55 protein-coding genes and 1 tRNA gene (2 of these 56 running past the window's edge) are annotated in these 55,855 nt (G+C 69.8%); 29 read left to right on the forward strand and 27 right to left on the reverse strand.

Translation table 11 applies throughout. The features are described 5' to 3' along the window. On the reverse strand, window positions 1–429 hold the 5' end (the start) of the coding sequence (locus RH864_RS04390; protein WP_310516294.1) for a sugar phosphate isomerase/epimerase family protein. It extends 432 nt beyond the left edge of the window; 429 of the gene's 861 nt are visible here — the first part of the coding sequence; it begins with the start codon at window positions 427–429; its stop codon lies off the left edge, out of view. A gap of 122 nt (window positions 430–551) precedes the next feature. Here RH864_RS04390 and RH864_RS04395 point away from each other — a divergent pair, with 122 nt between their 5' ends. From RH864_RS04395 to ilvC, 5 genes are read left to right on the forward strand one after another with little or no spacing between them, the layout of a single operon-like run. Continuing rightward, entirely contained in the window at window positions 552–2,795 is a 2,244-nt protein-coding gene (locus RH864_RS04395) for a bifunctional alpha,alpha-trehalose-phosphate synthase (UDP-forming)/trehalose-phosphatase (RefSeq protein ID WP_310516295.1), read from the forward strand. Window positions 2,796–2,805: 10 nt separating this feature from the next. Then, window positions 2,806–4,503 carry a dihydroxy-acid dehydratase gene (gene ilvD, locus RH864_RS04400; protein WP_310516297.1) on the forward strand — a complete coding sequence of 566 codons (1,698 nt, stop codon included), beginning with the start codon at window positions 2,806–2,808 and terminating at the stop codon, window positions 4,501–4,503. A gap of 46 nt (window positions 4,504–4,549) precedes the next feature. Then, window positions 4,550–6,352, forward strand: a complete 1,803-nt coding sequence (locus tag RH864_RS04405) for an acetolactate synthase large subunit (RefSeq protein ID WP_310516299.1) — start codon at window positions 4,550–4,552, stop codon at window positions 6,350–6,352. 2 nt (window positions 6,353–6,354) lie between these two features. Then, the gene (gene ilvN, locus RH864_RS04410; protein ID WP_310516300.1) at window positions 6,355–6,864 is read left to right on the forward strand and encodes an acetolactate synthase small subunit; all 510 of its coding nucleotides are present in this window, start codon (window positions 6,355–6,357) and stop codon (window positions 6,862–6,864) included. A 35-nt stretch (window positions 6,865–6,899) separates the two neighbouring features. Then, window positions 6,900–7,928 (forward strand): ketol-acid reductoisomerase, encoded by a 1,029-nt coding sequence (ilvC, locus tag RH864_RS04415; RefSeq protein WP_310516302.1) that lies wholly within the window; start codon window positions 6,900–6,902, stop codon window positions 7,926–7,928. 88 nt (window positions 7,929–8,016) lie between these two features. Here ilvC and RH864_RS04420 read toward each other — a convergent pair whose 3' ends face one another. Beyond that, entirely contained in the window at window positions 8,017–9,015 is a 999-nt protein-coding gene (locus tag RH864_RS04420) for a LacI family DNA-binding transcriptional regulator (RefSeq protein ID WP_310516303.1), read from the reverse strand. 59 nt (window positions 9,016–9,074) lie between these two features. Here RH864_RS04420 and RH864_RS04425 point away from each other — a divergent pair, with 59 nt between their 5' ends. The 8 genes from RH864_RS04425 (at window position 9,075) to serA (ending at window position 17,500) form a co-directional block, all read left to right on the forward strand. Next, a complete protein-coding gene (locus RH864_RS04425) occupies window positions 9,075–11,441 on the forward strand; it encodes an FAD-dependent oxidoreductase (protein ID WP_310516304.1) in 2,367 nt (788 codons plus the stop codon). A 7-nt stretch (window positions 11,442–11,448) separates the two neighbouring features. Further along, on the forward strand, window positions 11,449–12,411 hold the full coding sequence (locus RH864_RS04430; protein ID WP_310516305.1) for a carbohydrate ABC transporter permease: 963 nt from the start codon (window positions 11,449–11,451) through the stop codon (window positions 12,409–12,411). Window positions 12,412–12,530: 119 nt separating this feature from the next. Then, window positions 12,531–13,307: a carbohydrate ABC transporter permease gene (locus RH864_RS04435; protein ID WP_310516306.1), complete on the forward strand. Its 777-nt coding sequence runs from the start codon at window positions 12,531–12,533 to the stop codon at window positions 13,305–13,307. 35 nt (window positions 13,308–13,342) lie between these two features. Further along, a complete protein-coding gene (locus RH864_RS04440) occupies window positions 13,343–14,629 on the forward strand; it encodes an ABC transporter substrate-binding protein (RefSeq protein ID WP_310516307.1) in 1,287 nt (428 codons plus the stop codon). Window positions 14,630–14,635: 6 nt separating this feature from the next. After that, window positions 14,636–14,833, forward strand: a complete 198-nt coding sequence (gene tatA / locus RH864_RS04445) for a twin-arginine translocase TatA/TatE family subunit (RefSeq protein WP_310516308.1) — start codon at window positions 14,636–14,638, stop codon at window positions 14,831–14,833. Window positions 14,834–14,897: 64 nt separating this feature from the next. Further along, the gene (locus tag RH864_RS04450) at window positions 14,898–15,392 is read left to right on the forward strand and encodes a DNA polymerase III subunit gamma/tau (RefSeq protein ID WP_310516309.1); all 495 of its coding nucleotides are present in this window, start codon (window positions 14,898–14,900) and stop codon (window positions 15,390–15,392) included. Next, on the forward strand, window positions 15,389–15,775 hold the full coding sequence (locus tag RH864_RS04455) for a hypothetical protein (protein ID WP_310516310.1): 387 nt from the start codon (window positions 15,389–15,391) through the stop codon (window positions 15,773–15,775). Before RH864_RS04450 ends, RH864_RS04455 begins: the two co-directional genes overlap by 4 nt. A 132-nt stretch (window positions 15,776–15,907) precedes the next feature. After that, window positions 15,908–17,500: a phosphoglycerate dehydrogenase gene (gene serA, locus RH864_RS04460; protein ID WP_310516311.1), complete on the forward strand. Its 1,593-nt coding sequence runs from the start codon at window positions 15,908–15,910 to the stop codon at window positions 17,498–17,500. A 126-nt stretch (window positions 17,501–17,626) separates the two neighbouring features. Here serA and RH864_RS04465 read toward each other — a convergent pair whose 3' ends face one another. Next, window positions 17,627–18,232 carry a TetR/AcrR family transcriptional regulator gene (locus RH864_RS04465; protein ID WP_310516312.1) on the reverse strand — a complete coding sequence of 202 codons (606 nt, stop codon included), beginning with the start codon at window positions 18,230–18,232 and terminating at the stop codon, window positions 17,627–17,629. A 78-nt stretch (window positions 18,233–18,310) separates the two neighbouring features. On the opposite strand from RH864_RS04465, the gene RH864_RS04470 reads away from it, so the two are divergent. Then, window positions 18,311–19,909 (forward strand): MFS transporter, encoded by a 1,599-nt coding sequence (locus RH864_RS04470; protein ID WP_310516313.1) that lies wholly within the window; start codon window positions 18,311–18,313, stop codon window positions 19,907–19,909. Here the strand turns inward: RH864_RS04470 and RH864_RS04475 are convergent. Further along, entirely contained in the window at window positions 19,903–20,166 is a 264-nt protein-coding gene (locus RH864_RS04475) for a DUF6458 family protein (RefSeq protein WP_310516314.1), read from the reverse strand. The genes RH864_RS04470 and RH864_RS04475 overlap by 7 nt on opposite strands. Window positions 20,167–20,299: 133 nt before the next feature. Here RH864_RS04475 and RH864_RS04480 point away from each other — a divergent pair, with 133 nt between their 5' ends. Both RH864_RS04480 and RH864_RS04485 read left to right on the forward strand, forming a co-directional pair. Further along, on the forward strand, window positions 20,300–21,370 hold the full coding sequence (locus tag RH864_RS04480) for a 3-isopropylmalate dehydrogenase (RefSeq protein WP_310516315.1): 1,071 nt from the start codon (window positions 20,300–20,302) through the stop codon (window positions 21,368–21,370). A gap of 33 nt (window positions 21,371–21,403) precedes the next feature. Next, window positions 21,404–22,519 carry a branched-chain amino acid aminotransferase gene (locus RH864_RS04485; RefSeq protein ID WP_310516316.1) on the forward strand — a complete coding sequence of 372 codons (1,116 nt, stop codon included), beginning with the start codon at window positions 21,404–21,406 and terminating at the stop codon, window positions 22,517–22,519. 81 nt (window positions 22,520–22,600) lie between these two features. Here RH864_RS04485 and RH864_RS04490 read toward each other — a convergent pair whose 3' ends face one another. After that, complete coding sequence (locus RH864_RS04490; protein WP_310516317.1) at window positions 22,601–23,059, reverse strand: hypothetical protein; 459 nt, start codon at window positions 23,057–23,059, stop codon at window positions 22,601–22,603. A gap of 90 nt (window positions 23,060–23,149) precedes the next feature. Between RH864_RS04490 and RH864_RS04495 the strand changes: the two genes are divergently transcribed. After that, complete coding sequence (locus tag RH864_RS04495) at window positions 23,150–23,914, forward strand: fumarylacetoacetate hydrolase family protein (protein ID WP_310516318.1); 765 nt, start codon at window positions 23,150–23,152, stop codon at window positions 23,912–23,914. A 13-nt stretch (window positions 23,915–23,927) separates the two neighbouring features. Here RH864_RS04495 and RH864_RS04500 read toward each other — a convergent pair whose 3' ends face one another. Beyond that, the gene (locus tag RH864_RS04500; RefSeq protein WP_310516319.1) at window positions 23,928–25,067 is read right to left on the reverse strand and encodes an aminotransferase class V-fold PLP-dependent enzyme; all 1,140 of its coding nucleotides are present in this window, start codon (window positions 25,065–25,067) and stop codon (window positions 23,928–23,930) included. 81 nt (window positions 25,068–25,148) lie between these two features. Between RH864_RS04500 and RH864_RS04505 the strand changes: the two genes are divergently transcribed. The 3 genes from RH864_RS04505 (at window position 25,149) to RH864_RS04515 (ending at window position 27,850) form a co-directional block, all read left to right on the forward strand. Beyond that, window positions 25,149–26,138, forward strand: a complete 990-nt coding sequence (locus tag RH864_RS04505; RefSeq protein ID WP_310516320.1) for a LysR family transcriptional regulator — start codon at window positions 25,149–25,151, stop codon at window positions 26,136–26,138. Next, the gene (gene gltX, locus RH864_RS04510) at window positions 26,131–27,648 is read left to right on the forward strand and encodes a glutamate--tRNA ligase (protein WP_310516321.1); all 1,518 of its coding nucleotides are present in this window, start codon (window positions 26,131–26,133) and stop codon (window positions 27,646–27,648) included. The genes RH864_RS04505 and gltX overlap by 8 nt, the downstream gene beginning before the upstream one ends. A gap of 130 nt (window positions 27,649–27,778) precedes the next feature. Further along, window positions 27,779–27,850 (forward strand) — tRNA-Gln (locus tag RH864_RS04515). Between the two features lie 253 nt (window positions 27,851–28,103). Here RH864_RS04515 and RH864_RS04520 read toward each other — a convergent pair. Continuing rightward, window positions 28,104–29,339 (reverse strand): GmrSD restriction endonuclease domain-containing protein, encoded by a 1,236-nt coding sequence (locus RH864_RS04520; protein WP_310516322.1) that lies wholly within the window; start codon window positions 29,337–29,339, stop codon window positions 28,104–28,106. On the opposite strand from RH864_RS04520, the gene RH864_RS04525 reads away from it, so the two are divergent. Next, complete coding sequence (locus RH864_RS04525; RefSeq protein ID WP_310516323.1) at window positions 29,302–29,763, forward strand: DUF2130 domain-containing protein; 462 nt, start codon at window positions 29,302–29,304, stop codon at window positions 29,761–29,763. The two genes, RH864_RS04520 and RH864_RS04525, sit on opposite strands and share 38 nt — an antisense overlap. Before the next feature lie 5 nt (window positions 29,764–29,768). Then, on the forward strand, window positions 29,769–30,164 hold the full coding sequence (locus RH864_RS04530; protein WP_310516324.1) for a hypothetical protein: 396 nt from the start codon (window positions 29,769–29,771) through the stop codon (window positions 30,162–30,164). A 232-nt stretch (window positions 30,165–30,396) separates the two neighbouring features. On the opposite strand, the gene RH864_RS04535 is transcribed toward RH864_RS04530, so the two are convergent. Then, a complete protein-coding gene (locus tag RH864_RS04535; protein WP_310516325.1) occupies window positions 30,397–30,948 on the reverse strand; it encodes a DUF488 domain-containing protein in 552 nt (183 codons plus the stop codon). A gap of 522 nt (window positions 30,949–31,470) precedes the next feature. Between RH864_RS04535 and RH864_RS04540 the strand changes: the two genes are divergently transcribed. After that, window positions 31,471–32,676, forward strand: coding sequence for a thiolase family protein (locus tag RH864_RS04540; protein WP_310516326.1), 1,206 nt, complete (start codon window positions 31,471–31,473; stop codon window positions 32,674–32,676). Window positions 32,677–32,905: 229 nt separating this feature from the next. Here RH864_RS04540 and RH864_RS04545 read toward each other — a convergent pair whose 3' ends face one another. From RH864_RS04545 to RH864_RS04565, 5 genes are all read right to left on the reverse strand, one after another. After that, the gene (locus tag RH864_RS04545; protein WP_310516327.1) at window positions 32,906–33,067 is read right to left on the reverse strand and encodes a hypothetical protein; all 162 of its coding nucleotides are present in this window, start codon (window positions 33,065–33,067) and stop codon (window positions 32,906–32,908) included. 1 nt (window position 33,068) lies between these two features. Beyond that, a complete protein-coding gene (locus RH864_RS04550) occupies window positions 33,069–34,643 on the reverse strand; it encodes a flavin-containing monooxygenase (protein ID WP_310516328.1) in 1,575 nt (524 codons plus the stop codon). A 125-nt stretch (window positions 34,644–34,768) separates the two neighbouring features. Continuing rightward, window positions 34,769–35,629 carry an amidohydrolase family protein gene (locus RH864_RS04555; protein ID WP_310516329.1) on the reverse strand — a complete coding sequence of 287 codons (861 nt, stop codon included), beginning with the start codon at window positions 35,627–35,629 and terminating at the stop codon, window positions 34,769–34,771. 10 nt (window positions 35,630–35,639) lie between these two features. Next, window positions 35,640–36,464, reverse strand: coding sequence for a FadR/GntR family transcriptional regulator (locus RH864_RS04560; RefSeq protein ID WP_310516330.1), 825 nt, complete (start codon window positions 36,462–36,464; stop codon window positions 35,640–35,642). Window positions 36,465–36,546: 82 nt separating this feature from the next. Then, window positions 36,547–37,569, reverse strand: a complete 1,023-nt coding sequence (locus RH864_RS04565; RefSeq protein WP_310516331.1) for an LLM class flavin-dependent oxidoreductase — start codon at window positions 37,567–37,569, stop codon at window positions 36,547–36,549. A 91-nt stretch (window positions 37,570–37,660) separates the two neighbouring features. Between RH864_RS04565 and RH864_RS04570 the strand changes: the two genes are divergently transcribed. Both RH864_RS04570 and RH864_RS04575 read left to right on the forward strand, forming a co-directional pair. Next, complete coding sequence (locus tag RH864_RS04570; protein WP_310516332.1) at window positions 37,661–38,068, forward strand: SRPBCC family protein; 408 nt, start codon at window positions 37,661–37,663, stop codon at window positions 38,066–38,068. Between the two features lie 147 nt (window positions 38,069–38,215). Beyond that, window positions 38,216–39,106, forward strand: coding sequence for a TIGR03619 family F420-dependent LLM class oxidoreductase (locus RH864_RS04575; RefSeq protein WP_310516333.1), 891 nt, complete (start codon window positions 38,216–38,218; stop codon window positions 39,104–39,106). A 79-nt stretch (window positions 39,107–39,185) separates the two neighbouring features. Here RH864_RS04575 and RH864_RS04580 read toward each other — a convergent pair whose 3' ends face one another. Genes RH864_RS04580 through RH864_RS04590 form a run of 3 tightly spaced genes read right to left on the reverse strand, consistent with a single transcriptional unit; the run spans window position 39,186 to window position 41,913 of the window. Further along, complete coding sequence (locus tag RH864_RS04580) at window positions 39,186–40,040, reverse strand: hypothetical protein (protein ID WP_310516334.1); 855 nt, start codon at window positions 40,038–40,040, stop codon at window positions 39,186–39,188. Continuing rightward, on the reverse strand, window positions 40,037–40,906 hold the full coding sequence (locus RH864_RS04585; protein WP_310516335.1) for a sugar phosphate isomerase/epimerase family protein: 870 nt from the start codon (window positions 40,904–40,906) through the stop codon (window positions 40,037–40,039). The genes RH864_RS04580 and RH864_RS04585 overlap by 4 nt, the downstream gene beginning before the upstream one ends. Beyond that, on the reverse strand, window positions 40,903–41,913 hold the full coding sequence (locus RH864_RS04590; RefSeq protein WP_310516336.1) for a D-2-hydroxyacid dehydrogenase family protein: 1,011 nt from the start codon (window positions 41,911–41,913) through the stop codon (window positions 40,903–40,905). The genes RH864_RS04585 and RH864_RS04590 overlap by 4 nt, the downstream gene beginning before the upstream one ends. Before the next feature lie 117 nt (window positions 41,914–42,030). On the opposite strand from RH864_RS04590, the gene RH864_RS04595 reads away from it, so the two are divergent. Then, window positions 42,031–42,231 (forward strand): ferredoxin, encoded by a 201-nt coding sequence (locus RH864_RS04595; protein WP_310516337.1) that lies wholly within the window; start codon window positions 42,031–42,033, stop codon window positions 42,229–42,231. A gap of 17 nt (window positions 42,232–42,248) precedes the next feature. Then, a complete protein-coding gene (locus RH864_RS04600; protein WP_310516338.1) occupies window positions 42,249–42,734 on the forward strand; it encodes an HtaA domain-containing protein in 486 nt (161 codons plus the stop codon). Window positions 42,735–42,749: 15 nt separating this feature from the next. Here the strand turns inward: RH864_RS04600 and RH864_RS04605 are convergent, their stop codons facing one another. The 5 genes from RH864_RS04605 to RH864_RS04625 are packed head-to-tail and all read right to left on the reverse strand — an operon-like array spanning window position 42,750 to window position 48,554. Next, entirely contained in the window at window positions 42,750–43,868 is a 1,119-nt protein-coding gene (locus RH864_RS04605) for a Gfo/Idh/MocA family protein (protein ID WP_310516339.1), read from the reverse strand. Further along, window positions 43,865–44,644: an SDR family NAD(P)-dependent oxidoreductase gene (locus RH864_RS04610; protein ID WP_310516340.1), complete on the reverse strand. Its 780-nt coding sequence runs from the start codon at window positions 44,642–44,644 to the stop codon at window positions 43,865–43,867. Before RH864_RS04610 ends, RH864_RS04605 begins: the two co-directional genes overlap by 4 nt. A gap of 28 nt (window positions 44,645–44,672) precedes the next feature. Then, entirely contained in the window at window positions 44,673–46,016 is a 1,344-nt protein-coding gene (locus RH864_RS04615; protein WP_310516341.1) for an LLM class flavin-dependent oxidoreductase, read from the reverse strand. After that, window positions 46,013–47,206 carry a CaiB/BaiF CoA transferase family protein gene (locus tag RH864_RS04620; RefSeq protein ID WP_310516342.1) on the reverse strand — a complete coding sequence of 398 codons (1,194 nt, stop codon included), beginning with the start codon at window positions 47,204–47,206 and terminating at the stop codon, window positions 46,013–46,015. Before RH864_RS04620 ends, RH864_RS04615 begins: the two co-directional genes overlap by 4 nt. Window positions 47,207–47,213: 7 nt before the next feature. Then, window positions 47,214–48,554: an NtaA/DmoA family FMN-dependent monooxygenase gene (locus tag RH864_RS04625; protein WP_310516343.1), complete on the reverse strand. Its 1,341-nt coding sequence runs from the start codon at window positions 48,552–48,554 to the stop codon at window positions 47,214–47,216. A gap of 120 nt (window positions 48,555–48,674) precedes the next feature. Here RH864_RS04625 and RH864_RS04630 point away from each other — a divergent pair, with 120 nt between their 5' ends. Further along, window positions 48,675–49,121, forward strand: a complete 447-nt coding sequence (locus RH864_RS04630; protein WP_310516344.1) for a nuclear transport factor 2 family protein — start codon at window positions 48,675–48,677, stop codon at window positions 49,119–49,121. 100 nt (window positions 49,122–49,221) lie between these two features. Here RH864_RS04630 and dctP read toward each other — a convergent pair whose 3' ends face one another. From dctP to RH864_RS04660, 6 genes are all read right to left on the reverse strand, one after another. Next, entirely contained in the window at window positions 49,222–50,460 is a 1,239-nt protein-coding gene (dctP, locus tag RH864_RS04635) for a TRAP transporter substrate-binding protein DctP (protein ID WP_310516345.1), read from the reverse strand. A 217-nt stretch (window positions 50,461–50,677) separates the two neighbouring features. Continuing rightward, on the reverse strand, window positions 50,678–51,901 hold the full coding sequence (locus RH864_RS04640; RefSeq protein ID WP_310516346.1) for a TRAP transporter substrate-binding protein: 1,224 nt from the start codon (window positions 51,899–51,901) through the stop codon (window positions 50,678–50,680). A 129-nt stretch (window positions 51,902–52,030) separates the two neighbouring features. Next, entirely contained in the window at window positions 52,031–52,843 is an 813-nt protein-coding gene (locus RH864_RS04645) for an SDR family NAD(P)-dependent oxidoreductase (RefSeq protein ID WP_310516347.1), read from the reverse strand. Between the two features lie 14 nt (window positions 52,844–52,857). Further along, entirely contained in the window at window positions 52,858–53,391 is a 534-nt protein-coding gene (locus tag RH864_RS04650; RefSeq protein ID WP_310516348.1) for a VOC family protein, read from the reverse strand. A gap of 8 nt (window positions 53,392–53,399) precedes the next feature. Beyond that, window positions 53,400–54,269 (reverse strand): enoyl-CoA hydratase-related protein, encoded by an 870-nt coding sequence (locus tag RH864_RS04655; protein ID WP_310516349.1) that lies wholly within the window; start codon window positions 54,267–54,269, stop codon window positions 53,400–53,402. A gap of 55 nt (window positions 54,270–54,324) precedes the next feature. Next, window positions 54,325–55,674 carry an NtaA/DmoA family FMN-dependent monooxygenase gene (locus RH864_RS04660; RefSeq protein WP_310516350.1) on the reverse strand — a complete coding sequence of 450 codons (1,350 nt, stop codon included), beginning with the start codon at window positions 55,672–55,674 and terminating at the stop codon, window positions 54,325–54,327. Between the two features lie 113 nt (window positions 55,675–55,787). On the opposite strand from RH864_RS04660, the gene RH864_RS04665 reads away from it, so the two are divergent. Then, window positions 55,788–55,855, forward strand: partial view of a CaiB/BaiF CoA transferase family protein gene (locus RH864_RS04665; protein ID WP_310516351.1) — the 5' end (the start) only. 1,165 nt of this gene lie beyond the right edge of the window; the window shows 68 of its 1,233 coding nt (coding positions 1–68); it begins with the start codon at window positions 55,788–55,790; its stop codon lies beyond the right edge, outside the window.

Raw genomic sequence — 55,855 nt, forward strand, 5'->3', positions numbered from 1 at the left:
CTTCAGGTTCTTGCCTGCGGCGCGCCACGGGAACATGTTCTCGACAGCGATCTCGACGCCGCGGCGTTCGGTGATCTCGCGCACGATCGAGAGGAACTTCTCGGCGTAGCCGGACTGCCAGCGGAACGGCGGGTGGACGACGACCGAGTCGGCGCCGACCGCGGCCGCGAGCTCGGCCGTGCGGTCGAGCTTGACTCGCGGGTCGCGGCCCCACACGAAATGCGTGAGCAGCAGCACGGGTGCGTGGATCGACAGCACGGGCAGCGCGTACCGCTTCGAGAGCTCGCGCAGGACCTCGGGCTGCTGGGTGGTCTCCTCCTGGGTGACCATCACCTCGACCCCGTCATAGCCGGACAGCTTCGCCAACCGGAAGGCTTGCTCGGGACCCTGCGGATACACGCAGGTCGTGCTCATACCGACTCGGATCATCAGGTGCGCCAGTGTAGTGCGCCGAACTGACGGGTGGGCGGGGATTGACGCCATACCACGAACCGACCGGCCGAAATGGCGACTGTTAGCCTGAGAGGAGCGCGAGGAGGACACCGCCGGTCATGACGAAATCTCCCGGATCAGACGAGCTCTACATCGACGCCGCCTACGACATGGTCGTCGTCTCGAACCGGTTACCGGTCGACTACCAGGGCGGCGAAGGCGACGAGATCAGCTGGCGCAGCTCGCCCGGCGGGCTGGTCACCGCGCTCGAACCCGTCATGCGAGCCTCCGAAGGGGCGTGGGTCGGCTGGGCGGGCGTCGCCGACCGCGAGTTCGACCCGTTCGACCACGACGGCATCTCGATCATCCCCGTCCCGCTGTCCGAGCAGGAGCTCGAGGACTACTACGAGGGCTTCTCGAACGACACGCTCTGGCCGCTCTACCACGACGTGATCGCACCGCCGACCTACCACCGCGAGTGGTGGGACGCCTACGTGCGCGTCAACCGCCGGTTCGCCGAGGCGGCCGCGCGTGCCGCGGCCGAAGGGGCCGTCGTCTGGGTGCAGGACTACCAGTTGCAGCTCGTGCCGCGCATGCTCAGGGAGACCCGGCCCGACCTCGTGATCGGGTTCTTCAACCACATTCCGTTCCCCGCATACGGCATCTACTCGCAGCTGCCGTGGCGTCGTCAGGTCGTCGACGGCCTGCTCGGCGCCGACGTGATCGGGTTCCAGCGCTCGGCCGACGCGAGCAACTTCGCGCGCGCCGTGCGCCGGCTCTTCGGCTACGCGACGAAGGGCACCGTGATCGAGGTCCCCGCCGAAGACGGCGAGGTGCGACGCGTCGTGGCCCGGCACTTCCCGATCTCGATCGACGCGGCCGGCTTCGAGGAGATCGCGCAGCGCCCCGAGGTGCAGGAGCGCGCGCGACAGATCCGCGAGGAGCTCGGCAACCCCGCAACGGTCATGCTCGGCGTCGACCGGCTCGACTACACCAAGGGCATCAGGCACCGCATCAAGGCGTTCGGAGAGCTGCTGCGCGACGGACGTCTCTCGGTCGAGGACGCGACGCTCGTGCAGGTCGCGAGCCCCTCGCGCGAACGCGTCGAGACCTACCGCCAGCTGCGCGACGAGATCGAGCTGCAGGTCGGCCGGCTGAACGGCGACTACTCGACGCTCGGCCACCAGGCGGTCGCGTATCTGCACCACGGCTACCCGCGCGAGGAGATGGTCGCGCTGTACCTCGCGGCCGACGTCATGCTCGTGACCGCGCTCCGCGACGGCATGAACCTCGTCGCGAAGGAATACGTCGCGTGCCGGTTCGACACCGACGGCGTGCTGCTGCTCAGCGAGTTCGCGGGGGCCTCCGACGAGTTGCGGCAGGCGATCCTCGTGAACCCCCACGACATCGAGGGCCTCAAGGACGCGATCATCGAGGCGACGCAGATGCCCAAACGCGAGCGCGCCAGGCGCATGCGGGCCCTGCGCAAGCGGGTGCGGGAGAACGACGTCGCGAACTGGTCGGCCACGTTCCTCGAGACGCTCACGGGCGTGGGCAAGATCGCGCCCGGCATCCCCGACCCGCTGCAGGCCGCGATCGTCGCGCTCGCCGGGACCGAGCGGCTGCTGGTCGCACTCGACTTCGACGGGACGCTCGCCCCGCTCGTCGACCGCCCGGAGGACGCCCGCGCGACCGAGCGGGCGCGCGCCGCGATCGAGCGGCTCGGCGCGGCCGACGACACGCGGGTCGCGATCGTCTCGGGCCGGGCGCTCGACAGCCTCGGCTCGGTCGCGAGCCCGCCGGACGGCACCCTGCTCAGCGGTTCGCACGGGGTCGAGCTGCAGCTCGACGCCGGAGCGGTCACGCTCGACCTGCGCGACACCGAGCTCGCGAAGCTCGACCGGCTGAGCGAGATCGTCGGTTCGGTCGCCGCCTCGAACTCGGGCGCGTGGATCGAGAAGAAGCCCGCAGGCCTCGCCCTGCACACCCGCCGGCTCAGCACGGTCGAGGGCGCCGCCCTGCAGCAGGACGCGCGCGAGCAGGTCGCCGCCGAACTGCTCGGGATCACGGTCCGAACCGGCAAGGCCGTGCTCGAGTTCGCGGTGCGGGAGAGCGACAAGGGCGAGTCGCTGAACCGGTTGCGGCAGCATGTGGGTGCGACGGCCGTGCTCTACATCGGCGACGACGTCACCGACGAGGACGCGTTCGCGACCCTCGACAGCGACGACGTCGGCGTCAAGGTGGGTCAGGGCAAGTCGCTCGCGGCGCACCGAGTGCGCAGCCCGGAAGAGGTCGCCGAGCTCCTCGAGCGGCTGGCTGACGCCCGCGAGAGTGCGCACGGCCGCAGCTCGCACTGGTCCTAGACTCGTTCCCATGCCCAGCGAGTTCGATCACAAACCCCGTAGCCGCGTCGTCACCGACGGCATCGAAGCCACGACCAGCCGTGGCATGCTCCGTGCCGTCGGCATGGGCGACGCCGACTGGGACAAGCCGCAGATCGGCATCGCGAGCTCCTGGAACGAGATCACGCCGTGCAACCTCTCGCTCGCGCGACTCGCGCAGGCCGCGAAGGAGGGCGTGCACGGCGGCGGGGGATACCCGCTGCAGTTCGGCACCGTGTCGGTGTCCGACGGCATCTCGATGGGCCATGAGGGCATGCACTTCTCGCTCGTGTCGCGCGAGGTCATCGCCGACTCGGTCGAGGTCGTGATGCAGGCCGAGCGGCTCGACGGGTCGGTGCTGCTCGCGGGCTGCGACAAGTCGATCCCCGGCATGCTCATGGCGGCGGCGCGGCTCGACCTCGCGAGCGTGTTCCTCTATGCCGGGTCGATCGCACCGGGCTGGGTGCGGCTCTCCGACGGCACCGAGAAAGACATCACGATCATCGACTCGTTCGAGGCGGTCGGCGCGGTCAAGGCCGGCAAGATGAGCGAGGCCGACGCCAAGCGCATCGAGTGCGCCTTCGCGCCGGGCGAGGGCGCGTGCGGCGGCATGTACACCGCGAACACGATGGCCTCCGTCGCTGAGGCGCTCGGGCTCTCGCTGCCCGGGTCGGCATCGCCCGCGTCGGCCGACCGGCGCCGCGACTACTACGCGCACCGCTCGGGCGAGGCCGTCGTCAACCTGCTGAAGCAGGGCATCACCGCGCGCCAGATCCTCACCAAGAAGGCGTTCGAGAACGCCATCGCGGTCGGCATGGCGCTCGGCGGCTCGACGAACATCGTGCTGCACCTGCTCGCGATCGCGCGCGAGGCCGAGGTCGAGCTCACGCTCGACGACTTCAACCGCATCGGCTCGAAGGTGCCGCACATCGGCGACCTCAAGCCGTTCGGCAAGTACGTCATGAACGACGTCGACCGCCGCGGCGGTGTGCCCGTGCTCATGAAGGCGCTGCTCGAGGCCGGCCTCATGCACGGCGACGTGCTGACCGTGACGGGCAAGACCATGGCCGAGAACCTCGCCGAGCTCGACCTCCCCGAGCTCGACGGCGAGGTGCTGCGCACGCTCGACGACCCGATCCACGCGACCGGCGGCCTCACCATCCTGCACGGCTCGCTCGCGCCCGAGGGCGCCGTGGTGAAGACCGCGGGCTTCGACGCGGCGACCTTCGAGGGCCCGGCCCGCGTGTTCGAGCGTGAGCGCGCGGCGATGGACGCGCTCACGAACGGCGAGATCTCGCACGGCGATGTCATCGTCATCAGGTACGAGGGCCCCAAGGGCGGCCCCGGTATGCGCGAGATGCTCGCCATCACCGCCGCCATCAAGGGCGCCGGGCTCGGAAAAGATGTACTACTCTTGACGGACGGTCGATTCTCAGGCGGCACAACCGGCCTGTGCATCGGCCATCTGGCACCCGAGGCGGTGGACGCAGGTCCGATCGCCTTCGTGCGCGATGGTGATCTGATTCGGGTCGATATCGCGGCTCGCTCCATCGATCTACTGGTCGACGAAGCTGAGCTGGCAGCCCGCCGTGAAGGCTGGGCTCCGCTACCTCCGCGCTATACCCGAGGCGTCCTCGCGAAGTACTCCAAGCTCGTGCGCTCCGCTGCCGAAGGCGCGACGACGGGCTGAGCGCTGCGCCCACCCCCGCACACTCTCGTCCAGTAGAAGGAAACGAATGTCCACGGAACCGAATCCCGTGCCGACGCCCCCGAGCCTGCCGTCCAGCGCGCCCGAGGAGCTGACCGGCGCCCAGGCCGTCGTCCGCTCGCTCGAGCTGCTCGGCATCACCGACGTCTTCGGGCTTCCCGGTGGCGCCATCCTCCCGGTGTACGACCCGCTCCTCGACAGCAGCCGGCTCCGGCACATCCTCGTCCGGCATGAACAGGGCGCCGGGCACGCGGCCGAGGGCTACGCCTCGTCGTCGGGCAAGCTCGGCGTCGCGATCGCGACGAGCGGTCCGGGCGCGACGAACCTCGTCACGGCCATCGCCGACGCGCACATGGACTCGGTCCCGCTGCTCGCGATCACCGGACAGGTGTTCTCGACCCTCATGGGGACCGACGCGTTCCAGGAGGCGGACATCGTCGGCATCACCATGCCGATCACGAAGCACTCGTTCCTCGTCAAGCGCGCCGACGAGATCCCGGCCACCATCGCGGCCGCGGTGCACATCGCGACGACCGGCCGCCCCGGCCCGGTGCTCGTCGACATCACCAAGGACGCCCAGCAGGACACGTTCGCGTTCCAGTGGCCGCCGAAGGTCGACCTTCCCGGGTACCGGCCGATCACGAAGGCGCACGGCAAGCAGGTCCAGGCCGCGGCGCAGCTCATCGCCGAGGCCAAGCGCCCAGTGCTCTACGTCGGCGGCGGCATCGTCCGCGCGAACGCGTCGGAGGAGCTCATGGCGTTCGCCGAGGCGACGAAGTCGCCGGTCGTGACCACGCTGATGGCGCGCGGGGCGTTCCCCGACTCGCACCAGCAGCACCTCGGCATGCCCGGCATGCATGGCACGGTCCCCGCCGTCCTCGCCCTGCAGGAGGCGGACCTGCTGGTCGCGCTCGGTGCGAGGTTCGACGACCGTGTGACGGGCAAGGCCGCGCTGTTCGCGCCCAACGCGAAGGTCGTGCACGTCGACATCGACCCGGCCGAGATCTCGAAGATCCGCACGGCCGACGTGCCGATCGTGGGCGACCTGAAAGAGGTGCTCGTCGACCTCGCCGCGGCGTACCGCGACGTCGCCGGCTCGACGACGCCCGATCTCGAGGAGTGGTGGTCGACGCTCGACAGCCTCCGTGAGGAGTTCCCGCTCGGCTTCAGCCCGACCACCGATGGGCTGCTCGCGCCGCAGTACGTGATCCAGCGCATCGGCGAGCTGACCGGGCCCGAGGGCGTCTACGCCGCGGGCGTCGGCCAGCACCAGATGTGGTCGGCGCAGTTCATCAAGTACGAGCGGCCGAACTCGTGGCTGAACTCGGGCGGCGCCGGCACGATGGGCTACGCGGTGCCCGCCGCGATGGGCGCGAAGGTCGCCCAGCCCGACCGGGTGGTGTGGGCGATCGACGGCGACGGCTGCTTCCAGATGACGAACCAGGAGCTTGCGACCTGCACCCTGAACGACATCCCGATCAAGGTCGCGGTCATCAATAACTCCTCGCTGGGCATGGTCCGCCAGTGGCAGACCCTGTTCTACGACGGCCGGTACTCCAACACCGACCTGAACACCGGGCACGACACCGTGCGCGTCCCCGACTTCGTGAAGCTCGCCGAGGCGTACGGCGCGCTCGGCATCCGGGTGACGAAGGAAGAGGAGGTCGACGCCGCGATCAAGCTCGCGCTCGAGACCAACGACCGGCCCGTCGTGATCGACTTCGTCGTGTCGGCCGACGCCATGGTGTGGCCGATGGTCCCGCAGGGCGTGTCGAACAGTTACGTGCAGTACGCCCGCGATCACTCGCCGGCCTTCAGCGAGGAGGACTGACCATGTCGACCCACGTGCTCTCCCTCCTCGTCGAGGACAAGCCGGGCCTGCTCACGCGCGTCGCCGGGCTGTTCGCGCGCCGCGGGTTCAACATCGAGTCGCTCGCGGTCGGCCACACCGAGATCCCCGGCCTGTCGCGCATCACGGTCGTGGTCGACGTCGAGGACCTGCCGCTCGAGCAGGTCACCAAGCAGCTCAACAAGCTCGTGAACGTCATCAAGATCGTCGAGCTCGAGCCCGCGCAGTCGGTGCAACGCGAGCACCTGCTGATCAAGGTCCGCGTCGACAACACGACCCGTTCGCAGGTCCTCGAGGCCGTGAACCTGTTCCGGGCGCGCGTCGTCGATGTCGCGACCGACGCGCTCGTCATCGAGGTGACGGGCGACTCCGGCAAGACCCAGGCGCTGCTCAAGGTGCTCGAGCCGTACGGCATCAGGGAGATCGCCCAGTCGGGGCTCCTCGCGATCGGCCGTGGCGGCAAGTCCATCTCCGAGCGCGTCTTCCGCAGCTGACCAGACCGAACCAACCAAGGAGAAAGTAACCACTCATGGCTGAGATCTACTACGACAACGACGCGGACCTCGCGCTCATCCAGGGCAAGAAGGTCGCCGTGGTCGGCTACGGCTCGCAGGGCCACGCGCACGCGCAGAACCTCCGCGACTCGGGCGTCGAGGTCGTCATCGGCCTGAAGGACGGCTCCAAGTCGATCCAGAAGGCGTCAGAGGCGGGCTTCGAGGTGAAGAACGTCGCCGAGGCCGCCGCCTGGGCCGACGTCATCGTCATCCTCGCGCCGGACCAGTACCAGCGTCACATCTACGCCGAGTCCATCAAGGACAACCTCGCCGAGGGCAAGACCCTCGTCTTCGGTCACGGCTTCAACATCCGCTTCGGCTACATCGAGGCGCCCGAGGGCGTCGACGTGATCATGGTCGCGCCGAAGGGCCCGGGTCACACGGTGCGTCGCGAGTTCGAGGCCGGTCGCGGCGTCCCCGTGATCGTCGCGGTCGAGAAGGATGCCTCGGGCAACGCGTGGGCGCTCGCGCTGTCGTACGCGAAGGCGATCGGCGGCCTGCGCGCCGGCGGCATCAAGACCACCTTCACCGAGGAGACCGAGACCGACCTGTTCGGTGAGCAGGCCGTGCTGTGCGGTGGCGTCTCGCAGCTCATCCAGTACGGTTTCGAGACGCTGACCGAGGCGGGCTACCAGCCGCAGGTCGCGTACTTCGAGGTGCTGCACGAGCTCAAGCTCATCGTCGACCTCATGTGGGAGGGCGGCATCGCCAAGCAGCGCTGGTCGGTCTCCGACACGGCCGAGTACGGCGACTACGTGTCGGGCCCGCGCGTCATCGACCCGCACGTCAAAGAGAACATGCAGGCCGTGCTGGCCGACATCCAGTCGGGCGCGTTCGCCGAGCGGTTCATCGCCGACCAGGACAACGGCCAGAAGGAGTTCCTCGAGCTCCGCAAGAAGGGCGAGCAGCACCCCATCGAGGCGACCGGCCGCGAGCTCCGCAAGCTCTTCGCCTGGAACGCCTCCAACGACGACGACTACGTCGACGGCGAGGTCGCCCGCTAACGCGCAGCGCCTCTCACGTCGCAGTCCCCGCGCGGCCGGCCGTCCAGCCGGCCGCGCGGGGACTGTGGCTGTTTTGGGAAAGTGACGGTCACTCGCCGGTTCGTGGCGGAGCCGTCGAGTCCCGGACACGGAGCGAGGGTTCGATGACGAGCCGGGTCGGCCCGGCATGCCGCAGCTCCGGTTGCTCGATCCGGCCGACGAGCGTCTCGATGGCGCGGGCCGCGAGCTGTTCGATGTGCTGCGACACGGTGGTCAGGCGCAGTCCGGACGACGCCCAGCCGACGTCGTCGAACCCGAGCACCGACACCTCCTGCGGCACGAGGATGCCGCAGCGCGTGAGTTCGGTGATCACGCCCACCGCGACCTCATCGTTGTACGCGAGCACGGCGGTCGGCAGTCCACCTCCCAGCAATCGGCGGGCCACCGCCGCTCCGGCGCCGACGTTCCCCGACGTGACGTCGAGGACGTGCTCGGCGAGTCCGTGCGCCTCGACATAGCTGCGGTACGCCTCGAGGCGCCTCCGGCCCACCGGATGACCGGGTAGGGCCACATGGCAGATCGCCGTGTGCCCCAGTCGCGTGAGATGGTCCAGCGCGAGCCGCACGCCGACGCTACTCGAGCTCAGCACGCGGTCGGCGTGCTCGGGTCCTGTGTGACCGATCAGGACGAGCGGGTCGTCGCCCACGGACTCGCCGATCTCGCCCGGGTCGATGAGGATGAGCCCGTCGGGCCGGGCCTCCTGGAGCGTGGCGATCGCCTCGCTGGGCTGACGGTCGTAGGTCACGCCGCTGAGGAGGAGTTCATAGCCAGATCGGGTCGCTGCTGCGTACAGGCCGCGCAGCAGACGGGCATGAAACTCGCTTTCGAGTGCAAACTGCACGCCGATCACCCGGGTGCGTGCGGCGGCCAGCCGGCTCGCCCTGCGGTCGGGTCGGTAGCCGAGCGCTCGCATCGATGCCCGCACGCGGGCGCGCGACTCAGCGCTCGCGCCGGGCGCTTCGCGCAGCACGATCGACGCGAGGGCGCGCGAGACTCCGGCGTGGCGGGCGACGTCTTCGAGCGTGGGCCGCTGGGGCGATTCGTTCATTTGTCTTGACATTTGAAGTACCTCGATCGTACGGTACTAGAGCGCTCTAGAATCTATCGATGGTTGAGCGCGAGGGCAACACACGCGTCAGAGAGGACAGGCAGTTCATGCGGATGGTCGACGAGGACTTCGACGTGGTGGTGAGCGGGGGCGGGCTCGCCGGTTTCTCCGCCGCCATCGCCGCCGCGCGTCACGGGGCGAGGACCGTGCTGATCCAGGATCGGCCGGTTCTCGGGGGCAACTCGTCGTCGGAGGTCCGGGTCACGCCGCATGGCGCTGCGGCCTTCCACGCGTACGCCCGAGAGAGCGGCATCGTGAGCGAGGCGCTCATCACGGAGCGCGCGACCAATCATGAGCCGATCACCGAGAACGGCTGGACCAACAGTGTCTGGGATCTCGTCCTCTATGACATGGCGGTCCGGACCGATCGGCTCACCCTGCACCTCAACACCGTGGTCGAGGGTGTTGAGAAGACCGGTGAGATGATCACGGCGGTATCGGCACGAGTGCTCGGCGCGGAGACGCAGCTGCGCATCACCGGCAAGGTCTTCATCGACTGCACCGGCGACGGCACGGTCGGGGCGCTCGCGGGGGCGAGCTGGCGGAGCGGGGTCGAAGCGCGCGACGAGTTCGATGAGCCGCACGCGCCGATCGATGCCGGCGAGGGGGTGATGGGCAGCTCGCTGCACTTCAAGACCGTCGACGTCGGCCGTCCGGTGCCGTTCACCGCTCCTGACTGGGCTGTCAGATATGACGACCCCGAGTTCTTCTATCGCGGCGGTCGGGTGCCGAAGACGCTCAAGAGCGGCTACTGGTGGATCGAGATCGGACCGCCGTGGGACACGCTGTACGAGAACGAGCGCGTTCGGCACGAGCTCACGCGGCACCTGCTCGGCATCTGGGACTTCTTCAAGAACAGGGACCCGAACACCATGGCGGCCGCGGCGAATCTGGCGCTCGATTGGGTCGGTCAAGTCCCCGGCAAGCGCGAGAACCGGCGGCTGATGGGGCAGCTGATGCTCACCGAGAACGATCTGATCGCCCGCACGGCGTTCCCCGATGAAGTCGCCTTCGGCGGCTGGTACGTCGATCTCCACACCATCGGCGGCCTGCTCGCCGACACCAGTGAGCCGCTGAACGCGCGCGAGCTCGACCCGACGTCCGACTACGGTGCGAAGACGAACGTGGGACCCTTCGGGATCCCGCTCGGCGCGTTGCGGAGCGCTGAGGTCGCGAATCTCCTTTTCGCCGGACGGAATGTCAGCGCGACGCACGCGGCGCTCGGTTCGATCCGGGTCATGAGCACGACCGCGGTGATGGGACAGGCCGTAGGCACGGTGGCAGCGATGAGCCTCGGTTCGGCGTCGTTGGATGCCTTCGTCACCAGCAATCTCGGCGACGTGCAGCAGGCGCTGCTGCGCGACGGATGTTTTCTGCCCAACGTCAGCAACGCGGACCCGCTCGACCTCGCATTGCGCGCCCGCGTCAGCGCAACCTCCGAGGAGCAGTTCTCCGGGGTCGGCCCGCAGAGCGTCAACCGGTTGGGGGCGCTCGACCACTGGCGTGATCACCCGGTGTACCCGTTCCGAGGCGAGCTCACTCGCCGGACGGCGCAGTGGATCGCGCTCGACGACCGGCGGCGGCTCGACGCGCTCGAACTGTGTCTCGAGAACCACACGGACGAGCCCATCGAGGTCACTGCAGCGTTGCACGCCGTGGATGGGATCTGGGACTACCGGGTCGAGCCTCCGCGCATCGCGGAGACGACGTTGATCGTCCCGCCGCGAGGGCCGCACTGGGTTCGGTGGGAGATCGGCGCCGATGTGGTGTCGCCCTCGCAGTACGTGCGCGTCGACCTCGACGCCGCAGAGGGAACCGAGTGGAAGGTGGCTGGAACGGTCGTGCCAGGACAGGTCGCGGCGTACGAGGCCGCGCCGGGGCTGCTGCGGAGGTTCGGCGGCGGCACGACCCTCGCGTTCCAGGTCGAGCCCGCGCAGTCCCCGTACGGCGCCGGCCAGATCCGGTCCGGCGTCACCCGGCCGCACCGTGCGACGAATGTGTGGCGCTCCGACCCGGCCCGACCGCTCCCGCAGTCGGTCGAACTGGCCTGGGACGAGCCCGTCACCATCGCGCAGGTCCAGGCGACGTTCGCCGGCAACCTGCTGCGCGAGTATCACGCATGCCCGCCGCTCTATTGCGATCCGCAGTGCGTCCGCTCCTATGCGTTTCACGTGAGAGTGGATGGCGGATGGCACGAGGTTGCGAGGGTCACCGACAACATCATGTCCCGCGTGGTTCACGATCTGCCGGTGCCGATCGAGACCGATCGCCTCCGGCTGACGGTGTTCGCGACGCACGGAGATCCGTCGGCGGCGGTCTACGAACTGCGCGCGTACGCCGCGAACGTGTGCACTCCGGTGGGGTGAGCGAGCCATGAGTCGATCGATCACGCTCGAGCCGCCGCCGTCCCGGCAGGGGGGTGCGCCGCCCGGGCGCCCCGCCGGACGGATGCGGCGTGCACGACGCCGTTCGGCGTTCCCCTATCTGCTCGTCGCGCCGGCCGCGATCATGTTCGTGCTGGTGATCGGGTACCCGTTCGTGCAATCGCTGTCGTTCGGGTTCTTCGATCGCAGCCTGCTCGCCGATGAGGGGACCTTCGTCGGGCTCGGGAACATCGCCGATCTCGTGACGGACGCCGGATTCTGGGCCGTCGTGTGGCAGACCGCGGTCTTCGTCGTCGCGTCGACCGTCGGGGCGTTCGTTCTCGCGATCGCGATGGCCCTCGCCCTGAACAGCCGGCTCCGTGCGCGAGCCGTGCTGCGAACGGCGTTCCTCGTCCCGTGGATTCTCCCCGGTGTCGTCGTCTCGTTCCTCTGGATGTGGATGTTTGACACGAACTACGGACTGCTGAACGGGATCATCGCCCTCTTCGGCGGCGCCGGGGACACGAACTGGCTCGATACGCCCGCGCTCGCGATGACCGCCGTCGTCGTCGCGAAAGTGTGGCACTCCTTCCCCTGGATGGCGGTGCTCATCCTGGCGGCGTTGCAGTCGATTCCGGCGGAGACCCACGATGCCGCCGCGGTCGATGGCGCGGTGGGCTGGCGCAAACAGGTGTACGTGATCCTTCCCCAGATCAAACCGGCGCTCGCGCTGACCCTGCTGCTGGAGACCATCTGGGGGCTTCAGCACTTCGAGATCCCATACGTGATGACGGGCGGGGGGCCGGTGGGGTCGACGACAACGCTCGCGGTGGACCTCTACAAGGCCGCCTTCGCGAACTTCGATCTCGGCGACGCGGGAGCGATCGGCATCGTCTGGACGGTGGTCATGGCAGGCCTCGTCGCGGTCTATGCGGTCTACATCACCCGGCAGGAACGGAGGGCGAACCGATGAGCGTCGCCACCAGCAGCCGCGAACGCGTACGGCCACCTGAAGAGCGGCAAGCTCCGCAGGCGAGGGGGAGGGGCGGTCCACTCACGCGTCGGCCGGTCGCCGCGATCGTCTCGGTGATCGTGATCGGGGTGTTCGCGCTCGGTCCGGTGCTGTGGATGATCATCACGGCGTTCACGCCCGACCAGGACATCTTCCAGTTCCCGCCAACGCTGGATCGCGGTTTCACGTTCGACCACTTCGTCTCGGTGCTCACGGACGCGACGCTCATGCGGTTCATGGTGAACGGCATCGTGGTCTCGATCGCGACCGCACTGCTGAGTCTCGTGATCGGGTTCGCGGCCGGATACGCATTCTCGAAGTTCCGGTTCCTCGGCCGGTCGCCGATCATGTACCTGCTGCTCATCGCGCAGATGGTGCCCGAGGTGCTCCTGCTGCTCACGCTGTACACCTCGTTCGACGCGCTCGGGCTGCTCAACACCTACGGCGCGCTGATCCTCTCGTACACGACTTTCACGCTCCCGCTGTCGGTATGGATGATGAAGAACACGTTCGACGCCGTTCCCGACGAGCTCATCGAAGCCGCCCGCATCGACGGGGCGAGCGAATGGCGCATCATGACCTCGGTGATCCTCCCGGTGACGAGGACACCGCTCATCGCGGTCGGACTGTTCGCCTTCATCCGGGCCTGGAACGACCTCGCGTTCGCGCTCACGCTCGTCGGCACCGAGCATCAGACGCTCCCCGCCGGGCTTTCGCTGACGTTCCTCGGCGAGTTCCAGAGTTCCTACGGCGAGATGCTCGCCGCCAGCCTGGTGACCTCGATCCCCGTGGTCATCATCTTCCTCGCGCTGCAACGGCATTTCGTCAGCGGCGCGCTCAGCGGTTCTGTCAAATGACCAGGTGTCACCCTCGTATCGAAGGAGATTGAGCAATGCACCGAACGACCTCTTCACTCACGGTCAGTCGTCGTGGCTTCCTGTTCGGCGGCCTGGGACTCGGCGCGCTCGGCGCGCTCGCGCTCACCGGCTGCACGCCGGGCGGCGGTGGTGGTTCTGCGGCCGGCACGTCGAGCACGACGCTCACGTCCTGGGTGTTCGGCCAGAACGCCGGCGAGGCGCTCCGCGAGACGATCGCAGACTTCAGCGCTGCCACCGAGATCACCGTCAACGAGAACACCTACCCGTACCTGCAGTACCTGAACCAGATCGTGCTGAAAGCACGGAGCGGCAATATCGCCGGTGTCGCCCACATCGACGAGGAGTGGTTGTCCACGCTCGCCTCGGCCGGGGTGCTGAAGGATCTCGGCGGGATCGTCGATGAGTCGCTCTACCCGAGTCGCGTGATGGCGGGCGGCCGTTACGACCGGACCCGCTACGCAATGCCATGGACGCAGTCGGCCATCGGCATGGTGGGCAATCAGGAGCTGCTCACGGCGGCCGGGGTGGACGCCTCGTCGATTCGCACGGTCGATCAGTTCACCGAGGCGTTGCGCGCGATCACGCGGCTGGACGGTTCGCTGATCCCGTACGTACCCTGCACCGCGGTCGAGCAGCTCAAAGACATGGTGCCGTGGATGTGGGTGTTCGGTGGAACGATCGTCGAGGACGGGAAGGTCACACTCGGAGACCCGGGATCGATCGCGGCGATCGAGTACTGGAAGCTGCTGCTGGATGACGGGCTGATCCAGGCCGGCATCGTGCGTGATGATGCGCGCACCCTCTTCGCCCAGCGGCGTGCGGCGATCTACGATGACGCGCCGCAGGCGTATGGCGTGATCCCGCCGCAGTCCGATGATTCCGACATCGCCGGCAAGATGCTCCCGATGTCGCGGCCGTCGGCGCCGGGCGGAACCGGGTCGAACCTCGTGTGGAGTCAGCCCCTGGTGGCCTTCGACGAGACGGATGCCACGGTGTCACTGCTCTCATCGCTGAGCACCGACCTCGACGGTCTCGAGCGCATGTTCATCGCGTCGGGCCAGCCGCCCGCCACCGATGAGGCGCTCGCGGCCGACTGGTTCACCGCGAACGTGTTCAACACGTCGTGGAACGAAACGGTCGCTGCCGCGTCGGAGGTCAATCCGCTCTGGTCGTTCCCGAGCGCGACGGCCGCGCAGACGCTGTTCAACGAGGCGGTCGAGGCCGCGCTCAAGGGAACCGTGACGCCCAAGCAGGCGCTCAGCGAGGCGAAGGACGGGCTCACCGGCCTGTTGGAGCGCTGAGCGACCATGCTGGGGAACCTGCAGGGCTGGCACCTGATCATCATCCTCGTCGTGGTGCTGCTGGTGTTCGGTGCGCCGAGGCTTCCGGCGCTGGCCCGCAGCGTGGGGCAGTCGATGCGCATCCTGAAGCACGAAGTGCGCGACGACGGTGCCGCATCCGACGAGCCGGCGGATCGTGTGTCGGCAGGCGATCGCGCGCCCTGAACGCCGGAGGTGCTCCTGAGCGCTGCCGGCCTGGGCGGCCGGTCCCGCTCAGTAGGCTGGGGGGATGACCCGCGAGAACGATGACGAGGCGCTGAGCTGGGAGGGCGACGACGACCCGACGCTCGCGCCCGGCTGGAAGCGGGTCGGCAATGCGACGCCGGTGACGGATGCCTCGGCCGAGGCCACGGCGACGGATGCCTCGGCGGAGTCCGCCGCAACGGCTGACTCCGAGGTGAACGACGCCGCTGAGGGCGACGCGGCGGGCCAACGGCGGCAGACCGGGTCGGTCGAGCTGCTCATCGTCGGCGTGCTCGCGGGCGTGTACCTGCTGTACACGGTGGGCTGGCTGCTCACGGTCGTCCGCACCGACGCGCCGGGCACGAGTCTCGTCGCCGACGCCATGTACACGCTCGGGCTCTGGTTGGCGGTGCTCGCGCCCGCACTGTGGTTCGGGCTGGTCTTCGCCGTGGTCTCGCGCAGCTCACGGCGTCTGCTGTGGCTCGCCGTGGGCGCGGTCGTGCTCGTGCCGCTCCCGTTCGTGCTGGGGGTGACCGCGTGAGCGCCGAATCCGCATCCGCCGCCGGGCGCGCCGCCGTCCCGGCCGACGAGCGCGCTCCGCGCTCCCACCAGCCGCTGTGGCTGCAGGTCGGGCTCGCGGTGCTGTTCGGGCTCTTCTACGCGTACGACGTGTGGGAGGTGGTCGAGAGTCTCGTGCAGATCCTGAGCCTCGGGCTCACGTTCGAGGTGGTCGGCTGGGTCATCATGGTCGTCGCCGCGCTCGCGCCGCTCGGCCTGTTCGCGGCGGCGTTCGCGATCGGCCGCGGGCGGAGCATCCTGATCGCCGTGCTCGCCTATCTCACCGGGCTGGCCGTCTCGGGCGCGCTGTTCTCGACGTTCACGGTCCTGCTCGGGGTGACCGGCGCGATCAGCGTCGCGGGGTAGCCGCGGCGTCATACGCGCGAGCGGGCATATGCGCTCAAGTAGAGTGAATGCCGAGACGCCCCGACGGCAGTGGCGTTCGTTCCTCTCCCATACTCGCGCGGGGCCCGCGCACGTCTCCCGAAGGAATCGTCTGTGTCAAAGCCGGTCGTGCTGATCGCCGAAGAACTCTCGCCCGCCACCGTCGATGCCCTCGGGCCCGACTTCGAGATCCGATCGGTCGACGGTACCGACCGGCCGGCGCTCCTCTCGGCACTGTCCGACGCGAACGCGATCCTCGTGCGGTCGGCGACGAAGGTCGACGCCGAGGCGATCGCCGCGGCGCCGAAGCTCCAGGTCATCGCGCGTGCGGGCGTCGGGCTCGACAACGTCGACATCAAGGCAGCGACGACCGCGGGCGTCATGGTCGTGAACGCGCCGACCTCGAACATCATCTCGGCGGCCGAGCTCACCGTGGGGCACATCCTGAGCCTCGCCCGGCACATCCCGGCCGCGCACTCGGCGCTCGCGCAGGGCGAGTGGAAACGGTCCGCGTACACCGGCACCGAGCTGTACGAGAAGACCGTCGGCATCATCGGCCTCGGCCGCATCGGCGCACTCATCGCCGCCCGGCTGCAGGCGTTCGGCGTCGAGGTCATCGCGTACGACCCGTACATCACGGCCGCGCGGGCCCAGCAGCTCGGCGTGCAGACCGTGTCGCTCGACGAGCTGCTCGAGCGCAGCGACTTCATCACCATCCACATGCCGAAGACGCCCGAGACGACGGGCATGATCGGCGCCGAGCAGCTCGCGAAGATGAAGCCGACCGCGTTCGTGGTCAACGTCGCGCGCGGCGGGCTCATCGACGAGGCCGCGCTGCACGACGCGCTCGTGGACCGCACGATCGCGGGCGCCGGGCTCGACGTGTTCGTGTCCGAGCCGCCGCGCGAGTCGCCGCTGCTCGGCCTGCCCAACGTCGTCGTCACGCCGCACCTCGGCGCCTCGACCGACGAGGCGCAGGAGAAGGCGGGCGTCTCGGTCGCGAAGTCGGTGCGGCTCGCGCTCGCGGGTGAGCTCGTGCCCGACGCCGTGAACGTCGCCGGCGGGGTCATCGACCCGTACGTGCGCCCCGGCATCCCGCTGGTCGAGAAGCTCGGCCAGCTCTTCGCAGGCCTCGTCGACGGCCCGCTCACGAGCCTCGACATCGAGGTGCACGGCGAGCTCAACGACTACGACGTGAGCGTGCTGAAGCTCGCGGCGCTGAAGGGCGTGTTCACGAACGTCGTGAGCGAGTCGGTCTCGTACGTGAACGCGCCGCTCCTCGCCGAGCAGCGCGGCATCGAGGTCCGCCTTATCACCGACGCAGAGTCGCCCGAGTACCGCAACGTGATCACGCTGACCGGCGCCCAGGGCGACGGCCGCCAGGTGTCGGTGTCGGGCACGCTGACCGGTCCGAAGCAGATCGAGAAGCTCGTCGGCATCAACGGCTACGAGATCGAGGTGCCGATCGCGAGCCACCACATCGTCATGCTCTACACCGACCGGCCCGGCATCGTGGCCGTGTACGGCAGCGAGTTCGGCGACGCCGGCATCAACATCGCGGGCATGCAGATCGCGCGCCGCGAGGCCGGCGGGCAGGCGCTCAGCGTGCTGACGGTCGACTCGCCGGTGCCCGCCGACGTGCTCGACCGGGTCCGCGCGGCGACCGACGCCGACGTGATGGTCGAGATCGACATCACCGAGTCCTGAGCTCGACGGCCTGAGCCCGGGCCGTGCCGCGGCCGGCTGGTCGAGGAGCGAAGCGTATCGAGACCCGGTGCGCTGGTCTCGATACGCGCGCTCCTTCGTCGCGCGCTCCTCGACCGACGGGCGGCGTCAGGTTCCGGATGCCTCGCCGGCGGCGGTGCCGTCGGGTGACGCCGGGCTGGATCGCGCGAGGCGTTCGAGCAGGGCGACGAGCCGGTACATGGCGTCGTCGTCGATCGTGGTGATCTCGGCGGGGGAGTCGGCGGACTCCGCGCTGAGCGCCGCGTGGTAGTACAGGCCGTCGCCGATCAGGGTCACGGCGAGTGCGACGGTCGGGTCGCCGACGTGGGCCGACAGCGCGTCGAGCCAGCATCGTCGCACGGCTTCGAGGGCCTCGGCCGCGTCGCGGTCGCCGCCCTGCGCGAGCCGCACGACGGCGACGAACGTGCGGTCGAGCGGTGTGGCGACCTCGGTCGATGATCGGATGAAGTACGAGATGGCGCCATCGGGCGCGGCGTCGATGCGCTCCACGTCTTCGCGGATGAGTCGGTGCAGTCGCTCGATGAGCCCGGCGATGAGGGCCTGCCGCGAGCCGAAGTGATAGAGCAGCCCGCCCTTCGAGACGCCGGCGTGCCTCGCGGTCGCGTCGAGCGTGGCGGTGCGTTCGCCGTCGGCGACGATCAGGTGCTCGAACGCGTCGAGCACCGCTTCGCGAGCGGCAGGGGGTCGGCTCATGGGTCCTTTTCTCGAGACATCCGTCGGTGACCTCTGTTACTATACCAGCCGGACGGTATAGAAACAGGACACCCACGCATGCACTCCGACACCTCGTCGACCCCCATCGAGCGCGTCGACACCGCCTCGCTCGCCTCGAACGGACCGCGCGCGCCGCGCCGCGCCTGGATCGCGCTCGCGGTGCTCATGTTGCCCGTGCTGCTCGTCTCGGTCGACAACACGGTGCTGAGCTTCGCGCTGCCCGAGATCGCCCGAGACCTCGCGCCCACCGCGGCCCAGCAGCTCTGGATCATCGACGCGTATCCGCTCGTGCTCGCCGGCCTGCTCGTGGCCATGGGGTCCCTCGGCGACCGTTTCGGCCGGCGCCGGCTGCTGCTCATCGGTTCGATCGGGTTCGGGCTCGTGTCCGTGGGTGCGGCCTTCGCGCCGACGGCGGAGGCGCTGATCATCGCGCGGGCCGCGCTCGGCTTCTTCGGCGCCATGCTCATGCCCTCCACGCTCTCGCTGCTGCGGTCCGTGTTCACCGACCGGGAGCAGCGCCGGCTCGCGATCGCGATCTGGGCGACGGGCTTCGCAGCGGGCAGCGCGCTCGGCCCCATCGTCGGCGGGGTGCTGCTCGAGCACTTCGCGTGGGGCTCGGTCTTCCTGCTCGCCGTCCCCGTGCTGCTGCCGCTCGTCGTGCTGCTGCCGCTCCTCGTGCGCGAGAGCCGCGACCCCGCACCCGGGCCGATCGACCCGCTGAGCATCGCGCTCTCGCTCGCCGCGATGATCCCGGTCGTCTTGGGCATCAAGGCGATCGCGACCGACGGGTTCGGCGGCTACGGCATCCCGATGATCCTGCTCGGGTTCGTCTTCGGCTGGCTGTTCGTGCGCCGCCAGCTGCGGCGGCCGACGCCCATGCTCGACGTGCGCCTGTTCCGCCGGGGCGCGTTCGGCGGCGCCGTGCTCGTGAACCTCATGAGCGTGATCTCGCTCGTCGGATTCCTGTACTTCGTGTCGCAGCACCTGCAGCTCATCGTCGGGCTGAGCCCGGTACAGGCGGGGCTCGCGCTGACCCCGGGGCTCGCGGCGATGATCGCGGCCGGCCTCATCGTCGTGCCCATCGCCAAACGCGTCGCCGCCCGGGTCGTCGTCCCGGTCGCGCTGACGCTCTCGGCCGGCGCGTACGTCGTCATCGCGCTCACGGCAGACTCCGGCGCGCTCGCACCCGTGGTGCTCGCCTTCATGATGCTCGGCATCGGGATCGGCGCGGCCGAGACCGTGTCGAACGAGCTCATCCTGAGCAACGCGCCCGCGGCGAAGGCGGGTGCCGCATCGGCGGTCTCCGAGACGGCCTACGAACTCGGCGCCGTGCTCGGCACCGCGGTGCTCGGGTCGATCCTCACGGCCTACTACCGGACCTCCCTTGAGCTGCCCTCAGGGCTGACCGCCGAGCAGGCCGAGGCCGCGCGCGAGACACTCGCCGGGGCGTTCACGACCGCGAGCGACCTGCCCGGCACGGCACGCGCCGCGCTCGAGGCATCCGCCGCGCACGCGTTCGACAGCGGGGTCATGGTGACCTCGCTCATCGGCGTGGCGCTCATGCTCCTCGCGGCCGTGGTCGCGGCCACGACGCTCGGTCGCGGCGCGAAGCGCGCGTCGGCGGGCGAGCGCGCCGGCCTGCGCGACGGTCAGTAGGCCGCCGGGTCGTCGGGCGAGCTGGTCTCGCTGCGGCGGACACGCTCGCCGGTGGCCGGATCGACCGAGGTGCGCGACGTCGACACCGTGTTGCGGCGCCGCGCGATCAGGACGATGCCGAGGACGATGACGATCGCGCCGGCACCCATGAGGATGTAGCCGACGGTCGTCAGGTCGATCCAGTCGAGCGTGACGTTCACGGCGAACGCGAGGATCGCGCCGATTGCGAAGAGGACGATACCGAGTCCGAGGCTCATCCGGCCCTTCCTTCCCCGGCGCGGACGTGTGCCGCACCGCATACCGGCACCGACACGGAGCGCGTCGGGCAGCGGCCTCAGGCTAGCCACGCCACGCACTACGCTGGGAGGGCTGGCGCATGAAGGGACACGCATGGTAACGAGGGTCAAGCTCGCGGTCATCCCCGGTGACGGGATCGGTCCCGAGGTCGTCGACGAGGCGCTCAAGGCGCTCGACGCCGCCACGGTCGGCACCGAGCTCGCATTCGAGCAGACGCCGTTCTCGCTCGGAGCCGGGCGGTATCTCGAGACCGGCGACGTGCTCACCGACGACGATCTCGCCGCGATCAGGGCGCACGACGCCATTCTGCTCGGCGCGGTCGGCGGCGTCCCCGGCGACCCCCGGCTGGCCGGCGCGAACATCGAGCGCGGGCTGCTGCTGAAGCTGCGGTTCGAGCTCGACCACTACGTGAACCTGCGCCCGACCGTGCTGCACCCCAACGTGTCGAGCCCGCTGGCGAACCCGGGCGACGTCGACTTCGTGGTCGTCCGCGAGGGCACCGAGGGGCCGTACGTGGGCAACGGCGGAGCGATCCGGGTCGGCACGCCGCACGAGGTCGCGAACGAGGTGTCGGTGAACACCGCCTACGGCGTCGAGCGCGTGGTGCGCTATGCGTTCGAGCAGGCGGCCGCCCGGCGGTCCAAGCTCACGCTCGTGCACAAGACGAACGTGCTCGTGTTCGCCGGCTCGCTCTGGAAGCGCACCGTCGACGCCGTCGCCGCCGAGTACCCGGGTGTCACCGTCGACTACCTGCACGTCGATGCCGCGACGATCTTCCTCGTCACGGATCCTGGTAGGTTCGACGTCATCGTCACGGACAACCTCTTCGGCGACATCCTGACCGATCTGGCCGGCGCGATCAGCGGCGGCATCGGCCTCGCCGCCTCGGGCAACATCAACCCCGACGGCAGGTTCCCGAGCATGTTCGAGCCGGTGCACGGTTCGGCTCCCGACATCGCCGGGAAGGGCATCGCCGATCCCACCGCCGCGATCCTGTCGGTCGCGCTCCTGCTGCGCCACCTCGGCGAAGCGGATGCCGCGACCCGAGTGGAACGCGCGGTGGCCGCCGACCTCGCCGAGCGCGGCGACCACCGACGCAGCACGGCCGAGATCGGTGACGCGATCGCCGTCCGCATCCAGGCTGCCCTGCAGCCCGCGCACTGAACGCTCACCCAGACGCATCCGAAGGAAGACGCCATGACCACCGACCTCCGCCTCCAGGCCCCCTCAGCCGCCGGTCTCATCTGGAACGTCGCCCGCAACGCCGAGGCGAAGACCGACGCCGAGCGCGAGGAGATCCTCGCCGACCCCGGGTTCGGCAACCACTTCACCGACCACATGGTCGACCTGTGCTGGTCGCAGAAGGGCGGCTGGCACCGGCCGCGCGTCTCGCCGTACGGCCCGATCCAGCTCGACCCGGCGGCCGCGGTGCTGCACTACGCCCAGGAGATATTCGAGGGCCTGAAGGCGTACCGCCACGCCGATGGATCGATCTGGACGTTCCGCCCGTACGAGAACGCCGCGCGCCTGCAGCGCTCCGCGCGCCGCATGGCGCTGCCCGAGCTGCCCGTCGAGCACTTCATCGACTCGCTCAAGCAGCTCGTCGCCGTCGATGGCGCGTGGGTGCCGACCGCGCCCGAGACCAGCCTGTACTTCCGGCCGTTCATGTTCGCCAAGGAGGCCTTCCTCGGTGTGCGCCCGGCCCAGAAGGTCGCGTACTACCTCATCGCGAGCCCCGCAGGCGCCTACTTCACGGGCGGGGTGCAGCCCGTGAACATCTGGCTCTCGACGCGGTACGCGCGCGCCGGCAAGGGCGGCACCGGTGCGGCCAAGACGGGCGGCAACTACGCGTCGAGCCTGCTGCCGCAGGCCGAGGCGTACGAGAAGGGCTGCCAGCAGGTCATGTTCCTCGACGAGGGGAAGTACCTCGAGGAGCTCGGCGGCATGAACGTCGTGCTGGTCAAGAAGGACGGCACGCTGCTCACGCCCGAGTCCGACACGATCCTCGAGGGCATCACGCGTGACTCGATCCTGCGGCTCGCCGCCGACCGCGGACACGAGGTCGAGCAGCGCAAGATCACGATCGACGAGTGGCGTGAGGGTGCCGCCTCCGGCGACATCGTCGGCGCGTTCGCGTGCGGGACGGCCGCGGTCGTCGTGCCGATCGGGCGGCTGCTCGCCGAGGATTTCGAGATCACGCACGTGGGCGACGAGGCCGAGCGGCTCGCGCTGTCGCTCCGCGAGGAGCTCACGGGCATCCAGTACGGGCGCGTCGAAGACCGCCACGGCTGGATGGTCCGCCTGGACGCGTGACGAAGGCGGCACAGGCGTGAGGAAGGCCGGGGCTCGACGTATGCCGAGCGCCGGCCTTCGACGTGTCGCGAGCGCCCGCGCTCAGGCCGACCAGCTGTAGACGAGATCGGCGACGACCGGCGAGCCCAGTCCCGTCATCTGCCCGGTGGTCGAGATGGTGCCGTCTTTGGGCTGGATCGAGAACGCGGTGCCGTTCGCGGTGATCGTGACGGTACGGGCCACCGACCTGCCCGTGCAGGGCACCGATTCCGTGCCGGAGGCGGTCCGGCCGGTCGTGGTCTGGGTCGCATCGATCGTGATCACGGCGTTGTTGCCCGGCGGGCAGATGTAGGCGACGCTCACGAGCGCCGACGTGCCGGTGTCGCCGAGCTCACCGAGGATCTCGCCTTTCAGGAGCTGGAGGCTGACCCCGGCGGGGGCGGGGGCGGCCTCGGAGGTCGTTGCCGTCGAGGCTGAGGCGGGAGCCGCGGCGCCCGCGCCGACGATCGTGGTGAGCAGGAGGCCCGCAGCGGCGAGGCGGCAGGTGAGTCGAGAATGCATTCCAGAATACTATCATTGCGAGCACGTGGTTCTTGCGCGATCGCGCGCGGTGAGGCGGCCGCACGCGGGCGCGTCGATAGGCTTGCCCGTATGAAGATCGCGCGGTTCAGTCACGGGGAGTCCATCTCGTTCGGCATCGTCGACGAGGAGGAGCACGAGCTGATCGTGCTGAAGGCCGATCCCATGTTCGCGGGCTTCGACCCGACCGGCGAGCGCGTGCCGCTCGCCGACGCGAAGCTGCTCGCGCCCGTCATCCCGCGGTCGAAGGTCGTGGCCGTCGGGCGCAACTATCGCGAGCACGCCGCCGAGCTCGGCAACGAGGCGCCGGCCGAGCCGCTGCTGTTCCTCAAGCCGAACACCTCGGTCATCGGCCCGGGGGACGCGATCGTGTCACCGCAGCAGAGCGAGCGCGTCGAGTTCGAGGGCGAGCTCGCGGTCGTCATCGGCCGCATCGCGAAGAACGTCGCCGAGGCCGACGCCGACGACGTGATCTTCGGCTACACGATCGCCAACGACGTGACGGCGCGCGACCTGCAGCGCACCGACGGGCAGTGGACTCGCGCGAAGGGCTTCGACACGTTCTGCCCGATCGGCCCCGTGATCGACACCGACGTGGATCTCGAGCACGGCACGATCGAGACCAGCGTGAACGGCGAGCGCAAGCAGCACGGCCGGCTCGCCGACATGGTGCACTCGGTGCCCGCGATCATCGCCTACGCGTCGAGCGTGTTCACGCTCCTGCCGGGTGACGTGATCCTGACCGGCACGCCAGCGGGCGTCGGCCCGATCGTGGCGGGCGACACGGTCGAGGTGACGGTGCCGGGGCTCGGAACGCTCTCGAACCCGGTGCGCTGAACCGCGTCGGGGCTCAGCGCGGAGCGGCCCCGCCGAGCGCATCCGCCGCGAGCTGGACGTCCTCGTCGTCGTTCCACACGTGGAACGCCACGCGCGCGCGGCCCGCGCGGCCCGAGGCCACGACTTCCGCGGCGGTGAGCGTGCGCAGGTCGTCGCCGTCGGCGTCGGGCCAGGTGACGATCGCGCTGTCGGATGCCTCGAGCCCGAGCCGCGCCCTGAACGCGTTCGCGAGCGCGAGGTCGTGGGCGAGCACCACGGACTCGTCGAGCGACGCGGCGACGCCCAGTGCGGCGTCGGCGCCGACCCACGCCTGCCAGGCGGGCGAGACGTCGAACCGGGACGCGTCGTCGGCGAGGTGCAGCGCGGGCCCGTAGCAGCTGGTCCACGGGTCGGCTCCGGAGTACCAGCCCGCGGCGAGCGGGGTGAGCTCGGCGAGCGCCCGGTCGGAGAACGCGGCGAACGCCGCGCCGCGCGGTGCCGAGAGCCACTTGTACGTGTGGCACACGGTGAGGTCGGCGTCCAGGTCGCGGGTCGGCAGCCAGCCCGTCGCCTGCGTGGTGTCGGCGAGCAGGAACGCGCCGGCGTCGCGAGCCGCACGGGCGATGGATGCTGCGTCGGCGACCTCACCCGTCGCGGACTGCACGAGAGAGTACGCGACGAGCGCGGTGCGCGCGGTGATCTCGTCGGCGAGCGCCGTCAGGGGCACATGCCGCACGCGGAGGTCGGCGCGCACGAGGAACGGCGCCACGAGCGAGCTGAAATCGCCGTCGACGCACACGACCTCGGCGCCCGGGGTGACCGACGCGGCCGCGATCGCTGCGAAGACGGACACCTGGGAGCCCAGCGCGATGCGGTCGGCACCCGTGCCGAGGAGGGTCGCAGCGTGCGCCCGGGCGCGCTCCACGACCTCGGTGTAGTGCACCGCGGTCGCGGTGCCCGTGCCCCACCGCTCGAGGTCCGCGCGGAGCGCGTCGACCGTCGCACGTGCAGGCAGGCCCATGGTGCAGGCCGCGAGGTACCCGCGGCCGGTCGCGGCGCCGGCGAACGGCTCGGCATCGGCGAAGGGCCGGTCCGTGGCCGGCGCCTGGCCGGCGACCGGCGGCTGGGTGGTGGCCGCCGGTCGTGCGTGCGGCTGCGCATCGATCTGAGGCATGCGGCCAGTCTCCGCCCACCTGATTCATTGGACAAGGGCAGGTGTGGCATGAAACACATGCGCCGGGATTATGATTCGGCGATGACCGACTCGACTGAGCGCCTCGCGTTCGCGATCGACCTGCAGACCGTGCGCATCGTGCACGCGGTCGCCGAGCACGGCTCGCTCACGGCTGCGGCGACGGCGCTGGGGTACAGTCAGCCAGCCGTCAGCCAGCAGCTCAGGCGCTTCGAGGACCGGACGGGCGTCGCGCTCGTGGAACGTGCCGGCCGAGGCATCCGGCTCACCGAAGCGGGCCGAGCGCTCGCGCGGCACGCGCGCGCCGTCACCGACTCGCTCGAGGCGGCCGCCGGCGAGCTCGCCGACCTCCGCGGGCTCCGCTCGGGCCGCGTCCGGCTGGTCGCGTTCCCGTCGGCCTCGCCCACGCTCGTGCCGCGGCTCATCGCGCGGCTCGCGACGAGCCACCCCGGCATCGAGGTCACGTTCGTGGAGGCCGAGCCGCCCGAGGCGGTGCAGGCGGTGCGCGAGAACCGCGCCGACCTCGCGATCACGTTCAGCTACCCCGGCGATCGCGACGACCCGCACCGGCAGAGCGCGCGCGGGCTCGACGTCAGGCCGTACGGCAGCGAGCGCATGCGGCTCGTGCTGCCCGCCGCAGATCCGCTCGCCGGCCTCGACGAGGTGCCGCTCGAACGCCTCGCCGACCGCGCGTGGATCGCGGGCTGCCCGCGGTGCCGCGGCCACCTGCTCGAACTGGCCCACGCGGCGGGCTTCACTCCGCGGATCGCGTTCGAGACGGACAACTTCGTGGCGGTCGAGGGCATGGTCGCGCAGGGGCTCGGCGTCGCACTGCTGCCCGAGCTCGCGCTGCAGGCGATGCCTCGGCATCCCGGTGTGGCTGTCCGTGGCGCCGCACGCGACGACGTGCGCTCGCTGCACGTGGTGACCGCTCGCGGCGGCGACCGCGTCCCCGCGATCGCCGCGGCGCTCGCCGCGCTGGCGGCGCTCGCGGACGACGACGCGTCCGAGGCATCCGTCGCGACGATCGCTACGATTGGTGACGATGTCTGACACGGCCCACCCCACGACCACCGCCACCGGAAGCGACATCCGTGTGCGCTTCTGCCCCTCACCGACCGGCACGCCGCACGTCGGCCTCGTGCGCACCGCGCTGTTCAACTGGGCGTACGCGCGCCACACGGGCGGCACGTTCGTGTTCCGCATCGAGGACACCGACGCGGCCCGCGACAGCGAGGAGAGCTACGAGATGATCCTCGATGCGCTCACCTGGCTCGGACTCGACTGGGATGAGGGCATCGGCGTCGGCGGCCCCCACGGCCCGTACCGCCAGTCGCAGCGGGGCGAGATCTACGCCGACGTGATCGAACGGCTCAAGGCCTCGGGTCACGTGTACGAGAGCTACTCGACCGCCGAAGAGATCGACGCGCGCAATGAGGCCGCCGGCCGGCCCAAGCAGCTCGGCTACGACAACTTCGACCGCGACCTCACCGACGAGCAGCGTGCCGCGTTCCGCGCCGAAGGCCGGGAGCCTGCGCTGCGACTGCGCGTGCCCGACGTCGACCTCGGGTTCGACGACCTCGTGCGCGGGCCCATCGAGTTCGCCGCGGGCTCGACCATCGACTTCGTCGTGGTGCGCCCCAACGGGGCGCCGCTCTACACGCTCGTGAACCCGGTGGACGACGCGCTCATGGGGATCACGCACGTGCTGCGCGGCGAGGACCTGCTGTCGTCGACGCCCCGCCAGATCGCGCTGTACCACGCACTCATCGACATCGGCGTGACCACGTTCGTGCCGAGGTTCGGGCACCTGCCGTACGTGATGGGGGAGGGCAACAAGAAACTCTCGAAGCGCGACCCCGAGTCGAACCTGTTCCATCACCGCGACCGCGGCTTCGTGCCCGAGGGGCTCGTGAACTATCTGGCGCTGCTCGGCTGGGGATTCTCGGCCGATCGCGACGTGTTCAGCCGCGACGAGCTCGTCGCGGCGTTCGATGTCGCGAACGTCAACCCGAACCCGGCGCGCTTCGACCTGAAGAAGGCCGAGGCGATCAACGGCGACCACATCCGGCTGCTTCCGGTTCCCGAGTTCGCGGCGCGCACCGTGCCGTACCTGCAGCGCGAGGGGATCGTCGAGACGCCGATCTCGCCCGCCGAGGAGGCGACGCTCGTCGAGGTCGCGCCCCTCGTGCAGGAGCGCATCGGGCTGCTGGGCGAGGCGCCCGGCATGGTCGGCTTCCTGTTCACGGATGCCTCGCGGCTGCACTTCGAGGACGACGCGCTCGCGTCGCTGCCGGCGAACGCCGGCGAGGTGCTCGCAGCGGCCCGCGACGCCCTCGACCGCATCCCCGCCGAGGCCTGGACGACCAGCGAGATCGAGCTGGCGCTGCGCGGCGCGCTGATCGACGGGCTCGGCCTGAAGCCGCGCGTGGCGTTCGGCCCGGTGCGGGTCGCGATCTCGGGCCGGCGCGTGTCGCCGCCGCTGTTCGAGTCGATGTCGATCCTCGGGAAGATCGACTCGCTCGCGCGCATCGATCGGCTTATCCTGCGGTCGTCGATTTGACGGTGGTGGCGGTCGGGCGGGGCGTGCGGTTCGCGGGTTAGCGGCGCCGCGGGCCGGGCGCTCGGTTTGGACGCCGCCCGGCCGTAGGCTAGAGTTACATGTCGGCCCGGAACCTCGCGTTTCAGGCCATTGGGGTATGGTGTAATTGGCAACACGGCTGATTCTGGTTCAGTTGTTCTTGGTTCGAGTCCAGGTACCCCAGCAGTGAAATCGGCGGAATTCCGCGGCCAGCTCTAGCTTTGCCCCTCCGCTCGGTGGTAGCCCGAAGGGCCGGTTTACCAGATCTGAACGACCGACTTGCGCAGGTCGCCGCCGAGTTCGAGATCGCCGTCGCGCGTGCGCGCCTCGTGCTGTGCACACTGATCGCCACGCAGATGCTGCCCGATACAGTCGCCGTCCAGGGCGGCATGGGCGTCAAGCTCCGATTCGGAGAACGTGGCACGTGCGCGACCGGCCTACTCCGAGACCTCTTCGTTGAAGGCACGAAGGTCGTCTACGGTGAGCTGCTGTTCAGGATCAGCGGTCTCTCCGACGAAGCGCACGCCCTCGCTCGCCAAGACCTGCTTCGGGTCGCGGGTGTCACTCGGGTCCGCCCATCGGAACCCATCGGCGACACGTCCATCCCAGGCGAGCACACGGTAGGCGTTCGGGCAGCCGCCATGCCTCTGGAGATGTCCCGCGAGAGCTTGGGCGCTGGTGCCGACGACTTCAGCAAGCAGGTAGTAGCTCGTCCACCGTCCAGCGGGAATCTCCTCGAGGATTGCATGAAGCTCGGACCAATCGAACCTCTGCCCTTCTTCGAAGCCGCGGCGGTAATTGGCGAGGGTCGTGGGCTCGATGATCGGTCGGGTCCAGAGTTGTACGGCATTCGCAGCGAGTCGCTGAGCTCGGTCCTGGATCTGGCTCGCACCCCAGGAGCGGAGCTGCCCGATGCCCTGGTTCAGGCGCAGGGGACTGTCCTTGAACCCGCCTTCCATGTCGCGCTTTTGCTCGAATGGTCGGTCGGAGTACTCCGGGTTATAGCCGGTGAGGGTGAGATTGCCGAGCGTATGGAGGAATCGCTCGTGCACCGCCTGCCAGTCAGGGCCGAGAGCCTCCTGCCACCTGGCGTTCGCATTTTGCGGCATGATGTGCTCGATCGTGTACTCGGCGATCGACACAGGTTCTTTGCGGCCGTGGTTTTCTAGCCTGGTGAAGAGGTACCCACGTCGTTTGAAGCTGTACACGTCCGATGTCGTGAGCGCCTCGATGAACTCCTCGTCGCTCGGGAAGCGTCGGTAATCGGGAAGGGTAAGTAGGCGGGCTGTGACACTCTCTGCGCAATTCGCCTCATCGATCACCGTGCCGATCGTCGCGAATGTCTTGTTGAGGCTGTTCGTGGGGATTCGGCACACAGCGCGCCGGAAGATGTAAGAGATCACCGCGTCAAGGATCTCGATGAATTGGCTTCGAGCGAGCTTTCCTGCGTCGTAGTCGGCGTAGAGCCGGAGCTGCAACGGGTAGACGACATCGGTGAGCTGGTCCAGGTCCGCGAAGCGAGGTGCGAGATCCGCATCATGCTCATTGCCAAGCGCCATCGCCGCAAACCAGCCGGCGTAGCGCGCGAGGTCGTCGACCAGCGACGCGCGCGTGACGCCTCGCTCGAACCCGAAGATGTTCGTCGTTCGTCCGCAATTCTTCCTGGCGATCATCGCACTGCTCCGCAACGCCGCTCAGGCCACGATCCTCGTGAAGGCCGAGCTCGAACAGGTGAGGCAGCAGCACATCGACATCACCGACTTCGAGACCGAGCTCGAGGGGTTCAAGACCGCATTCGGCCGCAACTACGACCTCGCCAAGCGCAAGTTCGACGCCGCGATCAAGGACATCGACCTCGCCATCGACCGGCTCCAGAAGGTCAAGGACGGCCTGCTCGGCTCCGAGAACAACCTCCGCCTCGCCAACGACAAGGCGACCGCGCTCACCGTCAAGAAGCTGACCAGGGGCAACCCGACCATGCAGGCGAAGTTCGCCGAGCTCGAGGCGGGGATGCCGGCGGAGGACCTCGACGGCGCGGGCATTTCAGATGAGTCTCGTCGCAGCGTCGAGCACCCTCGTTCAGCGAGGATATACTAGAAAGCATGTCTATTGCTCTCGCCGCTACGGCGACCGCTCTTGCCGCTCTGGCCCCGCTTACGAGTCTGCCTGCCGTTCCCGAGACCGATGACTCGGTCCACGCAACCTGGAGGACTGCCACCGTCGAGGGGCCCGTTATCCAGCTTGGCTGGTTGGCCTCAGCCAACATTCCCGTACTCACTTGCCCAGACTCGGCAGATACCCTCGACGGCCACGAATATCACCCGGGCAGCGGATGGCGAATTCCCCCTGGTGTGGAGCTGCGCACCGGTGGCGACAAGATCGACGCGTCGATCATGTATGCGGGCTACCTCGGAGACGGCAGCATTGTCAGGCGCGACCAAGTAGGTGGCTGGCACTCCGCTGTCACGAACTGGAAGCTCGCCGATAGCTGGGTCTAGATGGTGCTGCACTGCACGAACAACCGACACCCGTCTGGCTGAACTTCTCGGCGGCGCGCCGAGAACCTTCCCTCCGGTCCACACTCGTTCCACCCTCCTGGGAAGCGGTCCCGGTGTCTGTCCTGACGGGGCTTGCAGTGTCAGCAGCCTCGTGCGGATCGTTCGCGCCAAACCCTGGTGCGATCGGTTCTTTGCGGGTGAGGGTACTCATCGGACGGCCGGTGCGACACGATTACCGGGCGGGCGGCGGGTAGGTGATCCGGTCGCCGTCGACCCGCGCGAAAGAGGTGAGGCTGTGAGGACGAGTCTGCGCCGGGCTCATGATGTCGGTGACGTCGATACCGCGGACGAGCAATGCGTCACCGAGGAGGGAACGATGGCAACGCCACGGGACGGCTTCCGCGCACATGATGGCGACGGTGTGGTTCCGAGCGAGATCCAGGAGGGAGTCCATCCCGTGTGTGAACGGCTGGGTCTGCATGTAGTCGGCGTAGCTGCGGAAGCTGTGGTTTCGCCACCCTGCGTTCGACGTCTCGTCGTCTACGCGCGAGTACCGGCGGCCACCGAGCTCCGCCACGTGCGTATATCCGATGCCGGCCTCGTCGAGCGACGCGGCCAGCGCCTCCGGCCCGAACTGCGGGTTCCTGCGGGACCCCGGGTTCGCCCGCACGTCGGCGACGAGATCGACGCCATTGTGCTCGAGCATCTGGATGAACTCCTCGACGGGGTGGGTGGAGTGTCCGATGGTGAAGACGACGGACGTCGAGGCCGAGTCGGACGACATGTCACTCCCTCCCGCAACGCCAGCACCGCCCATGCTCGATCATCGCCCCGCACTCTGGGCACACCTGGGGCAGCCAGCATGCCGCGTCGCCGACGAACTCATCCTCCCGGCCGGCCTGACCGGAATCCTCCGTGTGACGCCGCTCCGCCGGAACCGTGGCCGCCGACATCGCCTCTGCTCTGCCCTCGCCTGCGTTCAGCGTTCCGCGCTCCATGCCTCCAGCCTGCCGGTGCCGACCGCCGATGTGAAGAAGCCTTCGGCAATGCCTGTCGGGATCGTGGCGGCCGGATGGCTCTCGTGACGCCGCCGACATCGCGCTGGCACCTCGATCGACTGGAGGGCCTCCTCCATCAGGCCCGATTCGCTCGGGAGGAGGCGGCGCTGCGATCACGGCTATTATATAAAGGATGGCGGTTCGAGTGGTGACCGATGACAGGCGACCGGAGAGCACATGATGGATGAGACGAACACGTTCGGGGGAGGCCGGGCGGCCTCGGTTCGGCCCGATGGGGCGGTGGCCTGATGGCGGGGGAGCGCGCGATCGGCGATCGCGAGAAGGTCGTGATCGTCGCGGGCGCGCGCACGCCGGTCGGCAGCTTCGGCGGTGTGTTCAAGGACACGGCCGCGCACGAGCTGGGCGCCGTGGCCTCGCGTACGGCGCTCGAGCGGGCCGGAGTCGGTGCCGACGAGATCGACGAGGTCGTCATGGGCTGCATCGGGCAGGTCGCGGGCGACGCGTACAACGCGCGGCGGGTCGCGCTCGCGGCGGGGCTGCCCGTGCGCACTCCGGCGTTCACCGTGAACCGGCTCTGCGGGTCGGGCCTGCAGGCGATCTGGTCGGGCGCGCAGGAGCTGCTCTGGGGCGGCGTCGACGTCGTGCTCGCCGGCGGCGACGAGAACATGACCCGCATGCCGTTCTACGATTTCAACGCGCGCTTCAACGATCGGCTCGGGGACCGCACGCTCGTCGACGGGACCGTCGGCATCCTGACCGACCCGTTCTCGGGCCGGCACATGGGCGTCACGGCCGAGAACGTGGCCGCCAAGTACGGCGTCTCCCGCGTCGAGCAGGACGAGTTCGCGGTCGAGAGTCAACGGCGGGCGGCGACGGATGCCTCGCGCGCGGCGTTCGGCGAGGAGATCGTGCCGGTCACCACCGGCGGCCGCAAGCCGGTCGAGGTGACCACCGACCAGCACCCGAAGCCCGGGACGACCCAGGAAGTGCTGGCCGGGCTGCGGCCCGCGTTCCAGGAGGGTGGATCGGTCACGGCGGGCAACGCCTCCGGCATCAACGACGGCGCCGCGGCGACCGTGCTGATGCGCGAGTCGTATGCCCGGGCGCGGGGCGTGAAGGGCCTGGTCACGATCGAGGCGGTCGCCACGGCGGGCAACGAGCCCGAGCTCATGGGCTACGCGCCCGTCTACGCGCTCGAGCGCCTCTGGCAGCAGACGGGGCTGACCGCGGCCGACGTCGACGTGATCGAGCTCAACGAGGCGTTCGCCGCGCAGGCGGTCGCGGTCATCCGTGATGCCGGCCTCGACCCGGCGAAGGTCAACCCGTACGGCGGCGCGATCGCGCTCGGGCACCCGGTCGGTGCGACGGGCGCCATCCTCACCGTCCGCGCGGCCCTCGACCTGCACCGCCGCGACCTCGAGTACGCGGTCGTCACGATGTGCATCGGCGGCGGCCAGGCGCTCGCCGCACTCCTACGGCGCTGGGACGGCTGAGCCGCAGCCCGCCCGTCATGCACCGTATTCCTTGCTCAGGAAGGCGTGGGCGCCACGCCGCGCGCACGGGTAGCCGCTACGGCGGGTCGCGCCTTCGTTCCTGAGCAAGGATCGGGGAGTGGGGATGGACCGGCGCGGTCGGCACGCACGAGCGAGGCCCGCCTCCCGCCGCGTTGCGGCGTGATGCGGGCCTCCAGTCGTCTCGGGAGCGCGGCGTTGGTCGCCCCGGCTACTCGGTGGTCCAGACCGAGCCGGTGTCGACCGACTGGATGATCTTCATGTTCCGCCACGCACGACGGGCGCGCAGCCCCACTCGCGCGGCCGCGTAGACCGCGGCGACCGTCAGGCCGGTCACGGCGACGCGCTTGGTGACATCGGTTCCGGAGCTCATCTCACACCTCGTTCGCTTGCAGGATCATCTCGAGTTCGTCGTCGATCGGCGTCTGCTCGTACGCGCCGTCGACGGGCAGCACGACCGGCGGCTTGACCGACGACCTGACCACGCGCTTGCCGCGCCAGGCGACGCGGCGCAGCAGCCGGGTGGCCACGCCGTACACGATCGCCCCGTCCGACCACTGCGTGATGATCCGGCCACTGGCGCTCGCGTAGTAGTTGTTGACGCCATCGAACGACGTGCCCTTGAGGCGGTCCTGGAGGATCGCGTTGTACGCGGCGGTGATCGCCTCGTCGACGTAGAGCGCCGAGAAGCCGTTGCGCACCTGGTACTTGATCGCCGCGACCACGTACCGGATCTGCTCCTCGAGGTGCGTGACGATGGCGCCGCCGTTGGTGTTCGGCCCGTAGAGCATGAAGAAGTTCGGGAACGACGGCACCATGATGCCGAGGAACGCCTGGTCGTCGCCCGCCCATGTGGTGTGCAGGTCGATGCCGTGCTGCCCGGTCAGGTCGAAGGTCGAGGCGAACGACGACTTGAACCCCGTGGACATGACGAGCACGTCGATCTCGTGGTGGACTCCGGTCCGGTCGACGAGACCGTTCGGGGTCACGGTGTCGACGGCGTGCGGCACGAGCTCGACGTTGTCGCGCAGCAGCGACGGGTAGAAGTCGTCGGTCAGGATCGGCCGCTTGCCGCCGAAGGGATACGACGGCGTCACGAGCTCGGCGAGGTCGGGGCGCTCGGCGAAGACGCGCGCGATGTACTCGCGCGCCGCGCGTTCGGATGCCGCGTTCTGGGGCGTGCCGGGGCGCCACGCCGCATTGCGGTACTGGAACTTCTCGCGCTGGATCAGCATGCCCCAGCGCACGAGCTTCTGGGCGATCGGGTCGTTGAGCGCCTCGCGCTCGGCCGGCCCGAACGTCTGCGCGCCCTTCGGCAGCACCCAGCCGGGCTCGCGCTGGAAGAGCTTTACCTCGCCGGCGATGGGCGCGATGTTCGGGACCACCTGCACGGCCGTGGACCCGGTGCCGACCACCGCGACCCGCTTGCCGGTGAGGTCGATCGACGAATCCCACCGCGAGGTGTGGAACTTCTCGCCCTCGAACGAGTCGAGGCCCGGCCAGGTCGGGTACCGGGGGTCCGAGAGCAGGCCGACCGCGCTGACCACGACCTCGAAGTCGCGCTGCGTGCCATCGCCGAACGTGACGGTGTACCGCTGGGCGTCGTCGTTCCAGTCGGCACGCGTGACCTCCGTGCTGGTGTGCACATGGTCCATGAGGCCGTGCTTCTGCGCGACGTACTCCATGTACTCGAGCAGTTCGGCCTGACGGACGTGGGTGCGGCTCCAGCGGTAGGGCTCGAACGAGAACGAGTACATCACCGAGGGGGTGTCGACCTCGGCGCCCGGGTAGCGGTTGTCCCACCACACGCCGCCGAGGTTCGCCGATTTCTCGAAGATCTCGAAGGAGTGGATGCCGGCCTTCTTCAGCTGGACGCCGAGACCGATGCCGCCGAAGCCACCGCCGATGATGGCGATGCGCGGGAGCGGCCGAGTATGTGAGAACTTCATTGTTGCTCCGAGTGTGAACGATCCGAATTTGAAATATCGAAATCCATTACGATATGTCAATGCTAACTCGGTCGGCCGGGCACGTCAAACGTCGCCGGGTCACCCGGCGGCGATCGGACGCCGGATCAGGCCGCGTCGTCGGCGATGAAGCGCTCCAGCCGGAACGCCGTGATCGCGTTCTCCGCAAGGAACTTCCCACGGACCTCATCGGACAGGTTCATCTCGTCGACCTGGCGGAGCGGGCGCTCGAAGTCGAGCAGCGGCCAGTCGCTCGCGTAGATGCACCGGTCCTGGCCGTACCGCGACAGGAACTTCACGAACTCGGGCTCGAAGTGCTTCGGAAGCCGCGCCGAGGTGTCGATGTACACGTTCTCGTGCTTCCACGCGACGTGGATCATCTCTTCGGCCCACGGCGTGCCCACGTGGCCGCACACGATCGAGAGATCGGGGAAGTCGAGCGCGACCTCGTCGATGTGCAGCGGCTGGCCCGAGCGCGAGGGATAGTACGGGCCAGTGCCGCCGACCTGCGTCTGCACCGCGAGCCCCAGCTCTTCGCACTTGGCGTACAGCGGGTAGAACCAGCGGTGCGTCGGGTCGGCCCAGTGGTAGAACGGCTCGAGCTTCATCGCGCAGATCGGATAGTCGCGGGCCAGCGACTCCAGCTCGCGGACCGCCTTCATGATGCCGTCCGTCGGGTCGACCGCGATGACGCCGATGAGGCGGTCGGGCCAGCGATCGAGAGCCTCGAGCACGATCGAGTTCGGCATCACCGGGCCACCCGACACGAGCGCCAGGTCCACCGGCGAGGCATCCAGCTCGTCGATCATGACCTCGAGCGGGATGCCGTGCATCGCGCGCGACTCGCCGTACCGCTTGAAGACGTTCGCGGTGCGCCAGGGCAGCCCGTCGACGATCTCCTTGGTCCAGGGTTGGATCCAGGCGTCGACGATCTCAGGCCGGCGCGGGATCGGTCGTCCGGTGCTCATGGTGCGACCGTCACCTGCCGTTCTGCTGCGCGAGGATGCTCGAGCGTACCGACGATGCCTGGATCACCCGGTCCTCGATGCGCGAGAGGATGACCTTCTGCGTCGAACGGATGTGGCGGCGCGAGAAGTCTTCCGCGCCCAGGCCGTCGCCCGCCTCGATCAGGTCGAGCAGCTTGTTGTGCGCGTTGAGCGTCGCGACGCGGCGATCGTGGTCGGGGTAGGCGCCCTGCGCGGTCAGGTCTTGCGCCCACGCCTCCTCCTGCGCGTCCCAGAGCGCGACCAGGCCGCCGACGATCATCTTCGTCGGCTCGTTGCCGCACAGGTCGACGACCGCGCCGTGGAAGCTGCGCGCGGCGCGCGTGAACGGCACGCCCTCGGCGCTGCCCTCTTCGCCGCGAGCGGTGTCGAGGATGGCACGCAGGCGCGGGACGACCTGCTTCCCGCGCTTCGGGTTCTCGGCGCAGAGGCGTGCGCACACGGGCTCGAGCGTCGCGACCGCGGTCGCCAGCTCATGCAGGTGCACGCCCGACGACTGAAGCGCCAGGCCGAGCGTGTAGCCGAACCGGGCCTCGCCCGGCTGCTGCACGATCGCGCCGCCGACGTTGCCTCGCCGGACGACCACGAGGCCCTCGGTCTCGAGGATCCGAAGCGCCTCGCGCAGGGAGGGGTGGCTGATGCCGTACTCTTCACGCAACTGGTCCTGTTTGGGCAGTGCGCCGTCGGGGAAGTCGCCGCGCAGGATCCGTCGGCGGAGTTCAGCGGCGACGGTCTCTGCGACCCTCACCTGCTGGATGCCGGCACCCCGAGAGGCGATGGGGTTGCTCACGGTCGACATGGCGGTGCTCCTCTGTGGCCCATTGTTTCCATTGGTGACATTATCGCCATAATTTGACGGCATCGCGGGATTTCGCCGCGCGTCACCGGCTCGTCGGGCGAGCGTCGGCGAGCGCGAAGGCGGGCCGCACCTCGTGGGCGAACCGGCGCAGCTGCCGCTCGATCGTCGCGTCGTCGCCCGTCGACCAGTGGTGGTTCACGACGAGGGCGTCGATCTCGATCCGGTCCTGCAGGTCGCGGATCTGCTGGATGACCTCGTCCGCGGTCCCGACGAGCGCGCATCCCTCGGCCGCTTCCTCCAGGCTCGGCGTGCGCCCCTCGAGGATCGCGAAATCGACCGCCGATGACGCGAGTCCAGGGCCGAGGGCGAGCTTGCCCCGCCGGTTCTCCAGGAATCCGGGAAGCCAGGTCTCCTCGAGCTCGGCACGGCTGTCGGCGATGCAGACGCTGCGCTGCAGCCAGAGCCGCGCGGTCCGGTCGTTGGCCGCGGCCGTCTCCCGGTACAGATCGACCGTCGGACGGTATTCCTCGACGGTCTGGACCAGGCCGCCGAGGACGCCGTCGGCGAGGCGGCCGGCGCGACGCGCACCGACCTTCGCCTTCGTCCCCACGATGATGAGGGGTCGATCCTGGACGGGCCGGGGCTCGATGGTGACGTCGTCGAAGTGGAAGTGCTTCCCGTGGTAGCTCGCGGTCTCCGCGCCCCAGACGGCGTCGAGCACTTCGAGTGCCTCGGTCATGAGGGACCCCCGGTCTTGAGGGTCTCGACCCGTGGCGGCGATCTCGGGTGCGCGGTAGCCCGCCCCGACGCCGAGGAACGCACGGCCTCCGGAGACCTGGTCGAGGGTCGCGACCTGCTCCGCGATGTCGAGCGGATGGTACGCCGGAAGCACCAGGACACCGGTGCCGAGCATGAGCTGGTCGGTTCGCGCGGCGACCGCGGAGAGGAGGGTGAACACCGCGGAGGGGTTGCCGCTCACGAATCGGTGGTGCCCGATCATGCCGATGTCGAAGCCCAGCTCGTCGAGCAGGGTCGCTCGGGCCATGACGGTCGCGGTCACGTCGGGCGGCCCGGGGATCTGCAGCAGCTCACTCGCGAACTTCATGGCGCTCTCGCTTTCCTTCGGTGTCCGGCATTGAGTCGAGTGCCGTGAACGTGCAGACTACCTTTACCTTCTAACGATAGCGAGGATTGCAGTGAATACGATCGAAGTGCGCGGTGAGATCGCGGCACCGTCGGCTGCGGTCTGGGCACAGCTCGGCGACTTCGGCGGCGTCGCCACGTGGAACCCCTTCGTCGAGCACGTCGTCGTCGATGGTGACGGCATCGGGATGACTCGGACGATCACGGCCCGCGGTGGGGCGCGCATCGTCGAGCGTCTCGAGCACCTCGACCATGAGCGCCGGCACCTCCGATATGCCGTTCGGCTGGAGTCGGGGGCGGAGTCCGTGGCGGACATCCGGCTCGAGGAGGCCGGCGCCGGTGCGACGACCGTCGTCTGGCAGTCGATCCGGGCGGAGGCGATCGGTGCCGACCAGCAGGAGGCCGTCACGCGAACCCTCAGTTCGCGCATCGAGGCCCTCGCCCAGGCCCTCGCGGCGTGACCGCGGAGCCGGAACGGGCCCAGAACTGAACGAGCCCAGAACTGAACGAGCCCAGAACTGAACGAACCCGGAGCGGAACGAGCCCGGGTCGCAACGACCACGAAAGGAACATGAGATGAGCCAGCCCTTCACGACGGAGCGGACGACATGACGTTCGTCGGCCTGTGTCTCCCGCAGCTCGGCGAGGTCGTCGACGTCGGACTCATCCGCGACTACACGGTCCGGTCTCATCAGCTCGGCTTCGACTCGCTCTGGGTGCAGGAGCACTTCCTGTTCGCCACCGAGTCGAAGTCCGCGTATCCCACGCAGTCCGGGGGCGTCCAGCGCTCGGTGTACGAGACCGTGTACTCGCCGCTCGAGCTTCTCGGGGCGGTGACCGCGTGGGCGCCCGGCATGGGCATCGGGACGAGCATCCTGGTGGCCGGGTACCACTACCCGGCGCCGCTCGCGAACCGGCTCGCGACGCTCGCGCAGTTGTCGGGCGGGCGGCTCATCGCCGGATTCGGCGTGGGCTGGTCGCGCGAGGAGCACGCCGCGGCCGGGGTCGACGCGTCCACGCGCGGGAAGCGTCTCGACGAGTTCATCCCCGCCCTCCGGGCGTGCTGGGAGGACGACCCGATCGAGTTCCACTCGCCGATGTTCGACATCGCACCCGGTGTCATGCGCCCGAAGCCGCCGCGACCGATCCCGCTCATGGCGGGGATGTGGTCGGATGCGGGCCTCCGGCGCACCGCCCGCGACTTCGACCTGTGGAACCCCGGCGGCCCCGCCATGTCGCTCGACGAGGCCGAGGAGAAGCTGGCGCTCATCAACTCCTGGCGCCCCGAGGGCAAGGCGCCCGTGGGCATGGTGTACCGGCTCGCGACCGAGAGCGCATCCGGGATCAAGCTCGGCGTCGACGGCGTCGTCGAGTACGTCCACGAGGCCAGGCGCCGCGGCATCGACGGCGTCGTCATCGACACGAACTTCGACACCTCGGTCACGGATGCCGCGAGCTGGCTCGCGCAGCTCGAGGACCTGGCCGGCGCTCTGGAGTGACGGCGCGAGCGGGCGGACGCGCGTTCCGCCCGAGGCATCCGCACGCCTGAGGCGCGTGCAGCCGGAGGATCCGCCGACGTCATCCGCCCTGGGGGCGGATGACGTCGGCGTACGTGTCGGTGCCCATGACGCTCGGGATGAACGGCGCGAGCAGCGTCAGTTCGCCGCCGCCCGCGGCGAGCTCGTCGCCGAGCCCCCCGAATCGTCCGTCCCAGTTCGCTGACGGCTCCTCGTCGAGGAACCAGAGCACGGTGAGCCGGCCTCCGTTGCCCGCGACGCGGGCCAGGCCGGCCAGCACGTCCGGCCTGAGTCGCGGATCGGGCGGGTTCGTGCGGAACACCATCGCTGAGCTCGCGTGCCCCATGCGGGCCAGGCTGCCGGGCAGATGGTCGTCGAGCAGCCACCGCTCGAGCCCGGGCCGGGCCTCCGCGGACGGCGCGTCGACGAGCCCCAGCACGAGGCCCGGCGCGGGGTCCATGAGGCTGAAGACGTCGCGCGGCACGGCGGCATCGCGGTAGACGGTGCCCGCATGGTCCGTGAACGACGTGTAGACGTGGTCGCGCTCGGCGAAGATGCGGCCGGCCTCGCCGAGGCGCGCGTTCATGCCCGCGAGCCAGTCGGTCGTCTCCTGCAGCCGGCCGGGCGCGATCCAGTACGTCGTGAGATACGAGCCGTCGCGGACGTCGTCGGTCACGGGCGTGCGCTCGGGGGAGCGGAGTGCGGTGAGCTCGCGCGTCGCGGTCCATCGCCGGCCCGCGAAGATCCACGGGCAGTAGAGGCCTCCGGCCCAGAAATGATCGTCCTCGTACCACCGGTTGTACGCGCGCTCGTGGCCTGTGCGCGGCGACACGAGCGTGATCAGCGCGTGGCCGACGCCGACGTCGATCGGCCCGTCGATCGGCCCGGTCGGGCCGGGCGGTGCGTGCCCGGTCACGGTCGCTCCTCGGGCACGGTCACACGCGCGATGAGCGCGTCGGCCGCGTCCCGGCAGGCCACGGCATGGGCGGATGCTCCGATGCGACGCACTCGCTCGTGATCGGGGACCTCGACCATGACGACGAGCTCGCGGAAGGGGGCCGCGTCGCGCACCGTGCGGACGATCGCGGCGACGTCGCACACGCCCGCTCCGGGAGCCAGACGGGCGGCGATGCTCTCGTGACGGAGCGCCGCGAGCCGCTCGTCTGCGGTCGCGCCGGCCGGGACCAGCTCGTCCAGCGCCGGGGCGTCGCACACCTGGAGCCAGACCGGGGTGCCCGCCGCGAGCTCGGCGAGCCGGTCGAGATCGTCGCCGCGGCGCCCGAAGTGGAGCGTGTCGAGCGTGAGCCCGCCGCCTCCGGCGTGCGCGACGAGGTCGGCGACCGTGCCGATCGAGTCGATGCCGAAGTACGACACCGGCTCGAGATGCGGGGTGAGGCCGTACTCGCGCGCGCGGGCGACGAGCTCGGCGAAGCGCCGGCTCGCCGCGCGCAGGTCAGCTCCGCGGTGGATCGCACTGAACCGGGTCACGCCCGCGGCGGCGAGGACGGCGAACACGTCGGCCCATCCGTCGCGGGGTCCCTCGAGATCGACGAGGTCCGCGCCGAACAGGGTGATGCCGCGACGGATCGCGTGCTCGCGGAGCCGGTGCGCCTGGTCGGCCGGGAGCGTCGGCGTGTTCGTCGCGGGGTCCACGAGCCGGACGCCAGCGAAGGCGTAGCGGGCGCCCGCGGCCAGGTCCACGAGCGCGAACGCGTCGAGGTCGGGGAAGGTGAACCCTTCGAGGCCGATCCGGACCGGGTTCGCCGCTGCCGTGCGGATCATGAGGTGCGATGGCGGAGCGGGATGTCCCGGCCTTCGAGGAAGGCGAGCACCGCCTCGGCGCTGCCCTCGTACCAGACCCGGTACGTCTCCTCGGTGAACCCGGCGGCGTGCGGGCTGAGCACGACATTGTCGAGCTGGGTGAGCGGATGCCCCGCGGGGAGCGGCTCGACGTCGAACACGTCGAGCGCTGCGCCCGCGATGCGCCGGTCGCGGAGCGCCTCGATCAGCGCGGCCTCGTCGACGATCGGCCCGCGCGAGGTGTTCACGAGCACCGCCGACGGCTTCATGCGGGCGATGCCGCGCGCGTCGATGAGGTGGCGCGTGGACTCGGAGAGCACGAGATGGAGCGTGACGACGTCGCTGCGCTCGAGCAGCTCGTCGAGTCCGACCGCCTCGGCCCCGCTCTCGACGGCGTCCATCTCCGAGAGGTGCGGGCTGTAGGCGAGCACGTGCATGCCGAACTCACGCGCGAACCGGGCGAGGTACCGGCCCGTCCCACCGAGGCCCACGATGCCGATCGTGCGGCCGTAGAGCGCGGGGAACGCGCCGGTCTGCCACCGGCCCGCGCGGATCGCGCGGTCCTCGGCCACGATCCCTCGGGTGGCGGCGATGATGAGGCCCCAGGTCAGCTCGGCCGTGGCCACGCGGGCGTGCGACCCGTTCGCCGTCGCGGCGACCTCGATCCCGCGCTCCTTCGCCGCGGCGAAGTCGATCGCCCGGTTGGACTGCGAGGTCGCGACGAAGCACCGCAGTCGCGGCAGGCGGTCCATGAGCGTCGCGGTCAGCGGCAGCCGCTCGCGCATCGCGCTGATCACGTCGTAGTCGGCGAGCGCCTCGACGACGGCGTCCTCATCGGTGAGCGGGGCCGAGATGAAGTCGACGTCGGCGAGGGCCTCCACGGGCGACCAGTCGGCGAACCGCTCGGCGATGCCGAGGTAGTCGTGGATGACCGCGACCCTCGGGCGCCGCCCTTCGTCCGTTCGTGCTCCGGATCCTGACTCAGCCACGGGACCTCCTCGTCGGCGCATTATGGTTATGTTTGATACTATTGACGCACTTGGTGCACCGCCACATCGCAGTGGCCGTTTCGTCGCCGCACCGCCAGTTCGTGAGAGGGCACATCGATGAAGATTGTCGTGGATCGGGACAAGTGCGTCAGTCTCGGCATTTGCGAGGGCCTCGCGCCCGAAGTGTTCGTGCTGAACGACGATGGCGAGCTCGAGGTCGACGAGACGACTCCGGTGCCCGAGGCCGAGCTCGAGCGGGTGCGCAGCGCGGTCAGCGGATGCCCCGTGAACGCGCTCCGGCTCGTGGAAACCTCCTGACCGCCACCCCGCCGTCCATGCCGGTGAGCAGCACCGTCGAGACCACGGGGCTCGCGTGGGGGATCCGTTCGAGCTTCCGCCGGTACGTGCAGCGCGTCGCGCACGGCACCGAGATCCCCGACGGCGGTGCGGGCTCGCTCCCGGACGGGCGCTTCTACTTCCCCGTCGAAGCCGTGGAACGGTTCGACCCCGAAGCGCTCGACGCGCAGATCCGGTTCGCCGGCGCGGTCCGGTTCCTCGGACACGCCGGCATGATCGACGTGCGGCTCGGCGAGCTCGAGCTGCGGTGCTCGGCGGGCACCGGAACGGTCCTGACCGGCGCTCGCGGCGGAGCCCGCGAGCTCGTCGACGTCCAGGTGACGCAGGCCGGCGTCGCCGACGGCGTGGCGACGCTGCTGCTCGGCACGCGGCTCGCGGCGGACGCGGTCGAGCTGTTCGACGAGGTCTATGCCGCCGCGACGCCGTTCGACGAGATCGAGGTCCGGGTCGCCGTCGCGTCGTGACGCGGCACCGGGCCGTCAGACCAGGTGCTGCGTGATCCCGGTGTCGGCGGCGCGCCGAAGCGCGGCCAGCTGCTCCTTGCGGGCGACCGCGTCGTCGAACGTGGGCGCGAGCCGAGTGCCGTGCCTGAGGTCGTGCTCGAGCACGAGGAGCGCCTCGGCGACCGTGGCCGCGGGGTAGGAGAGCGACGGATCGGTGTGCACGTACGAGGCCGGGATCTCGAGCTCACGGAGCCGGTCCTCGCCCGCCGTGGCGCCGCGGATCGTCAGGGGACTGAGCTGCAGGCTGGTCTGCGCGGTCACGACCAGGGCGCCGTCGGTGCCGTTGATCTCCCAGTGGAACGTCGTGCCCGCGGTCGGTCCGCCACGATAGTGGGCCGAGAGCATCACCCCGGTCTCGAGCCGGCCCGCGACCAGCAGCTGGTCGGGTGTGGTCTTGGCGACCGTCTCGTCGGTGCCCTCCACGCGCACCGTCGGGCGCTGGATCGCGCTCATCGCGGAGATCGACGCGAACTCGCCGAGCACATGGCAGATGCCGTCGATCGAGTGGCCGAACGGGATCGTCTCCATCGTGCCGCCGAGCGCATCGTCCTGAAGGTAGGCGTTGCGCGCCGCGACGACCTCGCCCCACGGCGCGCCGGCGCCCAGGAGCGTGGTCGAGAGCACGCGTCCGACGTAGCCGTCGTCCACGAGGTCCCGGAGGTATCTCAGGCCCGGCGTCGATCGGGCCTGCAGGCCGGTGACCGCGGTCACCCCCGCCGAGGCGAACGCGTCGCGCAGCCGCCGGGTCTGCTCGAGGTTCGAACCCGAGGGCCACTCGCTGTAGACGGGCTTGCCGGCCTCCGCGATCTTCGACAGCAGCTCGAAGTGGTGCTCGACGCGCACGGCGACGATCACGAGGTCGACCGACTGGGACCCGATCAGCGCATCCGGGGTGTCATAGGCCTCGGGGACGCCGAACTCGTCAGCGGTCGCCCGGGCCGACGCCATGCGGGTGGTGCTCACCGCGGTGACCTCGAGCCCGGGGATCGTCGCGATCGCCGGCAGGTGCGCGAGGCGACCCCACCCGTCGGCGGACGCGCCGATGATGCCCACCCGGATCGGGCGATCGGGCTCGAACGCGATCGGCGCGCTCATCCCTCGGCGCGTTCGTTCGCGTATGAGACCCGCGTGAGCCCGCCGTCGATGAAGAACTCGGCGGCGGTGATGTAGCTGCTCTCGTCCGAGGCGAGGAACACCACGAGCTGGCCGAACTCCTCGGGGCGCCCGAACCGCCCGAGCGGGATGGTCTCGCGCATCCGCTGGATGTGCGGCATCCGCGCGACCTCGGGGTTCGCGAGCATGTCGGTCGCGTGCGGTCCCGGGTGGACGGAGTTCACCCTGATCCCGGTGCCCTGGGTCGCCAGATGCACGGCGGTCGTCTTCGTCAGGTTCGCGAGGGCGGCCTTGCTCGCCGCGTAATACGTGGTGGTCGGCACGATCATCTCGGTGGAGTTGCTGGACACGTTCACGATCGAACCCGAACCCCGCGCCTTGAGGGCCGGCAGCGCGGCCTGGACGCCCAGGAACGGGCCGTAGAGGTTGATGTCCATGACGTGCCTGAACTCGTCGAGGGTCGCCTGCTCGATCGTTCGCGGGAGCGCGATGCCCGCATTGTTCACCAGGACGTCGAGCCCGCCGAGCGCGCCCACGGTCTCGTCCACCACCCGGTGCCACGCCTCGGCGTCGCGCACATCCAGTTCCGAGAACCGGGCGGTCCCGCCGCCGGCCGTGATCTCGTCGACCTTTGCGGCGCCCGCATCGACGAGCACGTCGGCGATCACCACGCTGGCGCCCTCTGCGGCCAGGGCGGATGCGGCTGCGCCGCCGAGACCGCGCGCGCCGCCGGTGACGATCGCGACCTTGCCGCTCATGCGTCCCATCGTGCGATTCCCCTCGGGGTCAGCGCGCGGCCGCGACCGTGGCGGCCGGGCCTCGTGTCGGTTCCGGCGCCGGCAGGCCGTAGTGGCCGCGCAGCGTGGTCGCCTCGTATGCGCTGCGGAACAGTCCGCGACCGCGCAGGATCGGCACGACGTGGTCGACGAAGTCCTCGAGCCCGTCGGGGAAGGTGGCCGGCATGACGTTGAAGCCGTCGGACGCCCCCGTCGTGAACCACGTCTCGATGACGTCGGCGATCTGCTCGGGCGTGCCGACGAGCTTCTGGTGGCCGCGGCTGCCGTTCAGGCGGATGAGCAGCTCGCGCACGGTCAGACGCTCGCGGCGCGCCATCTCCACGGTGATCTCGTACCGGCTGCGCCCGTCGACGATGTCTTCGGGGCGACGGATGTCGTCGGGCAGCTCCCGGTCGAGCGGGAGCCTCTCGATCGGGAGCCCGGTCTGTTCGGCGAGCTGCGCGTGCGCGTGGTCGAGCACGATGAGCTCGTCGAGCTCGCGGGCCTTCGCCTGGGCCTCAGCCTCGGTGCCGCCGATCACCGTGACGATGCCGGGGAGCACGATCACGTGGTCGGGGTTGCGGCCGTTCCCCGCGGCCTGCGACTTGAGGTTCGCGTAGAACGCGCGACCCTCCTCGATGGTGCCCTGCGCGGTGAAGACGGCCTCGGCGTACTTCGCGGCGAAGGCGATGCCCGGGCCCGACGAGCCGGCCTGCACGATGACGGGCCTGCCCTGTGGGGTCGGCGGCAGCAGCGACGGCCCCTGCACCGAGAAGTAGCGGCCGACGTGATCGATGCGGTGGACCTTGGCGGGGTCGGCATAGACGCCTCGCGCCTTGTCGACCACGAGGGCATCCGCCTCCCAGCTGTCCCAGAGCTTGAGCACGACGTCGAGGAACTCGTCGGCCCGCTCGTAGCGCTCCTCGGGGGTCGGGAACTCGCTGACGCCGAAGTTCGGGCCGATCTCCTTCGCGATGCTCGTCACCACGTTCCAGCCGACCCGCCCTCCGCTCACCAGGTCGGCCGAGGCGAACCGGCGGGCGAGGTTGAACGGGTCGTCGAACGTGGTCGATGCGGTGCCGATCAGGCCGATCCGCTCGGTCGCCCCCGCGAGCGCCGTGAGCTTCACCACCGGGTCGAGCATCTCGCCCGGTCGCCGACTCGGGCTCGAGATGAGGCCCTGGATGTCGGCGAAGAAGACCGAGTCCAGCAGGCCGCGCTCGGCGATGCGCGCGAGATTCTTGTAGTGCTCGATGTCGAGGTTCCAGTTCGGCACGGCGCCGGGGAGGCGCCAGGCGGCCTCGTGGTGACCCACGGCGTTGACGAACGTGTTGAGGTGCAGCTGTCTGGTCATTCGGATGCTCCTGCGATCGAGGGTGCGGATCCGCCGCCGTCGGCCTGGACGGCGACGCCTGCGGCGATGAGCTCGTCGACGTCCTCGAAGCCGAGCTCGGCGAGGACGTCGCGCGTCTGCGCGCCGGGAAGCGGCGAGCTCCCGGGCGGCGGGGGGACCAGGTCGTGCGCGGGGAAACGCGGTGCGACGCCCGGCTGGATGGCGCCGTCGGTCTCGATGAGCGTGCCGCGCTCGCGGACGTGCGGGTCGGTGGGCGCGTCCCGGAGCGAGAGCACGGGGGAGACGCAGGCGTCGGTGCCGTCGAACGTCGCGACCCATTCGGCCTGCGTGCGCTGGGCGATCCGCTCGGCGATGCGCTCGCGCATGGCCGGCCACCCCGCGCGGTCGTATTGCGCGGACGGCGTGATCGCGACGCCGAGTCCCGCGACGAACTCGGCGAAGAACTTCGGCTCGATCGCGCCGACGGCGACGTGCCGGTCATCGGCCGTGCGGTAGACCGCGTAAAAGGGCGTCCCGCCGTCGAGGAGGTTCGAGCGGCGGCGGTCCTCCCAGCGGCCCGCGTTCAGCAGCGAGTAGATGATGGTCGCGAGGCTCGCCGCGCCGTCGACCATCGCGGCGTCGACGACCTGACCGGCTCCCGTGGTGCGGGCTTCGTGCAGGGCCGCGAGCACGCCGATCGTGAGGAACGCGCCGCCGCCGCCGAAGTCGCCGACGAGGTTCAGCGGGATCACGGGATCCTCGTCGCCGATCGCATGCAGCGTGCCCGTCAGGGCGACGTACGCGATGTCGTGGCCGGCGGCCATGGCGTACGGGCCGTCCTGTCCCCACCCCGTCATCCGCCCGTAGACGAGGCGCGGGTTGACCGCGAGCGCCTCGTCGGGGCCGAACCCGAGCCGCTCCATGACGCCGGGCCGGAACCCTTCGATCAGGATGTCGCTCTGCCGGATGAGCTCGAACACCACGGCACGCGCCGACTCCTGACGCAGGTCGAGCGCGATCGAGCGCTTGCCCCGGTTGAGCAGGTTCACCCTCGGGTCCATGGTGAGCTCGTCGCCCGTCGGCGGCCGGTCGATGCGCACGACGTCGGCGCCGAGGTCGCTGAGGATCATCGCCGAGTACGGCGACGGGGCGAGCCCTGCGAACTCAACGACGCGGACGCCGCTCAGCGGTCCGTGCTTCTGCTGCGTCATGCCGGGGTCAGCCTCGCTGCTGCAGCCCGAGCCGCTCGCGCAGCGTGCCCTGCCGCGACGGGTCGTCGCCGATGAGTCCGCGTCGGCGCAGCTCGGGCATCACCAGCCGGCCGAAGTCCTCGAACGATCCGGGCATGTCGGTCGACATGATGGCGAAGCCGTCGCATCCGTAGCCCTGGAACCAGTCCTCGAGACCGTCGGCGACCTGGGCCGGGTCGCCCACGAAGCGGGCGCCGCCCTGCTTGCGGCGCGACTCGATGACATCGGCCAGCGTCGCGTCCTCGCCGAACTTCAGGCGCGCGCCCTTGACGTAGCCCTGCAGCGATCCCTTCGTGCCGGTGAACGACTCGAGCAGCTCGTCGGTCAGCGGCTCGTGCATCGGCAGCTTCGCGAAGTCGAAGTTCGCCTGCTCCGACAGCGTGACCAGCTGCTCACCCGGCTCGAACAGCGAGTCGAAGTACGCCTCCTTCGCCTTGGCGATGTCTTCGGTCTCGCCGACGATCGGCAGCACCGCGGGGAGGATCTTCACGGTCCCGGCCGGGCGGGCGTCCGCGACGAACTGCTCCTGCATGCCGGCGTAGTACTTGGCCGCCGTCTCGAGGTTGTGCTGGCTGGTGAAGACGATGTCGGCCCAGTGCGCGGCGAACTGCTGGCCCCGGCCCGACTGCCCGGCCTGCAGGAGCGTCGGCCAGCCCTGGGGCGGCCGCGGCACGGTCAGCGGACCGCGCGAGGAGAGGAACTCGCCCCGGTAGTCGATCCGGTGCACCGACCCGGGTTTCGCGAACCGGCCGGTGATGCGGTCCATCTCGAGCGCGTCCGCATCCCACGACTCCCAGAGCTGCGTCACGATCTCGACGAACTCGTCGGCGCGGTCATAGCGCTGATCGGGGTTGAGGTACTCGGTGCCGAAGTTCGCCGCCTCGTCCTCGTTGAGCGAGGTGACGATGTTCCAGACGGCGCGGCCGTCGGACAGATGGTCGAGCGTGGCGAACTTGCGCGCGACGTGGAACGGCGACGTGTAGGTCGTCGAGTACGTGCCGCCCAGCCCGATCCGCTCGGTCTGTGCGGAGAGCATGCCCAGGATGGTGATGAGGTCGAGCTTGATGGCCCGCGAGCCACGCGTGATCGTCTCGTCGATGGATCCCTGGTAGGCGGCCGGCATGGCCAGCCGGTCGTCGAAGAACATGAGGTCGAAGCCGCTGCGCTCGAGGCCCTGTGCGAGGTCGATGTAGAACTTGGCGTCGAGGATGCCGCGATCGGCGCGACGGTGCATCCAGGACGTCAGGCCGCCCTTCGTGACGGATGCCGAGACGAATGCGGTGAACACCATGTGGTCGGTGCGGGACACGAGTACCTCCTCAGGGGCGTGCCGTCGTCCTCGACGGCACCTGGAGCGACAACGCTAGGGTTGCGTCAGTCACACTACCTGAATCAATGATTTCATTCATTACAACGAAGGCGGAGATAGTTGCGAGTTCTGCATGACGCCCTCACGGTCGAGGATCGGTTCGAGATCACCCAGGTGCTCGCCAGATACGGCCATGTGATGGACGGGCGCGACCGTTCCGGGCTGGCGGAGGTGTTCGCGCCGGAGGCCACGTTCGACGTGACGAGCGTGGGCGGGCCGGTGTACCGAGGGCTGGCCGAGCTCGAAGGGTTCCTCGCGCTCGGCGACTCGGTGCATCCGCCGTTCCACCTCCTGGCGAACGCATGGGTCTTCCTCGAGGGCGGCGAGGTCGTATCGCTGAGCAAGTGGCTGACGATCGACCAGCACAACGGGCTGCCGCGGAGCGGCGACTACCGCGACACGTGGCGGCGCACGCCGGGCGGGTGGCGGATCTCGGCACGTGTCGCGCGGGTCAGGTGGACGGGCGGGCCGTGGAGCGAGGGCTACGACGCACCCGATCGGGGCTGACGCACCCGATCGGGGCTGACGCACCCGATCGGGGCTGACGCACATCGGCGGTGCGGGACGCAGGCGTCCCGCACCGCCGAGGTGCCGTGCTGGTGAGGGGCTACTGCTTGCCGAGTCCCTCGGCGAGCGCCTCGGTCCAGGCGCCCCAGTCGCTCACGACCTCGGATCCGAGGTCGAGGGACTCGAGGATGTCCCCGTGCTCGGTCTCGACGCCGAGCGTGTCGATCGAGAAGTCCCACCAGGCATCCGCGATCGCGTTGGTCCGCTCGATGTCGGCGGACGCGTCCTCGACCGAGTCGGGCGCGAGGGTCGCCGGGTCGGGCTGCTCGGCCCACCACTCGTTGATCACGGGGTTCAGCTCGGCGGGATCCACGATGCCGCCGCCGGCCTCCTCGGCCGCGCCGACGATCTCGTTGTACTGGTCCAGCGTGTCCTTGGCGAAGCGCTCCAGGGCGTCGTACCGCGCGTCGCGCATGACCTCCTGGATCTCGGGCGCGAGGCCGTCCCACGCGCCCGTCGAGATGACCCAGTTGGCGCCCGAGGTCGGCGCGGTGTTCAAGAAGGTCACCCAGGGGGACACCTCGAGCAGGCCGCCGCTGAGCACCGTGGTGACCGCGTTGACGGCGCAGTCGATGACGCCGCGCTGCAGCGCCTCGTACTGCTCGTTCGGGGGCGTGAAGACGCCGACCATGCCGAGCGCCTCGTTCTCGCCCTGCGCGACCGAGTTGGCGACGCGCACCTGGCGGCCTTCGAGGTCGGCCGGTGTCTGGAACTCGGTGCCGCAGGTGAGTGCGGCCGGCCCGCTGATCATCGGGATGAGCGGGAGGAAGCCCGCCTGGCGCATCTCGTCGAGCGCGGGGCTCTCGCCCTCGTAGTGGATGACCTGCTGGCCGATGCCCGCGACGTTGGTGTTCGGGTAGCCGAAGTCGTTCAGGGCGTGTTGGACCACCAGGTCGTCCCAGTTCGAGACCGGGAGCTGGTCGGGGAAGAAGCCGTTGCTCACGAACGTGACGTCGGTCAGGTCCGATGACAGCGCGGACAGCGCCTCGGGCGCCGGGTGCAGCGTGCCGTTCGGGTAGTAGTCGAAGGTCACCTTGCCCTCGGTGCCCTCGGTCACCGCCTCCATCCAGTCCTCGATGAGGTTCGTCGAGGTCGCTCCGGGGGAGAAGATGCTGCTCACCGTGAGCTCGACGGGCTCGACGCTGCTCCAGTCGAAGCCGTCGGTGTCGGTCGCCTCCTCGGCGGACGACGAGGTGTCGCCGGCGGAGCAGCCGGCGAGGAGGGCGATGGCACTGAGTGTTGCTGCTGCTGTGAGTGCGCGCTTGGTACGAATCACCACAGGACTCCTTTGTCGTGGTCGGGTCGCCGCATCGGCGGTGATGGGAAATCTATCATCCGTCCTTACAAAAATCGACATCCTTTTTAAGATTGTAATTTTAGGAATGTCGCGAGCGGCGGTGCGAGGTGCGGCGCGCGGAACCGCGAATGGCGCGGAACCGGTCGGTTCCGCGCCATTCGCGCCTGCGTCCGTGGGCGTCACCGCCCGTCGGAGTGCCCTACTTCGCCGCGCCGAGCTGATCGGTGAGCGCCTCGGTCCACGGCGCCCACTCGATGATGTCGCTGCCGCGGTTCAGCACGTCGAGGATGTCGGGGTCGTCGACCGGCACCTGCAGCTCGTCGATCGAGAAGTCCCACCAGGCGTTCGCCACCCGCTCGGTCAGGGCGATCGAAGCTTCCGCGTCGATGCCCGAGGGAGCGCTGCTCGCGAGGCTCGGCCGGCCGGCCCAGTACTCCGCGATCAGGGGGTTGAGCTCGGCGGCGTCGACGATCTCGCCGCCGGCCGCCTCGGTGTCGGTCACGATCTCGCTGTACTGGTCGAGTGTGTTGATCGCGAAGTTCGTGAAGGCGTCGTAGCGCGTGTCGAACAGGATCTCCTGCACCTGGGGCGGCAGCGAGTCGAGCGTCGTCGTGGAGATGACCCAGTTCGCGCCCGAGCTCGGCGCGTTGTTGGTGAAGGCGACGTACGGCGAGACCTCGAGCAGGCCGCCGCTCAGGACCGTGGTCGGGGCGTTGACGGCGCAGTCGATGACGCCGCGCTGCAGCGCCTCGTACTGCTCGTTCGGGGGCGTGAAGACGCCCACCATGCCGAGCGCCTCGTTCTCGCCCTGCGCGACCGCGTTCGGGACGCGGACCTGCCGACCCTCGAGGTCCTCTGGGGTCGCGAACGGCTTCGAGCAGGTGAGCGCCGCGGGCCCGCTGAGCATCGGGAGGAGCGGCGTGAAGCCCGCGGCCTCCATCTCGGGCAGCGCCACATTGCCCTCGCTGTAGTGGATGACCTGCTGGGCGAGCCCGGCGACGTTCATGTTCGGATACCCGAAGCTGCTGAGCGTCGACTGCACCACGACGTCGTCCCAGTTCGAGATGGGCAGCTGGTCGGGGAACGTGCCGTTGCTGACGAACGTGATGTCGGTCAGGCCTGAGGTGAGCGCGCTGATCGCCTCCGGTGCCGGGTGGAGCGTGCCGTCGCCGTAGTAGTCGAACGTGACGGCGCCGTCGGTCGCCTCGGTCACGGCCGTCATCCACTCGTCGAGCAGGATGCTCGCCGTGCTCGACGCGGGGAAGATGCTGCTGACCGTGAGCTCGACGGGTTCGATCGCGCTCCAGTCGTCACCCTCGCCCGACGACGTGGTTCCCGATGCGGTGCTGCCCGCGCATCCCGCGAGCAGGGCGGCCGCGCCGATGGCGCCGAGCGCGGCGAGTAGATTCTTGGTGTGGGTCACGCAGACTTCCTTGTCGTCGGGCCCCCGTCGTCGGGGAGGCGCTCCAGGGTACTGCGGAAGTCTCGCATAAGCCGGTAATCATTACAAATTTAGCTACCATTGTGAGGAATGGTCGGCACGAAGTGGGCGTCAGGGCGCGGCGCCCTCCGGAATCCCCACGGCCGTGAGCTCACGCCAGTTCATGAGGCTCACGCCCCCGTCGATCACGAGCGTCTGACCTGTGACATGCCCAGCCATGGGCGAGGCGAGGAAGGCGAGCGCGGCGGCGATGTCGCTCGGCTCGGCCGCCTTGCGCAGGGGCGTCGAGCGACGTGCGAGCTCCTGCATCTCGGGGGACTGGGTGGCGAGCAGGCGGGCCGTCCGGGTCGCGCCGGGCGCGACGCAGTTCACGCGGATGCCGGCCGGGCCGAGCTCGACGGCCGCTGAGCGCACCATCGACATCATCGCGGCCTTGAACATGCCGTACGTCCCGTTCGACGGTGCCGCATGCAGCCCCGCGATCGACGACACGAACCCGAGCGATCCGCCACCCGCGCGCTCGATCAGCGGCGCCGCAGCACGGAGGACCCGGAACGCGTGCCGGACGACCAGACTCGACTGCCGGTCCCATTCGTCGTCCGTCGTCTTCGTGAAGGGCTTGAACAGCGCCGCGCCGATGACGTCGATCGCGCCGTCGAGCCGGCCGTACCGCCGGGTGACCTCGTCGAGTGCGAGATCGATCGCGCCCGGTTCGGAGACGTCCACGCGCAGCGCCATCGCGTCGGTGCCGGCGCGAGCCGCGGCCTGCTCGGCCGCCGCGCCATCGAGATCCAGGCACACGACGCGCGCCCCGAACGCCGCGAGGGCGCGGACGGTCTCGCCGCCGATCCCGGCGCCGGTCCCGAAGACGGCGATGACGCGGCCGTCCAGCCGCATCAGCGACGTGTAGTCCACTTCCGACATCGGTCCTCCAGTGCTCAGTCCAGCTCGGGCATCGGGCGCCATGGCTCGCTGCCGTCCCAGTCCCGGGCGGCCTCGGCCACGAGCTCGTAGAGTCTCGGGACGATCGACGGCGGCCGGCGCTCGCTCAGCTCGATCGCCGGCAGGTTCCAGTCGCCCCAGTGGTAGAAGACGTTGTTCACGGGCTGACCGGCCTCCGAGAGCGGGGTCTCGCCGGCCTCGGAGCGACGCGCGACCTCGGCCTCGAAGTCGGGCACGGCCACGGCGAGGTGGTTGAGCCCGGGCGCCCCGCCGTGCGACGCGAGCCAGTCGCGGTGGGGCGACGGCGCGTCGTCGTGCTGCTCGACCAGCTGGATCTGGATGCCGTTCCAGTCGGCCATGGCCGTGGAGAGGTCCGGCGCGCTCGCCTCGCCGCGGAACCGGTACGCGCGGTCGCCCAGGTGCTCCCAGTAGAACCACGGGCCGATGCCGAACCGGCGCGTCCATTCCATCGCGGCGGCGCGCAGGTCCGTCACGACGAACCCCAGCTGAACGATCCGCGAGTCGACCATGGCGCCCCTCAGTCCGGATCCCGCTGCTCGGTGCCGGCGCGGTCCTCGAACCGCGGCTCGGCCGGCCACGGCAGATCGGGCAGGTCCGTCCACGGCGAGAGCGCCCAGTCCGGGGCGCGCTTCTCGCGCCACGCGTTCACGCCCTCCGCCGCATCGGCCGTCCGGCCGAGCGCCGTGATCGCTGCCGAGTCGATCCGGTGGGTGTGCATCGGGTGGTCGCTGCCGGCCATGCGCCAGATGAGGCGCCGGGTCACGGCGGCGGACACGGGCGCCGCGGCCGCGGCGATCCGGTGGCCGAGCTCGTAGGCGGCGTCGAGCAGGGCGTCGGGCTCGTGGATGCTCCGCACGAGGCCGCGGCTCATGGCCTCGTCGGCGTCGAAGAGGCGCGCGGTGAGACTCCAGTCCAGTGCCGTGGGCACCCCGACGATCTTCGGCAGGAACCAGCTCGAGACGGCGTCGGGAACGATGCCGCGGGCGGCCGCGACGAAGCCGAATCGCGCGGTCGTCGACGCGAGGCGGAAGTCCATCGGGAGGATGAACGAGGCGCCGAAGCCGACCGCCGGGCCGTTGATCGCGGCGATGACGGGCTTCAGCGACGCGAACATCCGCAGCACGATCCGCCCGCCGCCGTCGCGCAGCCTGACATCGTCCGGCTCGTAGGCGAAGGCGTCGCCGCCCGCGCTCACGTCCGCTCCGGCGCAGAATCCCCGGCCGGCGCCAGTGACCACCACGACACGGACGGCGTCGTCGGCGTCCGTCTCGTCGAACACCGCGACGAGCTGCTCGCGCATCGCGGGGTTCATCGCGTTCAGGCGGTCCGGCCGGTTCATCGTGACCGTCGCGATGCCGTCCTCGACGCGAAGATCGACCTCGCTCACGGACCCGCCACGGAGGTCGCTCGCGGCGCCGCTCGCGAGGTCGCTCGCGGCGTCGTCATCGGCGCGTCCGGTCGGCGAGGCCGAGGCGGTCGCGGAGCGTGCCCTCGGGGTCCGTGAGCTCGGGAACACGCCCGCGTCGGCGGAGCTCGGGCATGACGAGCCGGGTGAAGTCCTCGAAGGATCCCGGCGTGTCCGACGGCATCAGGGCGAAGCCGTCGGCGCCGTACTGGTCGAACCACTCCTCGAGGGTGTCCGCGATCTGGGCTGGTGTGCCCACGAACCGATTGCCCGCGGTCATCGACCGCGCCTTCACGATCTCGCGCAGCGTCGCATCGGGTCCGAATCGTGCGCGACCGGATCGCACGAACGCCTCGACCGCTCCCCGGGTGCCCGTGAAGCGCTCGAGCCAGGCGTCGTCGAAAGTCTCGTCCATGGGGATCTGCTCGAAGTCGAAGTTGGCCTGCTCGGCGAGGAAGATGAGCTGCTCGATCGGGTCGCTCAGCTCATTGAAGAACTCGTTCTTCTGCTCGGCGATGGCCTCGGTCTCGCCGACGATGACCATGACCGCCGGCAGGATCTTGGCGGCCGCCGCCGGCCGTCCCTGCTCCTCGGTCACGCGCTGCTGATCGGCGTAGTGCCCCTGCGCGGCCTCGAGGCTGTGCGCGGTCGTGAAGATCAGGTCGGCCCACCGGCCTGCGAACGCCCGGCCCCGTCCGGATTGTCCGGCCTGGAGCAGGGTGGGCCACCCCTGCGGCGGGCGCGGCACGGTGAGCGGGCCTCGGGACGAGAGGAACTCACCGGTGAAGTCGATGCGCGCGACCTTCTCGGGGTCGGCGAACCTGCCCGTCGTGCGGTCGAGCTCGATCGCGTCCGCCTCCCACGACTCCCAGAGCTTCGTGACGATCTCGAGGAACTCGTCGGCGCGGTCGTAGCGCTGATCGGGACTCAGGAAGTCGGTGCCGAAGTTCTCGGCCTCGTCGTGGTTGAGCGACGTCACGATGTTCCAGATCACGCGCCCCTTCGACAGGTGGTCGAGCGTCGCGAACTGCCGGGCCACGTGATACGGCGCGCCGTATGTCGTCGAGTAGGTCGCGCCGAGCCCGATGCGGCTCGTATGCCCCGCGAGCAGACCGAGGATCGACACGAGGTCGAGCTTGACGACGCGCGAGCCGCGCTCGACGGCCGGGTCGGTCGAGGAGCCGTAGGCGGCGGGCATCGCGAGCCGATCGTCGAAGAACAGCACGTCGATGCCGCCGCGCTCGAGCTCCTGCGCGAGCCCGATGTAGTACTCGGCGCTGAGGAAGCCCGGATCGGTGCTCGGGTGCATCCACGCGCCCAGGGAGGTCTTGGTCGTCGATGCGGAGGCGAAGGCCGCGAAGACCATGTGTTCGGTTCGGCGCGTCATCGTCTGACCTTCCTGTCCACGGAGTCCGCTTCGTCGCTGCGACCCTAATCCTAACTATACTTAAGATGTTGCTGTTCCGGACGATGGCGCCCGGGACGTCAGGAGGTTCAACGATGACCGAAGCTGCTGCTCCCACCGGGCTCCCCGCCCGGCCCCTCGCCGGGATCACCGTCGTCGAGGT

Source organism: Agromyces aerolatus, assembly GCF_031432255.1.
In the GTDB taxonomy this organism is placed as follows: domain Bacteria; phylum Actinomycetota; class Actinomycetes; order Actinomycetales; family Microbacteriaceae; genus Agromyces.

Coding starts and splice junctions, on each gene's coding strand:
- RH864_RS04470 (WP_310516313.1), top strand. CDS start 18,311: ATGCACTCCGACACCTCGTCGACCCCCATCGAGCGCGTCGACACCGCC.
- RH864_RS04595 (WP_310516337.1), top strand. CDS start 42,031: ATGAAGATTGTCGTGGATCGGGACAAGTGCGTCAGTCTCGGCATTTGC.
- RH864_RS04550 (WP_310516328.1), bottom strand. CDS start 34,643: ATGAAGTTCTCACATACTCGGCCGCTCCCGCGCATCGCCATCATCGGC.
- RH864_RS04660 (WP_310516350.1), bottom strand. CDS start 55,674: ATGACGCGCCGAACCGAACACATGGTCTTCGCGGCCTTCGCCTCCGCA.
- RH864_RS04395 (WP_310516295.1), top strand. CDS start 552: ATGACGAAATCTCCCGGATCAGACGAGCTCTACATCGACGCCGCCTAC.
- RH864_RS04485 (WP_310516316.1), top strand. CDS start 21,404: ATGACCACCGACCTCCGCCTCCAGGCCCCCTCAGCCGCCGGTCTCATC.
- RH864_RS04525 (WP_310516323.1), top strand. CDS start 29,302: ATGTTCGTCGTTCGTCCGCAATTCTTCCTGGCGATCATCGCACTGCTC.
- RH864_RS04610 (WP_310516340.1), bottom strand. CDS start 44,644: ATGAGCGGCAAGGTCGCGATCGTCACCGGCGGCGCGCGCGGTCTCGGC.
- RH864_RS04535 (WP_310516325.1), bottom strand. CDS start 30,948: ATGTCGTCCGACTCGGCCTCGACGTCCGTCGTCTTCACCATCGGACAC.
- RH864_RS04620 (WP_310516342.1), bottom strand. CDS start 47,206: ATGACGCAGCAGAAGCACGGACCGCTGAGCGGCGTCCGCGTCGTTGAG.
- RH864_RS04545 (WP_310516327.1), bottom strand. CDS start 33,067: ATGAGCTCCGGAACCGATGTCACCAAGCGCGTCGCCGTGACCGGCCTG.
- ilvD (WP_310516297.1), top strand. CDS start 2,806: ATGCCCAGCGAGTTCGATCACAAACCCCGTAGCCGCGTCGTCACCGAC.
- RH864_RS04615 (WP_310516341.1), bottom strand. CDS start 46,016: ATGACCAGACAGCTGCACCTCAACACGTTCGTCAACGCCGTGGGTCAC.
- ilvN (WP_310516300.1), top strand. CDS start 6,355: ATGTCGACCCACGTGCTCTCCCTCCTCGTCGAGGACAAGCCGGGCCTG.
- RH864_RS04425 (WP_310516304.1), top strand. CDS start 9,075: ATGGTTGAGCGCGAGGGCAACACACGCGTCAGAGAGGACAGGCAGTTC.
- RH864_RS04530 (WP_310516324.1), top strand. CDS start 29,769: ATGTCTATTGCTCTCGCCGCTACGGCGACCGCTCTTGCCGCTCTGGCC.
- tatA (WP_310516308.1), top strand. CDS start 14,636: ATGCTGGGGAACCTGCAGGGCTGGCACCTGATCATCATCCTCGTCGTG.
- RH864_RS04565 (WP_310516331.1), bottom strand. CDS start 37,569: ATGAAGTTCGCGAGTGAGCTGCTGCAGATCCCCGGGCCGCCCGACGTG.
- RH864_RS04560 (WP_310516330.1), bottom strand. CDS start 36,464: ATGTCGACCGTGAGCAACCCCATCGCCTCTCGGGGTGCCGGCATCCAG.
- RH864_RS04605 (WP_310516339.1), bottom strand. CDS start 43,868: ATGAGCGCGCCGATCGCGTTCGAGCCCGATCGCCCGATCCGGGTGGGC.
- RH864_RS04405 (WP_310516299.1), top strand. CDS start 4,550: ATGTCCACGGAACCGAATCCCGTGCCGACGCCCCCGAGCCTGCCGTCC.
- RH864_RS04645 (WP_310516347.1), bottom strand. CDS start 52,843: ATGTCGGAAGTGGACTACACGTCGCTGATGCGGCTGGACGGCCGCGTC.
- RH864_RS04490 (WP_310516317.1), bottom strand. CDS start 23,059: ATGCATTCTCGACTCACCTGCCGCCTCGCCGCTGCGGGCCTCCTGCTC.
- RH864_RS04430 (WP_310516305.1), top strand. CDS start 11,449: ATGAGTCGATCGATCACGCTCGAGCCGCCGCCGTCCCGGCAGGGGGGT.
- RH864_RS04650 (WP_310516348.1), bottom strand. CDS start 53,391: ATGGTCGACTCGCGGATCGTTCAGCTGGGGTTCGTCGTGACGGACCTG.
- RH864_RS04500 (WP_310516319.1), bottom strand. CDS start 25,067: ATGCCTCAGATCGATGCGCAGCCGCACGCACGACCGGCGGCCACCACC.
- RH864_RS04495 (WP_310516318.1), top strand. CDS start 23,150: ATGAAGATCGCGCGGTTCAGTCACGGGGAGTCCATCTCGTTCGGCATC.
- RH864_RS04465 (WP_310516312.1), bottom strand. CDS start 18,232: ATGAGCCGACCCCCTGCCGCTCGCGAAGCGGTGCTCGACGCGTTCGAG.
- ilvC (WP_310516302.1), top strand. CDS start 6,900: ATGGCTGAGATCTACTACGACAACGACGCGGACCTCGCGCTCATCCAG.
- RH864_RS04575 (WP_310516333.1), top strand. CDS start 38,216: ATGACGTTCGTCGGCCTGTGTCTCCCGCAGCTCGGCGAGGTCGTCGAC.
- RH864_RS04450 (WP_310516309.1), top strand. CDS start 14,898: ATGACCCGCGAGAACGATGACGAGGCGCTGAGCTGGGAGGGCGACGAC.
- RH864_RS04475 (WP_310516314.1), bottom strand. CDS start 20,166: ATGAGCCTCGGACTCGGTATCGTCCTCTTCGCAATCGGCGCGATCCTC.
- RH864_RS04555 (WP_310516329.1), bottom strand. CDS start 35,629: ATGAGCACCGGACGACCGATCCCGCGCCGGCCTGAGATCGTCGACGCC.
- RH864_RS04440 (WP_310516307.1), top strand. CDS start 13,343: ATGCACCGAACGACCTCTTCACTCACGGTCAGTCGTCGTGGCTTCCTG.
- RH864_RS04540 (WP_310516326.1), top strand. CDS start 31,471: ATGGCGGGGGAGCGCGCGATCGGCGATCGCGAGAAGGTCGTGATCGTC.
- RH864_RS04480 (WP_310516315.1), top strand. CDS start 20,300: ATGGTAACGAGGGTCAAGCTCGCGGTCATCCCCGGTGACGGGATCGGT.
- gltX (WP_310516321.1), top strand. CDS start 26,131: ATGTCTGACACGGCCCACCCCACGACCACCGCCACCGGAAGCGACATC.
- RH864_RS04420 (WP_310516303.1), bottom strand. CDS start 9,015: ATGAACGAATCGCCCCAGCGGCCCACGCTCGAAGACGTCGCCCGCCAC.
- RH864_RS04600 (WP_310516338.1), top strand. CDS start 42,249: ATGCCGGTGAGCAGCACCGTCGAGACCACGGGGCTCGCGTGGGGGATC.
- RH864_RS04585 (WP_310516335.1), bottom strand. CDS start 40,906: ATGATCCGCACGGCAGCGGCGAACCCGGTCCGGATCGGCCTCGAAGGG.
- RH864_RS04520 (WP_310516322.1), bottom strand. CDS start 29,339: ATGATCGCCAGGAAGAATTGCGGACGAACGACGAACATCTTCGGGTTC.
- RH864_RS04505 (WP_310516320.1), top strand. CDS start 25,149: ATGACCGACTCGACTGAGCGCCTCGCGTTCGCGATCGACCTGCAGACC.